The sequence below is a fragment of the Microcoleus sp. S13_C3 genome (assembly GCF_036700905.1).
Taxonomy (GTDB): domain Bacteria; phylum Cyanobacteriota; class Cyanobacteriia; order Cyanobacteriales; family Microcoleaceae; genus Microcoleus.
In genome coordinates, this window is sequence record NZ_JAUBPT010000068.1 from 1 (window position 1) to 40,682 (window position 40,682).

General features: G+C 44.8%; 32 protein-coding genes. 10 read left to right on the plus strand and 22 right to left on the minus strand.

The annotated features are described in order from the left end of the window. Positions 1-58 precede the first annotated feature (58 nt). Positions 59-445: a WbuC family cupin fold metalloprotein gene (locus QUA16_RS19035; RefSeq protein WP_333105172.1), complete on the minus strand. Its 387-nt coding sequence runs from the start codon at positions 443-445 to the stop codon at positions 59-61. Positions 446-521: 76 nt separating this feature from the next. On the opposite strand from QUA16_RS19035, the gene QUA16_RS19040 reads away from it, so the two are divergent. Then, complete coding sequence (locus QUA16_RS19040; protein WP_333181295.1) at positions 522-1,745, plus strand: tetratricopeptide repeat protein; 1,224 nt, start codon at positions 522-524, stop codon at positions 1,743-1,745. An 821-nt stretch (positions 1,746-2,566) separates the two neighbouring features. Here QUA16_RS19040 and QUA16_RS19045 read toward each other — a convergent pair. The 4 genes from QUA16_RS19045 to QUA16_RS19060 form a co-directional block, all read right to left on the minus strand. Then, the gene (locus QUA16_RS19045; protein ID WP_333105168.1) at positions 2,567-7,828 is read right to left on the minus strand and encodes an AAA family ATPase; all 5,262 of its coding nucleotides are present in this window, start codon (positions 7,826-7,828) and stop codon (positions 2,567-2,569) included. 3 nt (positions 7,829-7,831) lie between these two features. Continuing rightward, positions 7,832-7,975, minus strand: coding sequence for a hypothetical protein (locus QUA16_RS19050; protein ID WP_333105166.1), 144 nt, complete (start codon positions 7,973-7,975; stop codon positions 7,832-7,834). 164 nt (positions 7,976-8,139) lie between these two features. Beyond that, the gene (locus tag QUA16_RS19055) at positions 8,140-9,441 is read right to left on the minus strand and encodes a carotenoid oxygenase family protein (protein WP_333105164.1); all 1,302 of its coding nucleotides are present in this window, start codon (positions 9,439-9,441) and stop codon (positions 8,140-8,142) included. 14 nt (positions 9,442-9,455) lie between these two features. After that, positions 9,456-10,337, minus strand: a complete 882-nt coding sequence (locus tag QUA16_RS19060) for a carotenoid oxygenase family protein (protein ID WP_333105163.1) — start codon at positions 10,335-10,337, stop codon at positions 9,456-9,458. A gap of 685 nt (positions 10,338-11,022) precedes the next feature. On the opposite strand from QUA16_RS19060, the gene QUA16_RS19065 reads away from it, so the two are divergent. Further along, positions 11,023-11,367: a TPR end-of-group domain-containing protein gene (locus QUA16_RS19065; protein ID WP_333105161.1), complete on the plus strand. Its 345-nt coding sequence runs from the start codon at positions 11,023-11,025 to the stop codon at positions 11,365-11,367. A gap of 140 nt (positions 11,368-11,507) precedes the next feature. On the opposite strand, the gene QUA16_RS19070 is transcribed toward QUA16_RS19065, so the two are convergent. Continuing rightward, positions 11,508-12,380, minus strand: a complete 873-nt coding sequence (locus QUA16_RS19070) for an S-methyl-5'-thioadenosine phosphorylase (RefSeq protein WP_333105159.1) — start codon at positions 12,378-12,380, stop codon at positions 11,508-11,510. A gap of 209 nt (positions 12,381-12,589) precedes the next feature. Here QUA16_RS19070 and QUA16_RS19075 point away from each other — a divergent pair, with 209 nt between their 5' ends. Continuing rightward, positions 12,590-12,796 carry a hypothetical protein gene (locus QUA16_RS19075; RefSeq protein WP_015177188.1) on the plus strand — a complete coding sequence of 69 codons (207 nt, stop codon included), beginning with the start codon at positions 12,590-12,592 and terminating at the stop codon, positions 12,794-12,796. A gap of 148 nt (positions 12,797-12,944) precedes the next feature. Here the strand turns inward: QUA16_RS19075 and QUA16_RS19080 are convergent, their stop codons facing one another. From QUA16_RS19080 to QUA16_RS19095, 4 genes are all read right to left on the minus strand, one after another. Further along, on the minus strand, positions 12,945-13,784 hold the full coding sequence (locus tag QUA16_RS19080) for a Tab2/Atab2 family RNA-binding protein (RefSeq protein ID WP_333105157.1): 840 nt from the start codon (positions 13,782-13,784) through the stop codon (positions 12,945-12,947). A gap of 415 nt (positions 13,785-14,199) precedes the next feature. After that, complete coding sequence (locus QUA16_RS19085) at positions 14,200-15,405, minus strand: adenylate/guanylate cyclase domain-containing protein (RefSeq protein ID WP_333105155.1); 1,206 nt, start codon at positions 15,403-15,405, stop codon at positions 14,200-14,202. A 21-nt stretch (positions 15,406-15,426) separates the two neighbouring features. Beyond that, entirely contained in the window at positions 15,427-15,969 is a 543-nt protein-coding gene (locus QUA16_RS19090) for a peroxidase-related enzyme (RefSeq protein ID WP_333105154.1), read from the minus strand. 171 nt (positions 15,970-16,140) lie between these two features. Next, on the minus strand, positions 16,141-16,293 hold the full coding sequence (locus tag QUA16_RS19095; RefSeq protein ID WP_333105153.1) for a hypothetical protein: 153 nt from the start codon (positions 16,291-16,293) through the stop codon (positions 16,141-16,143). A 265-nt stretch (positions 16,294-16,558) separates the two neighbouring features. Between QUA16_RS19095 and QUA16_RS19100 the strand changes: the two genes are divergently transcribed. Beyond that, positions 16,559-17,836: a valine--pyruvate transaminase gene (locus QUA16_RS19100; protein WP_333105151.1), complete on the plus strand. Its 1,278-nt coding sequence runs from the start codon at positions 16,559-16,561 to the stop codon at positions 17,834-17,836. A 288-nt stretch (positions 17,837-18,124) separates the two neighbouring features. On the opposite strand, the gene QUA16_RS19105 is transcribed toward QUA16_RS19100, so the two are convergent. Both QUA16_RS19105 and sat read right to left on the minus strand, forming a co-directional pair. After that, entirely contained in the window at positions 18,125-20,296 is a 2,172-nt protein-coding gene (locus tag QUA16_RS19105) for a caspase family protein (protein ID WP_333105149.1), read from the minus strand. 207 nt (positions 20,297-20,503) lie between these two features. Further along, positions 20,504-21,685, minus strand: a complete 1,182-nt coding sequence (sat, locus tag QUA16_RS19110; RefSeq protein WP_333105148.1) for a sulfate adenylyltransferase — start codon at positions 21,683-21,685, stop codon at positions 20,504-20,506. 135 nt (positions 21,686-21,820) lie between these two features. Here sat and QUA16_RS19115 point away from each other — a divergent pair, with 135 nt between their 5' ends. Beyond that, complete coding sequence (locus QUA16_RS19115) at positions 21,821-22,609, plus strand: FkbM family methyltransferase (RefSeq protein WP_333105147.1); 789 nt, start codon at positions 21,821-21,823, stop codon at positions 22,607-22,609. Between the two features lie 232 nt (positions 22,610-22,841). On the opposite strand, the gene QUA16_RS19120 is transcribed toward QUA16_RS19115, so the two are convergent. The 5 genes from QUA16_RS19120 to QUA16_RS19140 all read right to left on the minus strand — a co-directional run bounded on the left by QUA16_RS19120 (position 22,842) and on the right by QUA16_RS19140 (position 27,739). Next, on the minus strand, positions 22,842-23,084 hold the full coding sequence (locus QUA16_RS19120; RefSeq protein WP_333105146.1) for a zinc ribbon domain-containing protein: 243 nt from the start codon (positions 23,082-23,084) through the stop codon (positions 22,842-22,844). Continuing rightward, positions 23,075-23,920 carry a transposase gene (locus tag QUA16_RS19125; RefSeq protein ID WP_333105145.1) on the minus strand — a complete coding sequence of 282 codons (846 nt, stop codon included), beginning with the start codon at positions 23,918-23,920 and terminating at the stop codon, positions 23,075-23,077. The genes QUA16_RS19120 and QUA16_RS19125 overlap by 10 nt, the downstream gene beginning before the upstream one ends. A 9-nt stretch (positions 23,921-23,929) precedes the next feature. Beyond that, positions 23,930-24,580 (minus strand): IS607 family transposase, encoded by a 651-nt coding sequence (locus tag QUA16_RS19130; RefSeq protein ID WP_333105174.1) that lies wholly within the window; start codon positions 24,578-24,580, stop codon positions 23,930-23,932. Between the two features lie 92 nt (positions 24,581-24,672). Then, complete coding sequence (locus tag QUA16_RS19135) at positions 24,673-25,785, minus strand: glycosyltransferase (RefSeq protein ID WP_333105143.1); 1,113 nt, start codon at positions 25,783-25,785, stop codon at positions 24,673-24,675. 481 nt (positions 25,786-26,266) lie between these two features. Further along, positions 26,267-27,739 carry a site-2 protease family protein gene (locus QUA16_RS19140; RefSeq protein ID WP_333105142.1) on the minus strand — a complete coding sequence of 491 codons (1,473 nt, stop codon included), beginning with the start codon at positions 27,737-27,739 and terminating at the stop codon, positions 26,267-26,269. Between the two features lie 33 nt (positions 27,740-27,772). On the opposite strand from QUA16_RS19140, the gene QUA16_RS19145 reads away from it, so the two are divergent. The 4 genes from QUA16_RS19145 to QUA16_RS19160 all read left to right on the plus strand — a co-directional run bounded on the left by QUA16_RS19145 (position 27,773) and on the right by QUA16_RS19160 (position 33,156). After that, positions 27,773-28,447, plus strand: a complete 675-nt coding sequence (locus QUA16_RS19145) for an MBL fold metallo-hydrolase (protein ID WP_333105140.1) — start codon at positions 27,773-27,775, stop codon at positions 28,445-28,447. A gap of 153 nt (positions 28,448-28,600) precedes the next feature. Next, positions 28,601-29,161, plus strand: coding sequence for a sugar O-acetyltransferase (locus tag QUA16_RS19150; protein ID WP_333105138.1), 561 nt, complete (start codon positions 28,601-28,603; stop codon positions 29,159-29,161). Positions 29,162-29,467: 306 nt separating this feature from the next. Continuing rightward, positions 29,468-29,932, plus strand: a complete 465-nt coding sequence (locus QUA16_RS19155) for a hypothetical protein (protein ID WP_333105136.1) — start codon at positions 29,468-29,470, stop codon at positions 29,930-29,932. Positions 29,933-30,867: 935 nt separating this feature from the next. After that, positions 30,868-33,156: a cache domain-containing protein gene (locus tag QUA16_RS19160; RefSeq protein WP_333105134.1), complete on the plus strand. Its 2,289-nt coding sequence runs from the start codon at positions 30,868-30,870 to the stop codon at positions 33,154-33,156. Positions 33,157-33,538: 382 nt separating this feature from the next. Here the strand turns inward: QUA16_RS19160 and QUA16_RS19165 are convergent, their stop codons facing one another. Beyond that, on the minus strand, positions 33,539-34,138 hold the full coding sequence (locus QUA16_RS19165) for a cytochrome b/b6 domain-containing protein (protein WP_333105133.1): 600 nt from the start codon (positions 34,136-34,138) through the stop codon (positions 33,539-33,541). 197 nt (positions 34,139-34,335) lie between these two features. Here QUA16_RS19165 and QUA16_RS19170 point away from each other — a divergent pair, with 197 nt between their 5' ends. Continuing rightward, positions 34,336-34,917 carry a manganese efflux pump MntP family protein gene (locus tag QUA16_RS19170; protein WP_333105131.1) on the plus strand — a complete coding sequence of 194 codons (582 nt, stop codon included), beginning with the start codon at positions 34,336-34,338 and terminating at the stop codon, positions 34,915-34,917. 691 nt (positions 34,918-35,608) lie between these two features. Here QUA16_RS19170 and QUA16_RS19175 read toward each other — a convergent pair. The 4 genes from QUA16_RS19175 to QUA16_RS19190 all read right to left on the minus strand — a co-directional run. Continuing rightward, a complete protein-coding gene (locus QUA16_RS19175; protein WP_333105129.1) occupies positions 35,609-35,887 on the minus strand; it encodes a hypothetical protein in 279 nt (92 codons plus the stop codon). Positions 35,888-36,019: 132 nt separating this feature from the next. Next, complete coding sequence (locus QUA16_RS19180) at positions 36,020-38,935, minus strand: DUF3854 domain-containing protein (protein ID WP_333105127.1); 2,916 nt, start codon at positions 38,933-38,935, stop codon at positions 36,020-36,022. Positions 38,936-39,423: 488 nt separating this feature from the next. Beyond that, positions 39,424-40,044, minus strand: a complete 621-nt coding sequence (locus QUA16_RS19185; RefSeq protein ID WP_333105125.1) for a hypothetical protein — start codon at positions 40,042-40,044, stop codon at positions 39,424-39,426. 17 nt (positions 40,045-40,061) lie between these two features. Beyond that, positions 40,062-40,682: IS630 family transposase (locus tag QUA16_RS19190; protein ID WP_333105123.1), on the minus strand; the 621-nt coding region annotated here is incomplete at its 5' end.

Genomic DNA, 40,682 nt, shown 5'->3' on the forward strand with positions numbered 1-40,682 from the left:
AAACAAAATGGTACACCGCATATTTGTCTATAAGTGTATCATTTTGTCTATTTATTCGCTACCTAGGGACTAGCTCCAAAATCACAGTATCCGGTGTCAAAGCTACTAACGTGTGAATAGTGCCCTCTGGCAGTTCGACAGCGCGAGTCGGGCCCGCCGCGCTGACTCGCAACGATCGCAGGATTTGACCGTTTTCGTTCAAAATAACAATACCGACTTCTCCTTGAATCACCACAAAAAACTCAAAACCGTTAACAGCAGGCGGGCGCAGGTGTTGGTGAGGGCGGACGTAAGTTCCCGGTTGCAGCACGTTGACAAACCGCTGCACTTTTTCAGACAAATCATGGAAATTGTAATTTTGTCGCTGGCGGGGACTGCGGCGGGAGGAAGCGGCAACTTCGTCTAGCAATTCTTGCGTCAGCAATTTGATCGGAGGGGACTGCACAACAGATATCCTGTATTTAAGAGTTTGTGAACAAATGGGCTAGTCTGGGATCATCGTTATCAGCATCTCTTGACACATGGAAATCGCAACTCAGGTGCGTATCACTAAGGCAATGCGTTTGTCAAGTATCTTTAGAAAAATTATTAGCCCGATCGCCCTTTCGACTATTCTAGTCTGCGCCAATACCGTTTTTGCATCTGAACCGACGGCGGCACTGTTGGTTCAGCAGGAATTCTCACAGCAGCAACTTAAAGAAGAAATTCACGATCGAGTTCAAGAAGAAGTTGACATTGCTTTCGGGCGCACGGCGGTATTGCTTAACGGGCTGATAATTGCCCTAACTTTGTTTCCGACAGCAGCCGGAGTCGGGGTTTGGTTTCTGTTGAGCAAATTGTCCAAGCAGACAATAATTGCTCGCCAAGAAATTGAAAGTCTCCATTACGATACAATCTCTCAATTAAAACTATTAATTTCGGACGCTGAAACTATCTTAGGCGAAATTCAACACCAAAGTCACTCGGCGGATGCAGAAACAGACTTGTTATTCCCCGACGCCCAAATTCAAGAATTTGCTCCGGTTAACTATGGCAATTACCAACAGCTATTGACGGCCGCCGACTATGCTAAACAGGGAGATGCTTGTTTCTTTGAAAACCGTTATCAAGATGCGATCGCGGCTTACGATCGGGCCCTGCAAATTCAGCCGGATTTAGCCGATACTTGGAATAACCGAGGAGTAGTGCTGACGAGAATGCAGCGGTATCCAGAGGCGATCGCATCATATGAACAAGCTACTACAATTCGTCCGAATTATCCCGATGCTTGGAACAATCGAGGCGTGGTATTGTTGGAGTTGCAGAAGTACCAGGAGGCGATCGGCTGTTACGAACAGGCAATTCAAGCCAAACCCGATTATGCCGATGCTTGGAACAACAGAGGCGTTGCTTTTTCCAAAATGCAGGAGTACGAACAAGCAGTAATTTCTTACAATCAAGCCCTACAAATAAAAAATGATTATACTGACGCTTGGAACAATCGAGGCGTTGCACTCTCCAAATTGCAAAAATACGAAGATGCGATCGCTTCCTACGACAATGCTGCTAAAATCCGACCTGATTTTTACAGAATTTGGTACAACAAAGCCCGATGTTATGCCCTACAAGGTAAAATTGAATTAGCAATTGAAAATTTAAAGCGTGCCCTCAATCTCAATCCGAATGTGTGTAAAGAGTTGGCAAAAAGTGAAGCTGATTTGGAGAAGATTCGCGAACACGACGCATTCAAGCAGTTGATTAATTGAGCGGAAATATGTAGATGAGTGGGAAAATACCTACCGCCTATTCCAGGTTTATGAAGTGTAGGGACAAAGGTTTTCGCCTTTTCCCTACGGGGATAGAAGGATAGGCGGGGGTACTTCATAAACCAATACGCTTGGGTTAAAACTGTTTATTCCTCGGGTCTCCCCCTAAATCCCCCTGATTGTTGGGGAGTAGGGGTTGACTTTGAGTAAGTTCTTGTCCCACCCCCTACTGCCCTTCGTAGGGGCGGTGCGACCCCTACTCCCCGTGCCCGCCCGCTCGCTAGGGGGGATCGGGCTTAACCCAAGCGTATTGCTTCATAAACGTGGAATCTGCTTTAAGTAGTCAAAAGCGAGTCAAACAAAGCTATTGGCTTGCGGTTGGGGCAGTTCTACATTCGGTTATACAGCAAGGTTTATTTGTGCCTACCTATAGCGGTTCTCAAGCGTGGTGAGGTATGCCCACGGAGGCCTATGCCCACGGAGGCCACGGAGCCCTATGCCAATGAGTACCTCATATGAGAGCTCGAAAGGCTATACTTCTATCAAATCCGTCAGCATCTGAATATAGCAATCCTAAATGATTATACTCGTTACCAGGCAGAGCCTGGTAACGCATATCCGGAGGCTCTGCCTCCATTGTCGCAGCCGAGGCAGAGCAAGAGTGACATCGGTTCCCAGGCAGAGCTTGGGAACCAGTTAACCAGTTAAATCCGTTAGCATCTGAATAGTAAATTCGAGTTGACTGTTCACGGCGTTGACTGTTCACTGTTCACAGTCAACCGTCAACCGTCAACATCATTCCGGTGTTACCGGAAATGATATTACTTCTGTTTGATTACTACCAAAGTAATGTCATCAAATACTTTTTGATCCCCGATGTATCGCCGCACGTCGTCAATAACAGCTTGCTTGATTTCTGCTGCTGACCTTTCCCTGTTAAGGACAACAACTTCAATCAATGGCTCGATACCGTATTGATTTTTATTCATATCAAAAGCTTCGGTAATTCCATCTGTGTAGAGTACGACAACATCCCCCGAATTCAATTGTATTTCAGTAGTAGCAATGAAATCGGCAATATCTGCTTCCAAGGCGATGGGAAAGCCTAACTCGATGGTATCAATCCGCTCTACTTCGCCGCCGTCACGCACGACAATCACCTCTTCGTGCTGTCCGCTCAAATGCAGGGTGTTGTCCCGATATTCTAGCAAAGAAAGGCTCATATTTTTACCGGAATCCATGCGCTCTACGTTGTCAAAAAGCGTTTGGTTGACTGTCTGCAATAATTTAACTGGGTCGGTTTCGTTGTGAACCAACAAAGTGCGAATTGCTGTTTGCGCCATAATCATTAACACGCCGCTTTCTAAACCGTGTCCTGTCACGTCGCCGATGCCAATTGTGGCTTTACCGCCGTGATTTAGTACGTCGTAGTAGTCACCGCCAACTTCATCAGCAGGTTCCATGAATCCAGCTATTTCTAGCCCTTCTATTGACTCTAATTCCTGCTGTTTAGGCAAAATCATTTGTTGCAGGCGGCGGGTTACGTCTAGTTCGGCACTCATGCGAAGGTTTTCTACTTTTAGCCGTTCGTTCAAAACCAATATTTCTTTATTAGCTTGGGCTAATTGTGCGGTGCGATCTTCTACTTTTTGCTCTAGGGTTTGATAAAGTTGGGCATTTTCTAGGGAAATAGCAGCTTGGGCAGAAATTATGCTCAATACTGCTAATCTGTCTGCTGTAAAAGCGCCAGTTGCGAGATTGTTTTCTAGATACAAAATGCCGATAAGTTTGCCTTGATTGATGATGGGGGCGCACAAGACAGATTTGGGTTGATTAATTGCAATATAAGGCTCGGCGGTAAAGGTTCCTTCGCGGACGGCATCGTTTAAAACTACATCTGACTGAGTTCTTGCGACATAATTGATAATAGATGTCGGGAGATCCACACTGTTATTAACAGCAAGAGATTGCAGGACTTGGACGGAACCGTCAACGTCTCCGGCAGCTTCAATTCTGAGTTCGCCCCTGCTGTTTAGCAAGAGGAGAAAACCTTTTTGAGCTCCGGCATTTTCAATGGTAAGTTTAATTAAGTTTGACAGCAAGGATGCTAATACTACTTCGCCGGATATTGCTTGCGATGCTTTGATTACTGTGGTAAAGTCAAGCATTGATGAGCTGCTGCTGCCTGTGGATGTTGGCGGAACGGATGTTTTTGTGCCAGAAATGCTCGTGCTTCTTGATGTTTGTCTCAGCAATACCTGCAGGTAGCGGGTATCTAAGTCTTTAACTTTGGCGGATGCACCCCAGCGGAGATAGGAATAGCGGGCATTTTGCAAGTAGGTTTTGGCAATCAGAGTTTTATTTTTAGATAGGTAAAACTTAGCAGCTAGTTCGTAGGAGAGGGCTTCTTCATTAAGATATTCGTTTTCTCGAGCGGTGGCGATCGCGCGATCGTACCAGTCCATTGCTTCAAAGTTTTCCCCTTTAATGCGGCACAATTCTGCTTCTATTAGTTCTACTTTCTGCAAGTAATTCATCGGTGCGTGAGTTGCCAATACTTTCAGTTTATCCAGATTGACAGTTACTTGTTCTAACATTTGTTCGCGTTCGCTATGGCTGACATCAAAGTAAACCGCAAGTCGCACGAGAGAATCATAGAAATAAAAGAGAGGAGCAAGAAGCGAACCAACTACTCCGGCCAAGTCTTTTGCTGCTAAGTCAGCATATTTTACAGCTTCAGCAAATTCTCCAAAGAGATAGCAGAGAATGGTTTTTTGCAAGTAGATAATGTAAACCGCACTACGATTGTTGGCTTGCACCATCAGCGGCAACTGGATGTCTTCGTTATAAGCTTCACCGATTAATTTACAGGGATTTTCGGAGCCATCTATTAAATTGAGAACTGCCTGCCGATAGATTTCATTAAAATTAAAATCTGCTTCTTGCTTTAGTTGGCGCATCATGTCGCTGTAGGCCGCTAATTCTCGTTCAAATTCTGTTAATTCTTTGCCGATGAAATATGCGTGCAAGGCATACATACTGGCCGCGTGACAGGCATATTCTATATCTCCCGTTTCCAAGCCGATCTCGCAAGCATTCTGCGAAATTTTTAAAGTTTTCCTGACCGATTCTTTGCAATGTTTGACAAAACCATTCACAATGTGAAGTGTTTCTGCTTTGACTTCGCTGGAGTTAATCCGATCCAGCAAATTTAAAGCCAGTTCGCCAAATCTGTAGCCAGATTCGATGTCGTTGAAAATCGCGCTCAACAGCAGTCCGCAATTAGCATAAGCTGGCAAAGAATAGGGAGCATTGCCGTATTCTAGCGATAAATTGACCTGTTTAAAAATAAACAGTGGCAGGATTTCTGGAAAGGAAAAATAGACAGCAGCAAAGGTGCTTGATATCACCTGCATGGCTGCTAATTTGTCCGGTGCTGTCATTGGCGGCAAATCGATTAAATCTTCGATTTCTCTGCCTGTTAGCGCTGCCTGAGTTGCTTGCAGCGCCGCCTGAATATCTGTCGGATTGGGCTGTTTGGGAAAATGTATATCTAATAATTCTAGCACTGATAAAGCTGTGTCTATTGCTTGCCGGAACTGGCTTTGTGCTAACTGAGCGAGAATTATTGCTTGATAGACTTTTACTTTATCTAGCACTGTTTTCGCTTGTTGCAGCACGGGAGTTGCTAATTCCTCCATCTGCTCGAAATCGGTACTGATGTAAGCCGCTTCTGCTGCTTCTTCGTAGAGATTCAGCGTTAAGTCATATTGGGTTTGCCAACTGTCTGCACTTAATAATTGCCTGCCCGCCGCGAAGTATGAGAGTGCTGATTTATAAGCAGCGGAAACTTTGGCTTTTTTACCTGCTAAAAGGTTGAGTGCTGCCAGTTCATTGCGCTGCGGCTGTGCGGTAATTAATTCGCTGCCAAAGTTGAGGTGATTTACGATATCAAAGATTTTCTGTTCTCGCTGTTCCGGCGGGGTATTGTCCAACAAAAGTTGTCCGACTCGGTAGCGGACAACTTGCTTTTCTGGTTCAGGAATTAGAGAATAGGCGGCTTGCTGGACGCGATCGTGCAAAAATTTGTAATAAACAGTTAAATCTTCTGAACTTTGGTCTAATTCGATAAATTTGTAATCATTTCCCACGGGAATAATTAAAGTTTCCCTAACTCCTTCCAAAAGTTTGCCATTAGTTGCTTTTACTGAATTCCCACTAACAATTGCCAAGGTTTTCACGTCAAATTCATTGCCAATGCAAGCAGCCAATTTTAATAGTTGCTGTGTTGCCGGCGACAGTTTTTGAATTTTTCCTGCCATCAGATCGACTACATTGTCAGTAATTCCCTTGGCTTGAATTTGCTCTAAATCCCACTGCCAGCCTCCCTTTGCCCCCCCAAGCTTCGGAGAGGTTACTCCAAATTTTAACAGTTTCTCAGCATAAAGTGATTTGAGAAACTCGTTAATAAAAAAGGGATTGCCTTGAGTTTTTTGCAGGACTAACTCTGCTAATGGCAGGGCTTTTTCGAGATCGCATTTAAGAGTATCTGCAATTAAATGATTGACATCATTTAATTTTAAAGGTAAGAGGGAAATTGAATTAATAACGCATCCAGTTTTCTGAATCTCATTAATTGTTAACATCAGCGGATGGGCTGCACTGACTTCGTTATCCCGATAAGCCCCAATCAGAAACAGATATTGCATATCTGGGTCAGTGATTATCAATTGAAGCATCTGCAAAGTTGCGGAGTCTGCCCACTGCAAATCGTCGAGAAACATGACTAAGGGATGTTCTGGCTTGCAAAATACGCGGATGAAGTTATGCAAGACTAAATTAAACCGATTTTGCGATTCAGCGGGAGGAAGTTCGGATAATTCTGGCTGCTTGCCAATTATCAATTCTAATTCGGGAATTACATCAATAACGACTTGACCGTTAACTCCAACTGCTGTTAATATTTTTTCGCGCCACTGTTGGAGTTTGGCTTCTGTTTCTGCGAGCAACTGCTGCACTAATTCTTGAAAAGCTTTAATGACGGCGCTGTAAGGAATATTTCGCTGAAACTGGTCAAATTTCCCGGCGATGAAATAACCTTTTTTTCGGGTAATGGGTTTGTAAATTTCTTGAACTAATGCTGATTTGCCAATGCCGGAATATCCGAATACTAACATCATTTCGGAATGTGGTCGGCTGTTGGGGGATGGCTGAGTTTCTGAGGTTACACTTTCTGCTTCTTCCTGCAAGCTACCGGCAACTCGCTCAAATGCCGCCAGCAGGCTTTCTATTTCTGTTTCTCGGCCGTAAAGTTTTTGAGAAATTTGAAACTTATCTGAAATATCGTGCTGACCAATAGGAAAGTTTTCTATCTTGCCTTGAGTTTGCAGTTGAGTGAGACATAACTCTAAATCTGCTTGAATTCCCCAAGCGCTTTGATATCGATCTTCGGCGGTTTTTGCTAACAGCTTCATTACGATATCTGACACAGGTTTAGGAATCTCTGAATTGAGTTCTTGGGGCGGAATGGGTTGTTTAGCGATGTGACAGTGTACTAATTCGATCGCGTCGTTACCTTCAAAAGGCAGTTGATTGGTTAGCAGTTCGTAAAAAGTGGCACCTAGGGAATAAAAATCAGCGCGGTAATCGATCGCGCGATTCATTCTTCCGGTTTGTTCGGGAGCGATATAAGCTAAAGTTCCCTCTAAAACATTGGGACTTTTTAGGGTAGGATTTTCTATAGACAAGACTGTCGAAATGCCGAAGTCAATAATTTTGACTTCCCCGGTTTTGGGGTTGATAATTATATTAGATGGGTTAATGTCTTTGTGGATAATATTAGCGCTGTGAATCTCACCCAATATCTCGACAGTTTTGATAGCGATGGGGAGAAATTCCGCTAAGGTTATCTGACGTTGCTTCCGCCATAAACTTAAAGATTCAGCGCCATCATCCTCGAAGACGATGGCAAGAGAATTATGATATTTTTCTAAGCTGTAAGCTTTAACAAAGCCTGAGAAATTCAGAGTTTGACTGATTTGGTATTCCTGCTGGTATCTCAGCAGTTGTGCGGGCGTTGGCAATTCTTATTTCAGCAGCTTGAGGATGATCGGTAGGGGTTCGGCGTAGCCGTCACGTAGCGAATCGCGATCGCGAATTCCGCGATAAACGAAGGAATTTTCGCTTTCATAGATTTGGGCGAAAATCTGATATCCAGGAATGCTAAGCATAGTTTAAACTGTCCGTTTTGAGCTTTTGCGCTTTGTGTGCAGCAGTTGCGACCCTATCTTGCCATTATTGCTCATATATCACTGCAGTGGGAGCTCGATCGCTGCCACTGCATAGAAAACGACTGTTTGCAAAATCGGGATGCTTCCGATTTTGACTAACTTAATTAGCAGTCAGCTTCCCCCTTTGGTTCCTTTTTGGTATACACCCATTTATTAAATAAATCCTGAATTTCAGGCGACTGCTGCTGCACGATCTTATTGTAATCTTCCCGCGGGTCAATGCAGTAGCTAGCTGTGCGCTTCTCCACTTTTTGTAGCCAGGTTGCATGGATTGTAAAACCTACATTAAATTTAGGGTGCCAGAGCTTGCAAATAGGCCCGCTTTTCAAGTCAGCAGCATCAAAAATCCAGAATTCATGGCCGTTAGTTTCGTCGCTACCATCCCCGTAGCTAACGACGCAAACTATGTAACCGTCTGTTGAAATTCCACTGTCACTGCGCGGTACAAATTGCGGTGAAGCTACCCAGTAACCGTCTGGAAATTGATAAACATCTGGGATACTCAAACGATTTTCGCCTTCCTTAACGCTTTCTTGGGGGGCGATATGCAGCCGCAATAAATTAGATGGTCTTCCCTTTTTGGTAATGTCATCTATTAATTCTAAACTTAATTCTCGGTACTTGTAGTCTTCGTACAAGCGGGCCATGTGTTGTGTTTTGAGGTCTTCCCAGCATCCCAAACAAATCCAGTAGATGTCTTGCAGGCGATCGGGCAGCGGGTGATTCTGATATGTGTAGATAGCCGGCCCCCAAGTATAATTTTCATCCATGATGACATCTTGATGTTTTCTAATTAACTCTCCCGTTTTGCCGTTGACGACATAACATCCGAGTTTGCTGATGTCCATTGGTCCTGCGATCGCTCCGTAAAGACGCCGCAAATTGTTGGCTTCTAAATTAGGGGTTTTATCATCGTCAAAGTCGAACTCGGACAGCCATTCCGCTGCATCCCATCCACAAACATGAGACAAGTGCAGGGTAATTAAATCGTTAGGGTTTTTATAGTCAGCAAGAAAGTGTGCTGCTTCACCGGGAATAGTCACTTTCTTGGCATTGACATAACTTTTTTCTGGCTTGAGATCGCTGCGGCGGATGATATAGAAAGAGTTGTCGCTTAATTGCGGTTGCACAAGTGAATTCCTCAATAATTTTTCGATCGATTTATAGATTTTTTTATTAACCGAAGGTAGGAGTTCACCCACAGAAACTTTGAAAGCGGTATCCAACAGTACGATATAATTTTCTGTCATTCCCATTTGATGAATACTTTGCTTGATTTTAATGGAAGAGTCATTGTGCAGCACTTTCCATTTTTGCAGACTTCCTGAACCCTCCCAACGCACGATGTCAACAAAGTCATCTGTAAATCTTTCTCTCCGCTTCAGAAACTTTCGCCAAACAATCAATAGTTTGCGATATTTTACAGTTTTTTTTTAGGGAGAGATTTTTTATGTAAAATCAAAATGACACTTAGCTGTTTTTTATAACTTGTCAAGTTTTGTTTTAAGACTGTTACAAAATCTTTGAATACATAGTCTAGGGGAATAAATTGAGATAAAATATTGGAGAGCGATCGCCCGATATTGACCGTGAACATTTCTTTGGTATAAGGGTCAAAGCATGGATGAGCTGAAGTCTGAATAACTTTAAATGGAGTCGGCGGTTTCCCTGGCATATTGCCAATTTTACTGACTTCTTTCCACTCATCATTGCGACCGACTGGGGTAACAGTTTCCAGGGTTTTCGGATCGATTTCGTAAGGGCGGCCTACATCCCAAGTAGCCAGCAACCGTTCGCTCTCATCTTGAGAAAATTTCAAGTGCACAAATGCTGTATTGAGCTGGTTCCTCACACCCAGTTGCCCAGATATGCGGGTAATGCCGTAATTTTTAAATTTCAAATCCTGATATTTCTCACACTTGTCGGCGGCTGCATCTGCGTAGTAACAAGGGGGTTTTACCAGCCTCGATGATAGAAATGCTCCAGCTTCTAAATTGTCAAAATCGAGACGGTAAATCATGCCGTCGCCGTTATAAAGCGGGGTTGTACCGTCTGAAGACGGGTAAACTGTGGAGTTAGTCGGATAACCTTGATCGTCGGGCGAATCTATCGAACCCACTGGTGCAACAATGAATACGTGACCTTGCAAATCTAGCGGTAGCTTTCCCTCTTTAACGTTCATCTTTAGCGGTAAATCTTTGGCATCTGGGTTGTCTTCTTTGTTGCCAAATTCGTCGCGGCTGACTGATAATACTGAACGCGGAAAAGTTGAATTGAGTGCTTCTTTAGTGGCGTCTTGCATCTGTTTCTCACTTCTAAATATTTTCAGTTTGAGATGACTGCGGGATGAAAATCAGTTGCACTCGCCCGTTTCTAGGGAAAGTATTGTGCACCTGAACTGACTGCCATTAGTCGCTGCTGAACGACTGTCGCAAAAATCATCACAATTCAAAGGATAAATGCTACTTTGTTTTACCATATATTTTTGAGGGTGTCAATATTTTTATTAATATCGACCGCGGCGGAGTTTGGAGGCGATCGCGGAGATATTTAAGATTGTTTAGACAGAGTGGTTTGATATCTTATCATTGATAAATCCACAGCAAACACGGCTTGCAATGCCAGTAATAAAGTAAGATGCACCTTCTCAAATTAAAAACTAAAGTAGGTGTTGACGGGATATTGCAGGTAGGTGCCAATGCCACCATAATTTAAAAATATGGATATGGAAGTAATAGTGGTGTTTCAGATAGTACAAAAACGGCACTCCGATAGAACAATTAGTAATTTAGAAAATAAAATTTATTAACCAGCTAAAAAAAAGTGAATAAATAAAAGATGATTCAAGGTTTTTTTATAAAAAATAGAAATGAGTAATCTGCGAGAGTCCCTGGAAAAAAATCCCCAGCACACAAAAAGGGTATTAGGAATGGAATATGAACAATTAATAGAGTTAATTCGAGCGCCTGAGTTATTAGTTTTCCAAAATGCAGGAGTACGAACAAGCAGTAATTTCTTACAATCAAGCTATACAAATAAAAAATGATTATACTGACGCTTGGAACAATCGAGGCGTTGCACTCTCCAAATTGCAAAAATACGAAGATGCGATCGCTTCCTACGACAATGCTGCTAAAATCCGACCTGATTTTTACAGAATTTGGTACAACAAAGCCCGATGTTATGCCCTACAAGGTAAAATAGAATTAGCAATTGAAAATTTAAAGCGCGCCCTCAATCTCAATCCGAATGTGTGTAAAGAGTTGGCAAAGAGTGAAGCTGATTTAGAAAAAATTCGCGAACACGATGCGTTCAAGCAGTTGATAAGTTAATCCTTCAAAAATAATCGTCAACTATAGGATAACGAATAGGTAGTAAGATTAAATGAACCGCGAAGACGCTAAGGAAGGGAAGGAAGAGAAAGAAGGGATGCCGTTTTTCCTTCGCGCTTTTTGCGTCTTCGCGGTTCGTTTTACAAATACTTCTGCAATAGCAAGCCCATTTTCTCCTTAGTTGCGGCCGGCACTTGATCCAACCGAGTCAGAATTGCATATTTTAAAGCTGAATGTGCATCAGAAACGGGGGGGTTTTCTGTTAGTCTACGGACTGTTTCTTGAATGACTTTTTGAGCATTCTCTGCATTGCGGTGCAAATTGGCTATTACCATTTCTACTGTTACGCTGTCGTGTTCGGTATGCCAGCAGTCGTAGTCTGTGACTAATGCTAAAGTTGCGTAGGCAATTTCAGCTTCTCTCGCTAATTTTGCTTCCGGCAAATTTGTCATCCCAATGACTGTGGCATCCCAACTGCGGTAAAGGTTTGATTCTGCTTTTGTGGAAAATGCGGGGCCTTCCATGCAGACGTAGGTGCCGCCCCGGTGGAGGTTAACGTCGGGGAGGTTCAATGATTCGATCGCACTTGCTAACACTTTAGCCAATTCGCCGCAAACCGGATCGCCGAATGTGATGTGACCGACTATTCCTTCTCCAAAAAAGGTAGAAACTCGATTTTTTGTGCGATCGATAAACTGATCCGGCACTACCATATCTAAAGGTTTCGCCTCTGTTTTCAGGGAACCAACCGCCGACGCTGAGATTAAATACTCAACTCCCAAACTCTTCATTGCATAAATATTTGCGCGATACGGCACTTCTGAGGGCAAAAAAGTGTGGTTGCGGCCGTGTCTAGCCAGAAATGCTACGGGCGTACCGTCCAATGTTCCCACAATGGCGGCATCGGATGGCGATCCAAAAGGTGTATCAATTTTCACCTCTTCAATATCCTTGAGGGCCTCCATTTTATACAAACCGCTGCCGCCGATAATTCCGATTTTTGCTTGTGCCATTTTTACCCTCTGCTTGAGCTTTACCACAGTGATTCTATCGGGCCATCGTTAAGTTGGCGTAAAGATAATTGAAGATTTCGTGACAACAGTCACCCGACATACACTATTTTGTCACCAAAATCATGTGATATTAATCACAAAGTAGCTTCACAAAATCTTTAAAAATAAAGGTACACAGTTCTGTTACTTATTTTTAGCGTGTTAAGCTCATGACAGTCAGCTCTGCTAACCTCCCCAAAATCTCGATCGAGGCGATCGTCGAGCGCATCTTTGCTTTTCGCCAGATTACCCCCCTTGACAGACGACTGCTGAAATCAGCAATGCTAGCCCAGAAAGGTCTTAACGAAAAAGACCAGTGTCACATCAACCGAGTGTGTCAGGGCATCCAAAACGGCTTGATTTTAGTTGTAGAATAAATTTGCAGCACTATCTCTTGCGAGATCAAGAAGGTGTTTTAAAATTTGTGTCTGAGTCTGTATCTGCTGGAACTGCGTTCGGGCGGTGTTTTACTATTTTTCAGCCCGCGAACCCTCGACATCACAAATAATATTATTTACATCTTATTTATCGATCAAAATTCAACAGCCAAAAGCCTGTATAAGTTATGCCACTATCATCGGGCTGCACTAACAAAAAATGTAATCCTTTACTTAATTGCTTGCGCTGTTGGTAAATTTGGGCCGCCGCTTTCACCTCGCTATCTTCAAAAGTAGCAACAACCCACCTATCTACTAACCCAGCTTCCAATATCAATCCGTCGGGTTCTCCAGCGATATAATTCAAAGCAAAAGGTTTGGCATCCTGAAGCCATCTAGCCAACCGCATAGACTGGCGTCCACCGTCAATAACAACTCCCGGTACGGGTACTGTTGAGGCCAAGCCTAAATTCAGCGGTAACAGCAATTCTGGCATTTCCAAGATTGGCAGGGGACGCCCTTGGAAAGCATCTTCAATGTCGCCGGCGGGTAGGGAAGCAAAACGCCAGCCATCGCCCCAGAGGTTTTCGGGTAAAGGCACGGGCGGCGGCGAGTCGAGGGCGATCGCACTGTAAGTTTCACCTGTATAATTAGGCATACTCGAATATTCTTTGGCGCGTTGTTGCAGCCGCAATTTCAGAGCCGCAGTGCGCCGAGTCGCTTCCACCTTGACACCCAAAACTTTGCTTGCAGCTTCGATTAAGCCCAGAGACTGAGGCCTAAATACTTGAATTAAGTCCGGCAAATTTTGGGTTTGAGCTTGCTGCTGCAACTGCGAGGCTAGCCAATTAGAATTTGCGTCCCCCTGGCTACAAACAGCGCTAAATTGAAAACTGCCTTCCGAGTCGCAAATTAAGAGTTCCCAGAGTGGTTTGCCAGTTTCGTCTTGGAGAGGGCGGCGGTAAAAATCGGCTTGCCAAATACGCATAAATAATTAAAAAATAAAATCTACAACTCGATAATTTTAATATAGCCTGGTGACAATCCGATACAATAAGCTGTGTTGCATCTAGATTGCCTATGGTATTAGAGAGGGAGAGGGGGAGAAGAGGAGAGGGGGAGAGGATTTGACGATTTTTGATGGGGACTCGAAATATACAATTTAAATGCACAACAGCTTACCGAACTTTGAAAAAAAACTTCGAGCGATATATTCTCAGTTCCTAGTTGACTTTTGTTTCAATATCTTACACCCGTTAAAAAAACTGCAACTGTAGGCCAGCGATCCAAACCGTGCTAATAATCAGTAATTCCCCCTTCTAAAATCTAAAATCTAAAATCTAAAATCTAAAATCGTATGGCTCGCTTAGCCATCCTCCCTTAGCAATTAGCCATTCCCAAATTTATTTAAGATGGTGAACCAAATACATATCCAACTCGCCTTTATTTTTAGCATAAATTTTTCCTCGGTATTCGCATTCAAAAAAATCTCTAACTAATTCAAACGTTTCCTGAGAGATATTGATATTTCCAGGTACGCCGGAAGATTCCATCCGAGATGCAGTATTAACTGTATCTCCCCAGACATCATAGGAAAACTTTTTATTGCCAATTACCCCAGCAAGTATAGGGCCTGAATGAATGCCAATGCGGATATCCCAATAAGGAATATTTTGTTGAGCTTTCTGTATTTTTCTCAAATCCATGAACTGTCGAATTTCTATGGCAGCAAGTACAGCGTCAAAGGCGTGTGTAGGGCGAGGCGTAGGAATTCCTGCCGCGCACATATAGCTGTCGCCAATAGTCTTCAGTTTTTCCATAGAGTATTTATCCATCACGCGATCGAAATAAGAAAAACAATAGTCTAGTTCGTCAACTAATTCTCGCGGCGTCATGTTTTCAGATAACTGAGTAAAGCCTTTAAAGTCAGTAAATAAAACCGATACGCTATCATAATAAAGTGGTTCCACTTTGCCGTTATTTTTGAGTTCCTCGGCAATTTCAAGCGGGAGCACATTCAACAGTAGCTGGTCAGATTTGTGCTTTTCGGCATCGAGCTCGGAATACAGGTTATTTATCTCTTTAAAGCGTTCAGCATTGCGGATGGCTGAGGATAGTTGCAAAGCCAAAAGATAGCCAATCCGCAAGTCTTCTTGGGTGTAAGCCCGCGGCTTGGTTGTGGCAAAATTAATGGTTCCTAAAACCTTACCTTCGCTTTCCAAGGGAATGATAATTTGCGAAGGGTAGGGGGATAAAATAGCAGTAGCATCCGCTTCTTGAATTAATTGAGGTTGACGTGTTGTAAAAGCCTTCTTAATCGGGCCGCCCTCTGTCAGGGCTGAAATATCTACAGGGATATGCGGGCCAAATAAAGTCATGCAAGCGTTATTGCTGTGCAGGCAAACGCTACAGTGTTCAAAGTCCAGCAGCCATTTGGCTTGCTTACCTACTACCCGCAAAATCTGACCCAGATCGAGGGTGCGGTTAATGGCAGTGGCAATTTCATTGACGGCGGAAATGCGGATGGAAAGCGCTTGAGCTTCTGCTAACAAACGGCGGGCTGTCAACAGAAGCTCTTCTCGATCTTGATCTTCTAGCCGATCGCCCATAATAGGGATATAAAATATAGATTACAAAGCATCTATTTCGAGGGCTATTGAATCCGTATATCGGTTGACAAAGCTAAACAGGTCTGCTGTCGCAATAATCTCAAAGATTTCTGAATCATCTAGCCCTAAATCCCGCAGGTTTTGGTAATCAGTTTCTGTCATTTCCAGGGGTTTTGTAGCAGCCAGCAAGCCAAACCTAATTACGGCTTTATCACGTTTTGGCAAAGGGCAGTTGGCAAAGTCAGAAACTAGGGTTCGCAGGATTTCTTCGCTCATCCCCAAGGCTGACAATCCGTGCAGGTGAACTTGGAGAGCGTACTCGCTATTATTTGATTGGGAAATAGCGACGCCGACCATTTCTTTTAGCGTGCGGGGTAAGTCTCCTTGCAGGATTGTTCCCCGGAATTTTTTCCAATTTGCTTCTAATATGTCAGGGTTGATTGCCATTGACTTGAACAGGTTGGGGACGATGCCAAACCCCAAGTCGGTCAAGATTTCTTCGTACACTGCTTTGGCTTTAGGATCTGTAAGTTGCTCGTATTCTATAAGTGGAAAGTGTGTCATTGTTGTGTTGAACTTGACGGCAGTTAATTTGGGTTGGGATTTAGGTATTTGTTATGTAACACCACTCAAAGGGCGAGGTTACGAGCTATCTGGGCTTTAGTCGGATTGATGATAAAATGCACCGCTGTCAGCAAACCGCGAATCCTGAAAATAAGCTAGCCACAAATCTGATTATTGAGGCTGGATTAAACCTGCAATTATAGCAGTAACCGGAGCCAAGAAAATTATGTTGCGATCGGGTTCTACGGCTAATTTTAGATGTTTCCAATGGCTGCTGTCAAGTAGGGGCAATTCATGAGGCGCGGCGGTGTGAAATCTTACCAAAACTCTTGAATTAGATAATGCTGTTCCGTTCGCTAATTTTTAGGCAAAAAACACTGTTCGATCGATCGCTCCGGCTCCACAAATGCCCTAAATCTTATGCTCCGGCGCGCGTACAGGGGAAGAAACAAAACGCTGTGCGATCGAGTTTATTGAATTAATCAGAAGCTCGATCGACAACCCATGCCCCAGACAAGCTACGCTAACGCCTGCGACTGGAGTTATTATAGATAAACTGTAAACTTCTATCATTGTCGCTGCATTTGCTATGAACCCTGCCCTGACTCAATTTGGCGCTCAGATGTCCCACCTCACGGGAGTTCGGGCAATTATGAAAGATATTATAGAAACTCTCAGAGCCGGCAGCGGGCAGGAGTTTATCAATTTGAGCGCCGGAAATCCGGTGATTTTGCCGGAAGTCGAGCAGTTGTGGCGCGACTGCACTGCGGAACTTTTGGCGAGCCCGGAATACGGCGAGGTGGTTTGTCGCTACGGTTCCAGTCAAGGTTATCAGCCGTTGATCAATGCGGTTTTGGCGGATTTTAATCAGCGTTACGGACTGAATTTGACGGATCGCAATATCCTAATTACTCCCGGAAGTCAATCGATTTACTTCTACGCAGCCAACGCTTTCGGCGGCTACACTACCAGCAAACAGCTTAAAAATATCGTGCTACCGCTGAGCCCAGACTACACCGGTTACGGCGGCGTTAGCTTGATTCCCGAAGCGGTAGTCGCTTGCAAACCCACCCTCGATATTGATGCAGCCGCCCACAGGTTCAAATACCGCCCGGATTTCAGCCAACTGTCGATCGACCAAACCACCGGTTGCGTCATTTTTTCCCGTCCCTGCAACCCCACTGGCAACGTTCTCACCGACGACGAAGTTAAGAAAATTGCCGATTTAGCGGCCGCTTTCGACGTGCCGGTGTTCGTTGATTCCGCCTACGGCCCTCCCTTCCCCTCCTTGAATTTTACCGAAATGACGCCGATTTTTGGCGGCAATATCGTGCACTGTATGAGTTTGTCGAAAGCTGGATTGCCGGGAGAAAGAATCGGAATTGCGATCGGCGATGAAAAAATCATTCAAATATTAGAATGTTTTCAGACCAATATGTGCATTCATTCGCCGAGATACGGACAGGCGATCGCAACTCGTGCCATTGCTTCCGGCGCTCTTGCGGATATTTCCATCAACGTAATTCGGCCGTACTATAAAAGCAAATTTGCGATCGTAGAAAGCACCCTAGAACAAGCAATGCCGAAGGATTTGCCGTGGTTTTTGCACCGGGGCGAAGGAGCAATTTTCGCATGGTTGTGGCTGAAAGATTTGCCAATGACTGATTGGGAACTATATCAAGAGTTGAAAAAAGTCGGCGTAATTGTCGTGCCAGGAAGTTCTTTCTTTCCAGGTTTGCGGGAAGATTGGCAGCACAAACATGAGTGTTTACGCATTAGTTTGACTGCAACAAATGATGAGATTGAAACTGCCATGAAACGCTTGGCTCAAATGGTTGAAAAGCTTTATCAGTCAGTTGACAGTTGACAGTTGACAGTTGGCAGTTGGCAGTTGACAGTTGACAGTTGACAGTTGACTGTTAACATTCCCAATACTTCGGGTACGCGGTTCCTGAGCGACTCGTGCTGAGCGTAGCCGGAGTAATAAGATGTTCTGCATTTAAATGGTATGTAAAAAAACAATCAAACTCTTGTGGGTTGGGCGTCCTGCCCGCCTCTAACAGGCAATTTAAATGCGCGACCGCTGATCGATTTCGTACTGGGATAGATTCGGATTATAAGTTATAGAAAACATTCCCAAGTCCCCATTTTTCAATTAAACTACCCGATAAACAAAACTCAGAGTTGCCCAAACATTCACATCCAAAGCCAAATCGTCCGTCGATATCCCCGCTTTCTGCACCCCCGGAATGCTAGCCACGTGCAAATCTTCGAGTACCGCCCGCGCCACATTTAAAGGATTCAACAACACTCGAATTGGCAGGGCATCCCTCGTTTGCTGCATTTCGGCTTCTATTGCAGCCAGAGTTCGATCGAAGGGACTCTCACTAAATATAATCATAATTTCTGCAAGTCCGATCGGCCCCGATACCGCCCACCCGCTCCCCCCAGCCGCCGGTAGAGTCAAATTCTCCCCAGGAGCGATCGCCCGCGACATAACTCCCACAGATTCTTTGCTCTCAGCGCCGATCGCTGACAGCCGTCCGGCGCTGTCCGAGCAAAACACCGCAAAGTAAACCGGGCGATCGCTGTCGTTATACAATCTGTAGCGAACTCGGCTGCCCTCTGGCAAACTTAGTATATGAGCGCTTGCCGATTTCTCACTTTCCCCGCTCAGCGGTTCCAGCCGATAATCACCGTCGGCCCGCACAGGCTCTCGCTGCGCCACAGCCCGCGCTTGCGGTGCGGTAGTTGCCAGAACCGCCCGCACCTTCAGGCGCGAAGACCCCTCATTGGCTGTCAGCCGCAGCAACTTCCCAGCCTGCAGCGCTTTCAACTGCGGAGTCAAGCGCTGCACCGCCACCTTGATTGCTTCTCCCCCGTCGCCCTGAGTATCGGGAATCAGCGTTTGAGCCAAAGAAAACAAACCGTAACGGCTTTGATACAAAGCAGGCTCGTGAGCCGAGACTGTTTCGGCTAAAGTCGTTTCCGGGACTCTGCCGAACCGACAGTCAGCCGGTTGCTCGCTGCCTACCGCCGCAAGTTGCGGCAAAGTCGAGAAAGCACTGGTGGCGTCCACGCGCTCGATGCGTTCCAAACCTGAGTCCAAAGCTACTGTCAAACCGATGTTTCGTGGCAATACCCGAATTTCTTCCCTCACCAGTTCGCCGACTGTTAATTGGCCGAAAGTTCGATCGAACCCGTCTAAAACTTGGGCTTTAGCAGAGAGGCCCGTGCGTCCCCGCAGCAAAAGCCTCGCGCCCTCGGAGGAATCCACTGCAAACACAGAACCCCCGGAGCACTCCAAAACCGAGGGCGACAACCCGCCCAGCCACAACTGCACAGTTTTGCCCCCCTCTTCCACCGCCGTCACAGCGCCGTCAGATGCAGGGGAATTGAAGATTAAATTTGAAAAATTCACCGCCGGCGCGGTTGTTAAATCGTGATTAAGAATTTGCGGTTGCTGCGATAACCCCGCGATTTGCTCGACATTACCCGCTGCGCGGCTGAAACTGACGCTGAAGCTGCTAGCGGGAGTTGCCCACCACAAAGTTTGGGTGAGGGCGTAGGTAAACAAACCTGCGGTAAATCCGTTCCACTCTTGTTCGGCGGCGAGTTGGGAATTCGCGCCTGCGGCAAGTAGGGCTGCAGCAGGACGGAGATTTGGGCGGGATCGGAGGTCTTGGGCAAACGTTAATTCTGCGAGGCCCGGCTCGCCGATGGTGGGGCGGGGGCGGGAGCGAATGCGAAAGTTACCGTTTTTGGGGAAACCCCGATAGGTGTAGCTGGTGTCGAGGATGGCGATCGCATTTTCTGTCGCGAGCGATCGCATCAACAATAACAGCGTTTCCTCTAAAATATCGTTCACCGCCCGGTTTGCTAACAGCGGCAAAACATCATCCGCCGGCACCAAACTGTTTTGCATTTTTCCGGGAGACTCGGCCAAACTGACTCGGCTACCGCAGCCGCTAAAGTGAAAAACTACCACGTCACCGGGTTTTGCTTGTTCGCCCAAGTGAGTCACAAAAGCCGTCTCGATATTTTCCCTCGTAGCTTGAGCGTCAGTCAAAGTCAAAATGTCAGACGGCACAAACCCAAACCGATATATCAGCAGTTCCCGCTGCATTTCCACATCCGTGACGCAGCCGTGCAGGGGCGAGTCTGGATATTTGTCAACGCCAACCAACAAAGCCAATTTCCTGGCTGTCGGCTGCGCTAAAGCTTCGAGGTAGCGCGAGCCCAACGGCAGCCACAAAGCCTCGCTGATTCCGATGGCGGCCAGCACCCGGCCAGCTTGCTGCAAAAATTCCCGCCGCTTGAGTCCCATTTTTAAATAGCTTTGAATTTTAAGCGTTGAATTTTAAGTTAAATTCCCCTCACTAATTTTAGGGGAATTAATTAGATTGTGACTGTTTAGGATTAAGGGAGTTTTTAAGTTTTAACTTTTGAGCTTTAAGTTTAAAATTTCCCATTTAAAACTCAAAACTCAAAATTCAAAACTATGCAGAATGTCGCCCACACCAATCTTCAAGATTTAAATCTCGTAATTGAAAATATTCATGGCCTTGGCTAATTCTGCGGCGACTTCCGGCCGGGAAAACTGCGGCGGCGGCAATTTTCCAGCGCGCAGCATTTCCCGAACTTTGGTTCCCGACAAATGCACCCGTTGTTCGGGAGTGCTTGGGCTTGTTTTAGTTGTAGCCATTTGTTCCGTCAGTTTGCAATAGAAAGCGTGCTCGAATTTCATCGGCACAATTCCCAATTCTCCCGGCTCAAATTCATCAAAAATATGTTGGGCATCGTAAGTGCCGTAATAATCGCCAACTCCCGCGTGATCGCGCCCCACGATAAAGTGAGTGCAGCCGTAGTTTTTGCGGATTAAAGCATGAAAAATTGCTTCTCGCGGCCCGGCGTAGCGCATCGCCGCCGGATTAATTGCCAAAATTACGCGATCTTTTGGATAGTATTTTTCTAGCAGAATTTCGTAGCAGCGCATCCGCACGTCAGCGGCGATGTCGTCATCCTTAGTCGTCCCGACTAGCGGGTGCAGGAACAAGCCGTCTACTGTTTCTAAGGCGCATTTTTGGATGTATTCGTGTGCGCGGTGGATGGGGTTTCGGGTTTGGAAACCGACTATGGTTTTCCATCCTTTTTCTGTGAACAGCATTCTCGATTTCGCCGGGTCAATTTGGTATTGGGGAAAGCGGACATCTAGTTCGCGTTCCAGCAGCCAAATGTCGCCTGCGAGGTTAACGGGCCCGGATTTGTCTACTACCTGGACACCCGGGTGTTTGAGGTCGTCGGTGCGGTAGACGTTGAGGGCTTCTTCTTCTTTACTGTAGTGATATTTTTCTGCAAGTTCCAAGAGCCCGACAAATTTGCCCGCCGGGGTGTCGAGGCGCACTAAAGTTCCTGCTTTCAGGGGGGCGGCGACTTCTTCTGTTACCGAGAGGGTGATGGGAACCGACCACGGAAGGCCGTTGGAGAGGCGCATTTGTTTAACGACCGATCGATAATCCGCTTCGTTCATGAACCCTTTGAGGGGACTCAGGGCGCCGATGGCGATCATTTGCAGGTCGGAGATCGATCTATCCGACAACTGGACTCGCGGCAGGGACTCTGCTTTGTCGAAAAATTCTTGTCTTTGGTCTAGTGTGGCAATGCGGTTGACCAGGATGCCGCCGTGAGGGGCAATGCGGTCTGAATGCTGGCTCATGTCGATTTGAAGTTGTGGGTTTTAGCTGCCAGAGTATATCCTACCAAAGTATTGTTACAATTAATTAATTTTCCTCCCTCAGTCGGCACACATGGTTTTAAATGTTGGTATCAACCATAATTTATTCCGCCACTTATGACACTTTATAATTTATTAGTGAAATCTATCGATTTCTGGCAAGAGCATTCAGGCTTGAGCAATCTCAAAACTCATACTATTTATTCTAAAATCCTCGGCTCTGACTCTTTAGTGATCGATTTAGGCGCCAATGTCGGTCAATTTAGCGAAGCGATAACTCGCGAATTCAATTGTAGGTGTTACGCAATAGAAGCAGTTCCTTCTGTGTATTCTCAACTCCCAGAGAATGGCTTAGTTAAAAAGTTTAATTATGCTATATCAGACCGAAATGAGCCATTAAAAATATATGTTTCAGATAATCGAGAATGTAACAGTATTAGTCAGGAAGCTGCTAGTGTCTACGGCCTTCAGGGAGAGATATCAGTGGATGGTATCACTTTAGAAACTTTTCTGAACAACCAGAGCATCGAGTTAGTTGATTTGTTGAAGATAGATATTGAAGGTGCTGAAGAAGCCGTTTTTAACTCAACTAGCGATGCCACGCTCTGCAATGTTAAGCAGATAACTATAGAGTTTCACGATTTTATGCCAGGTTCTATTAGCGCTGAAGAAGTTAACAAAATTACCAACAGGTTAAAAAGATTGGGTTTTATCTGTATCCCATTTTCATACCTGTTCCCTGACATGGATACCTGTGACTTCTTATTTATCAATACGAATCGATGTAAAATTCCGTATAAAGACTGGCTGGGTTTTCAAATGATTAAGTTGCTTCTAACAATAGAAAAAACTAAGTCATCTCTACTCCGTTCCGCTGGAAAGCGCGAACAAAGTGTTGCCAATTAGCGCGGTGAATAAATTGACGGCAAAGTCGATAGGAATCCCATTCAAATCTATCACTTTTATTTCTCTACAATCAGCTCTGGCAGGCAATCAAGCAATTTAGTGCCGGGCCCCTGGATTGATTCCTTCGCAGACTCAGGATGGGAGTAATTCTGCTCTACAAATACTAGACAAGTCTAGACATTTGCTTCTTACTTCATCGGGAGCATGGGAGCGGCTATCCCTCGGTAAGCTTTCACGGTTTAGCCAACCGCGATAAATTTATGGCTGCATTTAAATCCCTGTCCATCGAATGACCGCAACTTTCACAGTTGTAAATCCTTTCTTTCAACGGCATATCTTGGATGTGTCCGCAATTTGAACAGGTTTTGCTTGACGGAAACCAGCGGTCGGCAACAATTATTTCGCAACCAAACTTTTTGGCTTTGTATTCTAGCTGACGTTTGAATTCGTGGAATCCGCAGTCAGCTATTGCCATACCGCAAGTTTGTGATTGGCTAGCATTCCACTGACGTTCAAATCTTCTACTACTATCGTTGCGTGGTTTTTGCATAAGTAAGTAGTGATTTGATGCAGAGTATCTTTTCTGAGGTTTGTTATTTTTGCATGGTGTCTAGCTAGCTGGATTTTGGCTTTATATCTATTGCTAGAGTTTTTCACCTTCCTCGCTAAAACTCTTGATAATCTCTTGAGTTTTGCGAGGTGCGCTTTGTAGTGCTTTTGGTTCGGAAATACTACGCCCGTTGAAAGCGTAGCCAATTCTTTCACTCCCAAATCTACTCCTACAACCTTATGAGTTTTGATGGTCGGCTCATGACTTTGTTCGTAGGCAAAAGCGATAAACCAACTATCGGCAGTGCGCGAAATGGTAATTGACTTGCAAGTTGTATGAGGCAATCCTTCGTGGGTTTTTATCCAGCCGATTGTCGGTAACTTTATAGACGTACCACCTACGGGGATAGGTTTACCGCCAGCATCAATCGTAAAGGAATCGTGATACCCCTTCTTTTTAAACTTAGGATACCCACCTTTTTTTGAGAAAAATCTAGAGAACGCATCTCCAAGATTGTCAAAAGCATATTGGGTAATCTTCTGACAGATTCCCGTTTCTTTAATCCAAGTGAACTCAGGTTTTACATGATTGTTGAAGAATTTCTTGAGCAGGTATTTGTTGGGCTTCAATCCATCTTGATAAAGATTGTTCCAAGTAGCCAGTCCCCAATTATAAGTAAACCTCGCTATGCCAGCGTGTTTACTCATAACTGTTGCTTGGCTCTTGTTTAACTTTAACTTTGTTTTGATGGATAAAAGCATTGTTCGACCTCAACACTGGATTTCTTTGCTTGATCCTGTCAGGTCTTGTACGGGTTTGTCAATAGCACTTTTTAAACTTTCTTTGATTTCCTTGGAGTAATTTCGCCAACCGTACAGCCGACAAGAAAAACAGTGGATAATTGCCATCAAATCTTCTACTAACTCATGCTGGGGAGACAGTGATTCTTGGTTGGCGATTATAATTTCACATCCAACTGATGCTGCAAGTTCTTGGATAAATTCAAACGCGAATCTGCACATCCTATCCTTGTGTGCAATTACAATTATTGATATTTCACCTTTGAGCATTGACAGCATAATTGCTAGAAACTTTTTTCTTTTAAAGTTTAGTCCGCCACCAATTTCTGATACCCAGTCGTCAACGCTCAGTCCTCGTCCCAAGCAGAAGGCTTCCATCGCTAGCAACTGGTTTTTTAGCTCTGGCTTTTGCCCGCTGGATGAAACTCGACAGTAAACTACGATCTTTCGTTTGGCTTCTACGGGCTTCAAGCCGTTGGCTATCAAGAAATCGTCTTCTGTGTAGAACCGATGCCCCGACAGGGTGCGCTTGGCTGGTAGTTTTCCTGAAACATCCCAACGCTGGAGTGTTTTTACTGACAATCCGAGCTTTTTCGCGAATTCGTGTGGTTTAAACAAAATGGTACACCGTAGCTTTGTCTATAAGTGTACCATTTTGTCTATTTATTCGCTACCTAGGTACTAGCTCCCATCCCAAATCCCAAATCCCAAATCTAAAATCGGCTGACCATTTTTTCATGAATCATCTTCATCTGTGACAGTTCTTCCAGCAGTCCCTGCGGTAGAGGAATTTTCACAGATTCCAGCATACTTTGAATCCGATGCCTCCAATCGTGACGGGCTAAACTCTCAACATAGTTGCGTTTGTATATAGAATTAAGCCTCACCTCGTCCTGTAAAAGTTCATTAATGAATTCAACACTTTTTTGCGGGTCATCGGGCAACTCAATAGTAGCATCTTCCCAATTCATCAACTCATCCATTAGAGGTGTAGTTGGACGCTTCCCAACTACCGCACCGCCAGTCGCAGTACCATAAAACCAACGCAGTGTAATAAACGAGTAAGGAAACCGACGCATACCAGGATAGAGAGTGTCAAATGCCAAGGTGAGTTTGCTATGTCTGAGAATGTGAAATAGCAGCCGAGTATCTGGCTCGTCTCTACGCATTTCGTAAGGCAATTTCGGAAATTCCTCTGCTGTTCTGGGCGTAGATTTATAGTAAATTTGTTCGGAACCAGGTTGATTGAATTTATTTAACAACACAGTGTCATAATGTGAAGGTATCCGCCCGAAGCTTGTTAAATCTATTGAACGCTTGAGTTGACACGAACCCTGAGCGAGAACATCAGCAGCAAAAGGGATCAGGGATACTGGTATACCAAAACGTTTTTTCAGTTCATCTATAATTTCTGGAAGTGCCACGAATAAATGATCTAAATGATAGACATTTTTTGAATAAATTTCCGGTGCCCAAGAATCGAAAATATAAGCGATGACAACATCAAAACGCTCCCTCCACTTAGGTATACTTGAGAGTAGTTCCAGATCGGCTCCTGATATCCCAATCATCAGTAAAACATTAGGTTTGTCTGACAATTGAGGTAAAGGTGGTAAATTATATACACCTGTAGTAGACTTAACAGCTTTACGGATTACTCGACCAGCTAGCGGATAAAGTGTGGATGACCACTGGATTACATCGCGGGCAGATGGTACCAAAAGTTGTGCGTTGCAGGTTCGTACCACAATATTTTCTAATTCAAAAACAGGGTCCCAGGAAACGCTCGACCATAAACCCCGTGAAGAAAGTACAAAAATATTCATAGCTCGATTTTAATTTTATTAAATGATCCCGCACATTATACCAAAGACGAGGGGACTAGGGTAAATTCAATAGTTCTGGACGCAACAATCCTATGGATAGAGGCAACGCCGGAGGGATTGCCCCTACGAAACGCTATATGAACGCTATATGTATAGGCTGTGCGTAAGTCCTGTTTAATTAAATTTGAAATGCCAATTCCCCTGAATCGACTTCCCAATTTACCTAGCTACTAGCTAGCAAATCTAGCCGATCGCACCTATGGCAGCACTTGCAGTGGGTGAATCTATCCCGTAATCAGGGAAAACAATAACACATCTATGGTTTCAATGTCAATATTGATGATAATTTTTTAACAATATGTATTTTGCCGCGCTCGTCGCGATCGCGTCTAGAAAGAGCGGGTTGATAAATGCTAAAGTCCCTAGGATTTATGAACCTTTTCCTTCTTCCTCTTTCCCCTTCCCCTTCCCCTTCTTGAGACTAAACATTTAACCACTCAAGGAGTACCCTGGGCGCCGGCAACAAAATCATTAACAAAAGCCCGATCGCTATTAGCCCCAAAAAATCCCGCCGATTATCCAATTCACTGACATCATTCAACGCCGGTTCGTCGTTTAGCGGCGTGAAAAACAAAATAATTGCCCACAGCAGTAAACCCTGTTCCAAAAAAGAAAGCAGCAACATACAAAGTCTAGCAAATTGCCCGATCGCCATACTCGCTCGCTGGCCGAACATCGCGTGTACAATGTGCCCGCCGTCGAGTTGTCCCACCGGCATCAAATTAAACGCCGTCACGATCAAACCCAAATAACCCGCCACCGCTACCGGATGCAAATCGATCGCAGTTTCCGCATTTAAAGCACCACCCAAGGTTAACTTGCTCAACAAAGTCATCAGCAGCGAAAAACTGGGTTTGAAAGACTCAAAATTTAACATTCCCGACTTCTCAGACAGCGGTACAATACTCGAATGATCCAAACCCCAAATTAATAATGGCACTGCTGCAACTAAACCCGCAAGGGGCCCGGCAATGCTAACATCAAATAAAGCTCGGCGGTTGGGAATTGGACTCCGTATTTGAATGAAGGCGCCAAAAGTTCCTAAGAAAAAAGGAATCGGTATGAAATAAGGCAAAGTCGTGCGAATTTGGTAAAATCGGGCAGCTAAATAGTGGCCGGATTCGTGAATTCCCAAAAATGTAATTAAAGCCAGCGAGTAAGCCAAACCCTGCAACAACATTGATGGGTTGGACTGCAAAGCTTGTTCAGTAACTCCGGCAAGTCGCGCCCCGACAAGCGTAGTCGTAAACACCGTGATTAGCAGCAAAGCTAATGCGAAAAATGGCCGGGTTACAGATTCGGTTTTGACAGGAGTTTCCCCTGATTGGTGGCTGGGATTGGGAACTAGGGCAAAAAAAGGTTGACCGCTCAAGCTGTTTTGAAATACTACTAAAAAGCGATCGCCAAAAAGCCTCTCCACATTCTCCCGAATCGCCTGATAAGCCGCCTCCGGGTTCGTCCGCAACTGTCCGCGACAAATTACAGCCTGTGGCCGAAATTCCAAATCTCGCAAAAAGTAAATTGACCAAGGAAAGCAATCGCGCAAACTCGCTTCTTCTGCTGCATTGATCGGACGCACGGGCGGTTTTGGCTTTATAGGTTCAGTCGCAGAGTCTGCTACCTGCTCAGCAGTTTCGGCGGTAATTTTCTTGCGCCCCAACTGTACCAAAAACCAATACAAAAAAGGGCAAACCAGAAAAGGTATAATTACCAACTCCGGCGGTACAGTTTTGCTCGTGCCGTAAACTAAAATCCAACCACCCCAAATCAGCGCAGGCGCCATCATTACCAGCCACAGCAGCCATATCGGAGTCCTGGTGATGCGGCTGGTGCCGTTCTGCAACAAGAAGTACGATATCAGCCCCAATACGAACAACCATAGTAAAAAGAACATAATATTTATCCCATTCCCTTCTGAAATACTTCCTTGAAACAACAGAGTTCAGTCTCCAAACAACCCAGGCCCGTGCTCGACAATATCCTGGCTTTCCCCCCTAACCGGGATACCCTGGGTGCAACAGCCTATTTCATTGTAGAAAACCAAACTAACATCCTGGTGGATTGTCCCGCTTGGGATGAGATTAACCAAACATTTTTGCGGGAACACGGCGGCGTGCGACTGCTGTTTCTCACCCACCGTGGCGCTATCGCCCAGGCGCGGGAGATTCAGGAAGCCACGGGGTGCGAGATCCTGATTCAAGAACAGGAAGCTTATTTACTGCCGGGTTTGAAGGTGACGGTTTTTGAGCGAGAATTTGTTGTGAGCGATCGAATCAAAGCATTTTGGACTCCTGGCCATTCTCCTGGTTCCTCTTGCCTTTATCATAGTGGCAGCGGTGGAGTGCTGTTTTCGGGTAGGCACTTGCTCCCCAACCGAGAAGCCGCCCCAGTACCGCTGTTGACAGCAAAAACTTTTCACTGGCCTAGGCAAATTAACAGCGTGAAGTCAATTATCGATCGATTTTCGCCGGAAACTTTACAGTATATTTGTCCCGGTGCAAATACTGGTTTTTTGCGGGGAAAAAGATCGATCGATCGAGCTTTTGAGAAATTAGCCAATCTGGATTTAGCTGTTTGTTTGCAGTCAAAACCTGAACCCTAAATGTATGCTACAACATCAAAAAATGATCTGACGCGCTAATTATAGCGGTAAGGTGCGCCCTTACGCACCCTACATTATTCTTCAATCTCTTAGAAAGGAAGTTCGTTGGTGGAGTAGCGGTTGAAACCGCCGATTCTTACCGTGGAAAAAACTGTGGAAAAAACCGAAAAACAAAAAATGCTCGCCGGTGAATTATATTTAGCTGCCGATGAGCAATTAATTTTAGAGCGCCAGCGAGCCCGCCGCCTCGCCCGAACCTACAATTCTACCCGCGAAGACGAACCAGACAAACGGTTAGAAATTCTCGCCGAATGGTTCGGTGCAGTTGGCCCAAAAGTTGAAATCGAGCCACCTTTCTACTGCGACTACGGCAGCAATATTTATGCGGCAAACGGATTGTACATGAATTTTGGTTGCGTGATTCTCGACTGCAATCGAGTTAATATTGGCGAAAATTTATTGTGCGGGCCCAACGTACAAATTTACACCGCTCTTCACCCCACAGACCCGGAAATGAGGCTTTCTGGGCTAGAACTCGCCGCTGAAATTAATATTGGCAATAATGTTTGGATTGGCGGCGGCAGTATTATTTGTCCAGGAGTCACTATTGGCGACAATAGCACGATCGGCGCAGGCAGTGTTGTTGTCAAAGATATTCCCGCAAACGTCGTGGCTGCGGGGAATCCTTGCCGAATCATCCGGCATCTACCTTGATGTGGTACGATCGACACAATCGTGCGATCGGCTCCTTGGCTTAACCAAAAAATTTTAGGTTTAGAACAGGCGGTTTGAGATTTTTCACGTAAAATTCCCGAAAAAAACCGTGGAATAAATCTAAAATCTAAAATCTAAAATCGCTTAATATCAAATCCGTTAGCATCGGAATAGTAAATTCGAGTTCACTGTTGACTGTTCACTGTTCACAGTCAACCGTTAACCGTCAACAGTCAACATCATTCCGGTGTTACCGGAAATGATATAATTTCTCGTTCCCGGTTTCCACACTACCAAGCTTTTCTTATGACGACTGCAACAGTTTATCCCAACGCTCCCGATCTCTGCACCGACGACTACATAGCAGTCGGTGTAGCTACCTGCTTCATCAAAGAAGAAGGCGAAGTTTTTGAAGTGCAAGTAATCGAAGCTATTCCCTCAGCAGCTTTAGAAGCAATTGTGAAGGGAATTCCCACATCCTATTTAATGGTTTGCGGGACGACTTTGGGAGCAGTGCTCGACGGCGAAACACCCAAAATGTTGCCAGAATTCCCGACATCTTCTCAGTTTAGCGAAGAATTTGCCTTTCGGGCGATCGCCGCTGCCCGCACTTACAAAATCCGCCCCCAAGCTCAACTTCACATTCCCTTGGGAACAGTTCGCAACGACTTTACTTATTCCTTAGAACGCAAAAGGGTGCTCAACTCCGAGCGCATCATTCGCACTGAAGACAATGTGAAACAGCACGAACACACTCACAAGGTTCTTTAAACAAATCCCGCAACTGGGGCAATTTAGCCGTGCCTCAGCCAGCGGCTGCACCTAAAATTATTTTGAGTGTTGAGATGTAAATTAAAGATTTAATAAGTTTTTCGTTCATTAATGAAGGAAAAACTTTTAATATTTCGTTATTAAGCAATACTGCATACTGTTTGGGATTACCAACCGTAAAATAAGAGTTTCACGGCGATTGCGTACTCGAAATACCAACCGAAAATCACGGGTTTCAGACTGCGAACTAAAAACAGTCTGGACTATTGATTAAGACACACACCCAACATCTCAACCTAAAAAGTCTAAGCTGTTGTGCATTTAAATTGTATATTTCGAGTCCCGATCAAAAATCGTCAAATCCTCTCCCCCGATCCCCATCGGACCCTCTCCCTCTCTAATACCATAGGCAATCTAGATGCAACACAGCTTACTGCTCACATCACCTAAATAACATAAATTATTAACGACTGTAAAAAATAATTAAGTAGTTGATGAAATTTTTTAATGGGTCAAAAATGTGGTATAATATTATTCCTGTTTAACAAAGTGATATCAAATCGGGTAGCATCGGAATTAATATTACCCACCCCCTGGACACGGCAGTGCCGTGTCCCTACAATTAATCTGGGTATGGAAACGGCAGTGCCGTGTCCTTTATATCATTCCCGTGCAACCGGAAACGATAGGAGCCGCTCGGCGGGAAAAAATTAAAAAATCCCCGCAATTATTGAATGCTAGTAGTTTAAGACTACTGGCAGGCGCGCGAGTAGATCGTAGGTGAGCTAAGGATTTCAATCTCACAAATTGGTCAAATCATGCGAAGCTTTGCGAGAGTAAAGTGGTGGAAATTAACTAGACTATTGCCAGCGGGATTAAAGGGCGAATACCATCTTGGGTACCAAACTGCGCTCTTAATTTTGGGCGTAACAATTATGGCAGCTAGCATCACTGGTTGTATCAGCTATCAAAGTGTTCGTCGCTTGATTATCACCAAAAGCGAGCGAAATGCTTTGTTAGAAGTTAGGGAGCAGGTCAACAAGATCGATCGCTGGCTCGGCACTAGAAAGTCTGAGATCGAAATCCTCGCCCATACTCCTCCGGTTCGTTCGATGAATTGGTCAGTGGCCGAGCCTTATTTAAAATCGGAAGTAAATCGACTGCAAGAATTCCAGCACTTGGCATTAATTGATCCCGACGGTTCTTATTTCACCACAAAAGTGGGAAGAGCGTTGATTAATGTTAGCGACCGCCAACACTTCAAAAAGGCAATGGCTGGGGAAGTCTATGTTTCAGATCCTACCATTTCTCGCACGCTCAAACAACAAAATATTGTTCCAATTTCGGCTCCAGTGTGGTCAAGTTCGGTAAATTCTATTGAGAAAACAGCACAAAAGCCGATCGGAGTAATGAACGGCGTCATTAGCCTCGACCGAATTGCCGAAGTAGTAGGAAAGCTGGAATATGGGGCAGGAACTTACGCTTTTGTTCTCAATTCTCAAGGAGTGCCGATTGTCCACCCCGACGCTCGATTAATCGGAAATATCGACAAACCGGCTCCCAGTCTTTTAGAGTCCGCAGATGCTAATTTGGCAAATGTAGCGCGGGAGATGGTTTATCAAAAAACGGGCATTGTGCTGACTCAAATCAACGACGCCAGAGTTTATGTTGCCTATCTTCCTTTAGAACAAGCTGAATGGTCGATCGCCCTCGTAATTCCCGGCGACAATCTCGAAAAAGAACTCCTTCCTTTCAATATACTAGCAGTAGCCGCCGGCGTACTTGCCGCCGCAGCTATTTTCTCCGCAATTGTGGCGCTCAAGCTGTTTGCCCTAAATGGCATTCGCACTCGCACAGAAGCCCTTCTCCACCGCTTGACCGGCCGCATTCGCGCTTGCTTGGACCTCGATCGCATCCTCCAAACTACAGTAGACGAACTCGGTACTTTACTGAAGCTCGATCGAGCAATTTTCGCATGGTACGATCCCCGACAAGATACTTTAGAATTTGGCTGGGAATATTGCCGGGAAGGTTTGCCGGGGCGCTTGGGAATTTTTGGTGTTCCCGGAGGGCCATCTGGAGATTTAGCTGCACGGCTTCACCGCTGCGAAACGATACTGCTACATAAAACCGCCGCCCCTGATGCCACAGCGTCTGAGGAACACGCCCATATCGAACTTACAAATAGTCACTACGCAGCAGTACCCGTACTAACTGAGAATCATCGGCTGGGATATCTGTTCGCCTGTGCAAACCGCCGATTTGCGACTCCCGGCGAGGTGCAAGTTTTGGAAGCAATTGCAGATTCACTGGCGATCGCAATTTCCCAATCCCAACTCCAGGGGCAAATTCAAGAAGAACTCAAACTTTTGGAAGAAGTAGTAGCCAAACTCAGAATCACCGAAGAGCATTTAGTACAAAGCGAAAAAATTACAATGGTGGGTCAACTAGCCACGGAAGTTGCCCAGGAAATTAATAACCCGATTAACTTTATTTACGGCCGCCTGATTCACCTCAATGATTATATCAAAGATTTGCTTAGTATAATTCGCCTCTATCGAGAACAATATCCTGAGCCTGTGCCACGAATTGCAAAAAAAATAGAGCGTTGCGACCTAGATTTTATCAGCAAAGAGTTGCCACAAATCCTCAATTTTTTGAAAATAGGAGCCGATGGCATTCGCCAGATAGTCCTGGCTTTGAGGAAATTTTCACTTCCTGACGAAGCCAACAAAGAACACGCCAACGTTAATGAGAGCATCGACAATCTTTTGCTGTTGCTGGCTCACAGACTGGAGCAAAAAATATTAGTAGTCAAGGAGTACAACAACCTGCCACCAATTTTGTGTTATCCCGGTCAACTGAGCCAGGTATTCGCGAGTCTCATCATCAATGCTATAGATGCAGTTAAAAGTATTGAAAATTCAGCTCAAATTATTACCATCAAAACCGATCTTGTCGAGGATTATACAGGCCGGTTTATTGTTGTATCTATAGCCCACAATGGCTCAATAATTCCGCAGGAAATTCAACACAGAATATTTGAGGAGTTTGCCCCTACTAAATCATTTAAAAATTTCACAGGCTTGGCTCTGTCGGTGTGCTATAAAATTATTGTAGAATTGCACAGCGGCAGCCTGACAGTTGAATCTCCGGTTCAACCTCAAATTAAATCTCAAACTGGGGGCGGTGCTGAGTTTAGGGTAAAATTGCCGATATTTTGATATCTATCGCATTTTGCAGCCAGGGAAACCCGTCGCAAATCTTGCTAGCAAGCTGCGCGAAAAGCTTAATTTCGGTTTGTACTGAGGACTTTAGTCATAAAACAGAGGGCTGAAGTCCTCACTACAAACCTAACGATCATTTGTTAACCAAAATTGCTATAGCAATCGTTGCAGAAGTCATAAATTTTTTACCCCACCCCAACCCTCCCCGATGCCTTGGGGAGGCAGTAAGAAATTCGCAAATGATGCGAGGATTGCTATATGATAGGATTAGGGAAATAATAAAGGTGCAACCACAGCAAACAACCAGCCTCCCATTACCAAGACTTCCGCAATAATTAATAAAATATTTCTGTTCATTTTCCAATTAAGCATTTTCACATTAAGAGCGATCGACCAAAGAGCGAATTTTCTTCCACCAAGCACCCGGCGAATCTTCCGGGCGATATGCGGCATCAAACATCGACAAAATTAGCGGCAAACCCCCCACCTTCGCACTCATCAACAAGTGCATTGCCAGACAAAATACCAATACCACCCAACCAGAAGCGTGTAAATAATACCAAACCTGCGTCAATTCCCCAGCCGGCAGCCATTCTTCCTTAACCATACTGCCAGAAGCGATCGCCCAAGTCAGTGCTAGCAACATCAACGTATTCACAATCCGGTGCAAGCTGTACCACCAAATCGGTTTTCCCAACTGCGTTAGTTTGCCAAAAGAATCAGGCTGCACCAAAAGTTTTTGACCTGCGTGGAAACTGTACAATGCAAAAGCCGGCATTATTCCTAACAGCAACATCTTGCCAAAAGTGCCGTGAATCCCGATAATATCTGCAATCTGAGGCACGGGGACTTGGCAAAACCGCCCATCGTAGGTGTTGTAAACCAGAAATGCGCTCACAATTGCTAAAAGGGCGATCGCAGCGTTAACCCCGTGCAGTAACCTGAGCAGCAGTGGCTGATACAATCTAGATGGCGGCATCGTTAATTCTGCTAGTTGATAAATAATCTTTTACATAATACAGCTAAGCGCCGATTTTTTCAACCCTCGCCAATTGTGAAATAAATCTGAGATAAAAATGAAAAAATTATGAGAAAAACGCACTATTATCAAAGTTTAGTGTAAAATAAAAATGTCAACAGAAACACTTTATTTATAAGGCATAACACTTTACAAAAATGGATGCAGCCACTACCATCTTACTTTCCTTGGGACTAGCCGCAGATGCTTTTGCTGTCGCTGTTTCTAGCGGTTTAGCAATCAAACACATGAAGGTCAATAAAGCTTTAAAAATTGCCTTATTTTTCGGATGTTTTCAAGCTTTAATGCCCGTAATAGGATGGTTAATCGGTCTTAGTTTTAGTTTTTTGATAACACCGATCGACCATTGGATAGCTTTTGGGCTTTTGAGTTTCATTGGCGGGAGAATGATTTATGAATCGCTACAAAGCGAAGAATGCGAGAAAAAGTTTAATCCCTTAGATACTGGGACTTTGATAACGCTGTCGGTGGCGACGAGTATCGATGCCCTCGCAGTTGGCCTCGGATTTGCTGTCTTGAAAGATTCTATTGCTCTTGCGGTGACGGCGATCGGATTTATTACTTTCTTTTTAGCCTTTGCAGGCGTGTTTATCGGACACAAGTGCGGCAACTTATTTGCTAATAAAATTGAGATATTGGGCGGATCAATTTTGATTTTTATTGGCAGCAGAATCTTGTTTATGCACTTGACAGAAGTGCCCTTAGTTATCGGTCATTAGTTATTAGTCAGTAGTCAGTAGTCAGTAGTCATTGGTAATGGAATGGGTAATTGGGAAAAAGGTAATTGGCAAAAAGATAATTGGGAATTTTCCCAAATGACAACTGACAACTGCTTTCCTAACAACTGACAACTGACAACTGACCCAAAAATGCTATAACAGCAATATTGCGTTAAAGGACAAAAATTTCGTGCTGAAACTTTACGGCCCAGGTCGCAGCAGGGCCTCAATTGTCAAGTGGTATCTAGAAGAAATAGCGGTTCCCTACGAATTGCGTCACCCTATTCAGAAAACACCAAAAACCAATAGTTTCAGCCTATCTCGCTCTAGATTCTAGACTGTTTCTAGTTAGTCAACGTGTTTACGTCGTTTCAGCCGTTGAGCTAGCTTATTTTGAAGGGAATATTCTCTAGACAAATTCTAGACAGTAGGGAGGGAGCGATATTTGCGATCGCTCTGTAGGCCTCAACTCAAAATCGGGTTTTTCAATGGTAATTGCCATTTTAAAATTTACTTTTTGGGATTTAGGCAAAAAAATACCCGCTATCTGCGAGTCTTAGCCTTCATTTTCACAAGTTGGCGGCTACAGTTGGCGGCTACTTGTGAACAAGCTAACCTACCGACACCACACTGTATTCGCACGGCTACCCAATGGTCGTAAATTCTCGTTGCCTTTGTCGATCGTCATCAGTTAAGGTAACAGGCTACCCAGCATATCCAAAATTGCTTCTACGTCCGCTAGGTCGCATTTAGACTTTTTGCGCTTAGCTTTCAATTGGTTGAGTAAGACAGCAGCATCAGGTAAATCACTTGTGTCAAATGATTTTCCATTATCTAGCTGTCGAGCTATAGTCAGCACCCGATCTGCTAGGACGATCGGTACTCGGATGGTTTTGGTTTTCCCGTGTTCCCATTTACCCTCATAATGCTTGAGGTTGGCTAAGCTAGCGTCATTAATGTTTTTAGTCATTTCACTTGTGTCATGTGATTTACTATTAATAGGTTGGCACGGATGCTTTCGTTCTGTCAAGTATTTAATCACGTGACACAAGTGACTAGGGGTAGAAAGTTAGACTTTAGGGAGCTAAAACCAAAAAAACTACTACAGCTTGCGTAAATATGCAAGAGTCACCAAGTCCGATGCCCCCACAGGAATTGACACGATCACTTTTTCGCCTTCAAGCTGGATGTAATAGTCGGTTTCCGTTGCACCAAACCCGATATCAGTTATCTCGCCATTTTTACCCTGGTACTCCCCTTCTGAGGAAATTTCCACTGAATCACCAATTACAAAGCGCGGTTGCTTTGTCGTCGCAGCAGCGATATCTTTCAATACTCGGATAGCTGCTATTTCTTTTTCACTAAGGCTTTTTTTGTAAAAACCTCGGATTTGGAGAGAGGAAGCAGCAACATGACTCGAAACTTCTTTTGCATCCTCCCAGCTACCTTTGGCTATTGCCCCTCGCATCCGGTCGGCTAGTTTTTCGCCACGAAATTTAGCTTGGGCGGTTGCAGGACTTAGTGCAGGACTCTGCAGCACTTCTGCAGGACTTGTTACAGGACTTAAACCCTTGTCTTGTAAAGGGTTTGCAGGACTTGCAGGACTTGATTGGGTAACTTCTTTTACTTCTACTTTTTTCTGGTTTTCCTGGTTTTGGTTTTCCGGTTCACCCTCTGTTTTTTCGGTGATTTCACTTTCTGCCAAAATGTTTGGGGATAAGTCCTGCAAGTCCTGCAAACCTATATCCTGTATGGGCGGAAGTCCTGCACTAAGTCCTGCAGAAGTGCTGCAGAGTCCTGCACTAAGTCCTGCAGAAGTGCTGCTAGTGCTGTTGGAAGTCCTGCAAAGCGGTGCTAGTTGTTGGGAGTAGGTAGGGTGATAATCATTTTTACCCCTCAACCTTAAACCGACAAAGGTGACGTGCCGACCACTACGATCGCGAACGACTGGCAGGTGCAGTTCAGTGCAAAGTTTCTCAAGCCCCGGTGAAAAAGTTGTCAGGCTCATCGCAGGTTTTTTAATTTCTTCGCAAAAATATTTATAACTATCAAACAGATCGCCCGCACGGGTTTGTGCGTCGTCCTCGACAATTAGCTCCATCTCGAAGAATGCAGCGAGGCTGTCCATCCGTACCTTCATATCCCATTCAGCAGCCTTGAAATCTGCAATCTCAGCATCGCCGATACCCTGAATTGCCTGCTTTACTTCACCGCTGGGGAGTGAAAGCGCGATCGCAATTAGCGCACCTATTTCCGGATCGAAGCTGGCTTCCATCTCAGAATTGCGTAAAGCTTTTGGGATGGCATTTTCAAAGTTGACCAAGCATAAGCGTCGCTCTAGCCCTGTGGTATTGCCCATGAATATGGGGTCATTGCTACAGATGAGAAGTAGTCCATAAAAGTGTGAGTTTGCTGCTGGCTGGTACACTTCCCGATAGTTGACGCTATCCCCACCAGTTAGCCGGAGGATGGAGTCAACCCCCACAGGTTTACGTTCATCACCAAAAACTACTAATTGCTTGTCAATAATGCTTGCGAGTGTCGAGCCGTCCTTTAAGCTGTCGAGGCTGCAAGGTTGGGTATTTCCTTTCCCTACTACTTTTTCCATCAACCGAGCACACGTACCTTTGCCGGAACCCGGAACCCCGATAAAGTGAACAAATTGCTGATACCCGTAAAAACTGAACCGAAGACAACTGTTGACCATTGCCAGTAGCTTGAATATTTTCTTGGTGTCACCCTGCATCGCCGTCTGGAAGAACTGATGGATATTGGGGCAATTTGCCTTTAACACTTCCAGAGGGGCGCTTAAATCGCCTGTTAGTGGCCGATAGGGAAAGGGTAAATAGGAAGTAAACCCCATGCCGGGTGAGTGTGGCTGAGTTGTGAGGGTATCGCCGTCGAGTACGCAATTCTCAAAATTGACGTATCGGGACTTATCCCACGTCTGCCAGTAAACTTCCCGCAGGTAACACTTGAGCATCTCAATAACGTTATTAACGTACTCAATCCCGCTGTAGTTTATGCCCTTTGCGTCCAACGTAGTGACAATCAGGCTTTTAAAGGGCCCTGGTTTTATTTTTTCCCAACACTTGCCAGTCCATCCCCGCCATGTTTGCTGTTCTTCGTGGTATTTCCAGTGGGGGCGATATTCTTCGGCCAGTTGTGCTGCAATCTCACGAGGGGTTGGTGTTTTTTTGCTCCTAGTTGTCGAGCTGGTGTCACTTGTGTCAGGCGATTCAACTACATTACTAGCTTTCATCAACACTGCCCTGAAGGTCTCAATCCCTTGACTATTGATGAAGTCATCCATCCCCTTGCCGTCCTCCGATCGCCAACTACCCGTAACCGATAGTACCTCGCACCCATAGGCTTTTAGGGCCTTAGTGAGGGTTTTTTCGGCACGGCGAACATTCTTTATGGTTTCCACCTTCTCAGGTGGATCGGAGTCATAAGAGATGATAAAGTTAAAACCCGCTTCCGCTAATCGTTTCAGCCCCGGTATCAAGTCGGGTTCACCTTTTGCTTTTGGGGTTAGGGCCATGTCAACTCCCATTACCGCTACCGTAGGGATATCCCACATACAGCCTTTTATTGCCTTTATGCACCCCTCGGTAATTAGCAGATAAGGTTTGCCATTTAAGGTAAAACACCGGGCTTTAAGTGCCTCTAAATCAGTCCAGTACGTTTCGATTTCTGGATGCTTGGCAAGGAAAGCATCATATTCACCCCTCGGAGTACGGTACTTAGGAAGCTTTCCGTCCTTTGACGGCCACGGGTCAATTGGTCGTAGTTGCAGTTGTTTGAGGTCGTGGGAATAAAAAACGATGCAAGGAGATTTTGCATCATACCCCAACAATACCGAGGCTTTCGGGATATCAGCACTCCCACAGTTTGCATAGATCCAATCCAAGGGAAGCTTGCGCTCGGTTCTCAGGTAGTCCTTGTCAGCGGCATTGAGTAAAGATTTGTTGCGAGTAGCGACAACAGTTTGAGAAATAGATGATACACTATCCATAGCGGTTGTTCCCATAAGTAAGGTGGATAACCGCTATCCCTAGTGTTTAGCTAGTGAATTGATGCCGAGATATACCCTTCCGGCAAGGGGACTTTCTAGAAAAAGTCTAGAAAATAAGTTAAATTTGGTTCAGGTTTTTTAAGGTTCTTGGTGTCTCACTAGCTAACGCTACTTAGGGACAGCGAGAGCTTTTTTTGCCTGTGGGGTACAAGCGGGCAAATTCTGCTGTTGAAATTATAACCTACAGCCAGATGGCAAATATCCCACAAATAAAGCCTATACAACGTTATATTCTTTTCGGAACCCTATATGGTTTAGGAATATTTTCTCGTAATAACAGGTGTTTAAGCAAGTAAGTGCATTTCTGGGAGTTACCGCCTACAGTTGGCGGTAACTCTAGAAAATGAAGGTAAAAAGAAAAGCTAGCTTCACACTATGCAGATGATGTGACTCTAGCTTTTTACTCGTGACCTTCCCGCAATCGCAATTTAAAACTCAACTAACAAATCATTCAGCTCCAATCGTGTTGGCGGGAATTGCCCGCCCCGGTAGTGATGGATGAGCAACCGTTTGTAGGTAATGCCCGATTTTAAATCCCCGAAATGCTTAGCATAGGCGTAAAGCCCTAGCTCTTGCGCTTCGGCTACCAGCGCTATTTTGTCCTTTGGGGCGGTACGCCGTTCGACTACTTGGTAATGTTGGCTCATCCGCACGGGTTCCGGTAGTGGCTCATATGCCTTTTTTGCGATCGTATCCAAGCACGTTAATACCCGCATCACTGCGGTAGTTGCTGGCATCCACACGGCTAACTTGAGTACGGCCCGTGGGGGCAACAGGTAATTGAGGTGAGGCTTCCCTATCCAACAGATGCCCAGTACGGGTTCGGAGTGTTGTACAAAGGTTTCCGGGCAAGCAAACAGCCCGTCACTGGTGAGTTGGGCTTCAAAATTGCGGATAAGGCGATCGGTAGTGCGTGGCTCGACACCGTACAAACTATCTATCTGTTCCGGTAGCAGCACGGGAGCCTGGTAGTAGTGGAGCCACGATGTGTACCCCGTACCGATATCAATACAGGCAAAGGCTTCGGTGTGGCGGATGCTATCGAACACGGCATCCCGATAAGTAGCTAGACAAAATTAATTACATAGTTTTCTCCAAATTCTTTCAGGATTTTTTCCACAGAGGTAACAAAAGTACCCCAATTCTTGTAAGCAGATATCTCAATCCATTCATACTTAATAAACCGCCATAAAATTTCAATTAAATTTAATTCTGGAGAGTAAGAAGGCAACTCAAAGAGAGTAATATTACGTTGTTTCCACTCTTCAAGTTTGTCAACAATAGCATCACTGGTATGAATAGAAGCTTGATCAGTGACAATCACCGTTGGCTTATCTACGGTGGGAAAAAAAGCATCAATACAGGCAATAACCACATCTGAATTAATACTTTGATATGAAATATAAGTTTCAAGATGGTTATTTCGATTCATAATTCCTAGTACATTTATTCGCTGACTACGACGACTAGGAATTGTTAAATATTCTCCGATTTCCTGCCAGCCATAGGGGACACAAGGAATCAAACAAAATCCCGTTTCATCCAAGTAATATAAATCAATTTTACCCTGTTCATCCAATTGCTTTAATTCTTCTAATTGCGCCTTTTTCTCTTGATATTCCTGGGCTGGAGGCGTTCCCGCCACTCCTTTTCGCATACGATGCCAACTCATGTTTAGAGTTTTTAG

Bases quoted from the DNA above. Each gene is read 5' to 3' on its own strand.
- QUA16_RS19040 (WP_333181295.1), top strand. From the start codon at position 522: ATGGAAATCGCAACTCAGGTGCGTATCACTAAGGCAATGCGTTTGTCA.
- QUA16_RS19050 (WP_333105166.1), bottom strand. From the start codon at position 7,975: ATGCTTAGCATTCCTGGATATCAGATTTTCGCCCAAATCTATGAAAGC.
- QUA16_RS19060 (WP_333105163.1), bottom strand. From the start codon at position 10,337: ATGCAAGACGCCACTAAAGAAGCACTCAATTCAACTTTTCCGCGTTCA.
- QUA16_RS19065 (WP_333105161.1), top strand. From the start codon at position 11,023: ATGCAGGAGTACGAACAAGCAGTAATTTCTTACAATCAAGCTATACAA.
- QUA16_RS19070 (WP_333105159.1), bottom strand. From the start codon at position 12,380: ATGGCACAAGCAAAAATCGGAATTATCGGCGGCAGCGGTTTGTATAAA.
- QUA16_RS19075 (WP_015177188.1), top strand. From the start codon at position 12,590: ATGACAGTCAGCTCTGCTAACCTCCCCAAAATCTCGATCGAGGCGATC.
- QUA16_RS19080 (WP_333105157.1), bottom strand. From the start codon at position 13,784: ATGCGTATTTGGCAAGCCGATTTTTACCGCCGCCCTCTCCAAGACGAA.
- QUA16_RS19085 (WP_333105155.1), bottom strand. From the start codon at position 15,405: ATGGGCGATCGGCTAGAAGATCAAGATCGAGAAGAGCTTCTGTTGACA.
- QUA16_RS19090 (WP_333105154.1), bottom strand. From the start codon at position 15,969: ATGACACACTTTCCACTTATAGAATACGAGCAACTTACAGATCCTAAA.
- QUA16_RS19100 (WP_333105151.1), top strand. From the start codon at position 16,559: ATGAACCCTGCCCTGACTCAATTTGGCGCTCAGATGTCCCACCTCACG.
- QUA16_RS19105 (WP_333105149.1), bottom strand. From the start codon at position 20,296: ATGGGACTCAAGCGGCGGGAATTTTTGCAGCAAGCTGGCCGGGTGCTG.
- sat (WP_333105148.1), bottom strand. From the start codon at position 21,685: ATGAGCCAGCATTCAGACCGCATTGCCCCTCACGGCGGCATCCTGGTC.
- QUA16_RS19115 (WP_333105147.1), top strand. From the start codon at position 21,821: ATGACACTTTATAATTTATTAGTGAAATCTATCGATTTCTGGCAAGAG.
- QUA16_RS19120 (WP_333105146.1), bottom strand. From the start codon at position 23,084: ATGGCAATAGCTGACTGCGGATTCCACGAATTCAAACGTCAGCTAGAA.
- QUA16_RS19125 (WP_333105145.1), bottom strand. From the start codon at position 23,920: ATGCTTTTATCCATCAAAACAAAGTTAAAGTTAAACAAGAGCCAAGCA.
- QUA16_RS19135 (WP_333105143.1), bottom strand. From the start codon at position 25,785: ATGAATATTTTTGTACTTTCTTCACGGGGTTTATGGTCGAGCGTTTCC.
- QUA16_RS19140 (WP_333105142.1), bottom strand. From the start codon at position 27,739: ATGTTCTTTTTACTATGGTTGTTCGTATTGGGGCTGATATCGTACTTC.
- QUA16_RS19155 (WP_333105136.1), top strand. From the start codon at position 29,468: ATGACGACTGCAACAGTTTATCCCAACGCTCCCGATCTCTGCACCGAC.
- QUA16_RS19160 (WP_333105134.1), top strand. From the start codon at position 30,868: ATGGCAGCTAGCATCACTGGTTGTATCAGCTATCAAAGTGTTCGTCGC.
- QUA16_RS19165 (WP_333105133.1), bottom strand. From the start codon at position 34,138: ATGCCGCCATCTAGATTGTATCAGCCACTGCTGCTCAGGTTACTGCAC.
- QUA16_RS19170 (WP_333105131.1), top strand. From the start codon at position 34,336: ATGGATGCAGCCACTACCATCTTACTTTCCTTGGGACTAGCCGCAGAT.
- QUA16_RS19175 (WP_333105129.1), bottom strand. From the start codon at position 35,887: ATGACTAAAAACATTAATGACGCTAGCTTAGCCAACCTCAAGCATTAT.
- QUA16_RS19180 (WP_333105127.1), bottom strand. From the start codon at position 38,935: ATGGATAGTGTATCATCTATTTCTCAAACTGTTGTCGCTACTCGCAAC.